The organism is Streptomyces sp. NPDC104371, from assembly GCF_055583785.1.
On record NZ_JBVJNF010000010.1, the window covers coordinates 245,303 to 286,229 of the forward strand.

Annotated in this window: 37 protein-coding genes, 1 tRNA gene and 1 pseudogene; 10 read left to right on the plus strand and 29 right to left on the minus strand. The window is 68.9% G+C overall.

The window, feature by feature from the left end; translation table 11 throughout:
* From ACZ60T_RS27745 to ACZ60T_RS27770, 6 genes are all read right to left on the minus strand, one after another.
* A partial coding sequence (locus tag ACZ60T_RS27745) for a hypothetical protein (RefSeq protein WP_469668321.1) occupies positions 1-424 on the minus strand: 424 nt, incomplete at its 3' end.
* Between the two features lie 53 nt (positions 425-477).
* Positions 478-615, minus strand: coding sequence for a hypothetical protein (locus ACZ60T_RS27750; RefSeq protein WP_469668322.1), 138 nt, complete (start codon positions 613-615; stop codon positions 478-480).
* Between the two features lie 192 nt (positions 616-807).
* A complete protein-coding gene (locus tag ACZ60T_RS27755; protein WP_469668323.1) occupies positions 808-1,314 on the minus strand; it encodes a DUF2165 domain-containing protein in 507 nt (168 codons plus the stop codon).
* A gap of 277 nt (positions 1,315-1,591) precedes the next feature.
* Entirely contained in the window at positions 1,592-1,801 is a 210-nt protein-coding gene (locus tag ACZ60T_RS27760) for a DUF397 domain-containing protein (protein ID WP_365624469.1), read from the minus strand.
* A gap of 225 nt (positions 1,802-2,026) precedes the next feature.
* A complete protein-coding gene (locus ACZ60T_RS27765; protein ID WP_365624466.1) occupies positions 2,027-2,884 on the minus strand; it encodes a helix-turn-helix domain-containing protein in 858 nt (285 codons plus the stop codon).
* A gap of 353 nt (positions 2,885-3,237) precedes the next feature.
* On the minus strand, positions 3,238-3,993 hold the full coding sequence (locus ACZ60T_RS27770; protein ID WP_365624463.1) for a GOLPH3/VPS74 family protein: 756 nt from the start codon (positions 3,991-3,993) through the stop codon (positions 3,238-3,240).
* Positions 3,994-4,152: 159 nt separating this feature from the next.
* Between ACZ60T_RS27770 and ACZ60T_RS27775 the strand changes: the two genes are divergently transcribed.
* Together ACZ60T_RS27775 and ACZ60T_RS27780 are read left to right on the plus strand one after the other, a co-directional pair.
* Complete coding sequence (locus ACZ60T_RS27775) at positions 4,153-6,723, plus strand: D-alanyl-D-alanine carboxypeptidase (protein ID WP_469668363.1); 2,571 nt, start codon at positions 4,153-4,155, stop codon at positions 6,721-6,723.
* Positions 6,724-7,020: 297 nt separating this feature from the next.
* Positions 7,021-8,754, plus strand: a complete 1,734-nt coding sequence (locus ACZ60T_RS27780) for an MFS transporter (RefSeq protein WP_469668365.1) — start codon at positions 7,021-7,023, stop codon at positions 8,752-8,754.
* Between the two features lie 12 nt (positions 8,755-8,766).
* Here ACZ60T_RS27780 and ACZ60T_RS27785 read toward each other — a convergent pair whose 3' ends face one another.
* Positions 8,767-9,732 carry an ArsR/SmtB family transcription factor gene (locus ACZ60T_RS27785; protein ID WP_469668325.1) on the minus strand — a complete coding sequence of 322 codons (966 nt, stop codon included), beginning with the start codon at positions 9,730-9,732 and terminating at the stop codon, positions 8,767-8,769.
* 83 nt (positions 9,733-9,815) lie between these two features.
* Here ACZ60T_RS27785 and ACZ60T_RS27790 point away from each other — a divergent pair, with 83 nt between their 5' ends.
* On the plus strand, positions 9,816-11,018 hold the full coding sequence (locus tag ACZ60T_RS27790; RefSeq protein WP_469668326.1) for an MFS transporter: 1,203 nt from the start codon (positions 9,816-9,818) through the stop codon (positions 11,016-11,018).
* A gap of 94 nt (positions 11,019-11,112) precedes the next feature.
* Positions 11,113-12,273, plus strand: coding sequence for a hypothetical protein (locus ACZ60T_RS27795; protein ID WP_469668366.1), 1,161 nt, complete (start codon positions 11,113-11,115; stop codon positions 12,271-12,273).
* Between the two features lie 3 nt (positions 12,274-12,276).
* Here ACZ60T_RS27795 and ACZ60T_RS27800 read toward each other — a convergent pair whose 3' ends face one another.
* The 8 genes from ACZ60T_RS27800 to ACZ60T_RS27835 all read right to left on the minus strand — a co-directional run bounded on the left by ACZ60T_RS27800 (position 12,277) and on the right by ACZ60T_RS27835 (position 17,957).
* A complete protein-coding gene (locus ACZ60T_RS27800) occupies positions 12,277-12,741 on the minus strand; it encodes a hypothetical protein (protein ID WP_469668327.1) in 465 nt (154 codons plus the stop codon).
* Positions 12,725-13,216: an RNA polymerase sigma factor gene (locus tag ACZ60T_RS27805; protein ID WP_469668328.1), complete on the minus strand. Its 492-nt coding sequence runs from the start codon at positions 13,214-13,216 to the stop codon at positions 12,725-12,727. The genes ACZ60T_RS27800 and ACZ60T_RS27805 overlap by 17 nt, the downstream gene beginning before the upstream one ends.
* An 85-nt stretch (positions 13,217-13,301) precedes the next feature.
* Positions 13,302-13,940: a class F sortase gene (locus ACZ60T_RS27810; RefSeq protein WP_469668329.1), complete on the minus strand. Its 639-nt coding sequence runs from the start codon at positions 13,938-13,940 to the stop codon at positions 13,302-13,304.
* Positions 13,937-14,326, minus strand: coding sequence for a sortase-dependent protein (locus tag ACZ60T_RS27815; protein WP_469668330.1), 390 nt, complete (start codon positions 14,324-14,326; stop codon positions 13,937-13,939). The genes ACZ60T_RS27810 and ACZ60T_RS27815 overlap by 4 nt, the downstream gene beginning before the upstream one ends.
* A 138-nt stretch (positions 14,327-14,464) precedes the next feature.
* Positions 14,465-15,244 carry an SDR family NAD(P)-dependent oxidoreductase gene (locus ACZ60T_RS27820; RefSeq protein WP_469668367.1) on the minus strand — a complete coding sequence of 260 codons (780 nt, stop codon included), beginning with the start codon at positions 15,242-15,244 and terminating at the stop codon, positions 14,465-14,467.
* A 180-nt stretch (positions 15,245-15,424) separates the two neighbouring features.
* The gene (locus ACZ60T_RS27825; RefSeq protein WP_469668331.1) at positions 15,425-16,606 is read right to left on the minus strand and encodes a DUF3103 family protein; all 1,182 of its coding nucleotides are present in this window, start codon (positions 16,604-16,606) and stop codon (positions 15,425-15,427) included.
* 210 nt (positions 16,607-16,816) lie between these two features.
* Entirely contained in the window at positions 16,817-17,317 is a 501-nt protein-coding gene (locus ACZ60T_RS27830) for a DUF3761 domain-containing protein (protein WP_469668332.1), read from the minus strand.
* 262 nt (positions 17,318-17,579) lie between these two features.
* Positions 17,580-17,957: a deoxyxylulose-5-phosphate synthase gene (locus tag ACZ60T_RS27835; RefSeq protein WP_469668333.1), complete on the minus strand. Its 378-nt coding sequence runs from the start codon at positions 17,955-17,957 to the stop codon at positions 17,580-17,582.
* 135 nt (positions 17,958-18,092) lie between these two features.
* Between ACZ60T_RS27835 and ACZ60T_RS27840 the strand changes: the two genes are divergently transcribed.
* From ACZ60T_RS27840 to ACZ60T_RS27850, 3 genes and pseudogenes are all read left to right on the plus strand, one after another.
* Positions 18,093-18,452 (plus strand): hypothetical protein, encoded by a 360-nt coding sequence (locus ACZ60T_RS27840; protein ID WP_469668334.1) that lies wholly within the window; start codon positions 18,093-18,095, stop codon positions 18,450-18,452.
* 21 nt (positions 18,453-18,473) lie between these two features.
* On the plus strand, positions 18,474-19,163 hold the full coding sequence (locus ACZ60T_RS27845) for a hypothetical protein (protein WP_469668335.1): 690 nt from the start codon (positions 18,474-18,476) through the stop codon (positions 19,161-19,163).
* Between the two features lie 514 nt (positions 19,164-19,677).
* Positions 19,678-20,080, plus strand: a pseudogene (locus tag ACZ60T_RS27850) (tyrosine-type recombinase/integrase); the annotation flags it as partial.
* Positions 20,081-20,148: 68 nt separating this feature from the next.
* On the opposite strand, the gene ACZ60T_RS27855 reads toward ACZ60T_RS27850, so the two are convergent.
* From ACZ60T_RS27855 to ACZ60T_RS27900, 10 genes are all read right to left on the minus strand, one after another.
* Positions 20,149-20,226: transfer RNA gene (locus tag ACZ60T_RS27855), tRNA-OTHER, on the minus strand.
* Between the two features lie 1,177 nt (positions 20,227-21,403).
* Positions 21,404-25,855, minus strand: coding sequence for a caspase family protein (locus tag ACZ60T_RS27860; protein ID WP_469668336.1), 4,452 nt, complete (start codon positions 25,853-25,855; stop codon positions 21,404-21,406).
* The gene (locus ACZ60T_RS27865; protein ID WP_469668337.1) at positions 25,852-26,730 is read right to left on the minus strand and encodes a hypothetical protein; all 879 of its coding nucleotides are present in this window, start codon (positions 26,728-26,730) and stop codon (positions 25,852-25,854) included. The genes ACZ60T_RS27860 and ACZ60T_RS27865 overlap by 4 nt, the downstream gene beginning before the upstream one ends.
* Before the next feature lie 267 nt (positions 26,731-26,997).
* A complete protein-coding gene (locus ACZ60T_RS27870; RefSeq protein ID WP_469668338.1) occupies positions 26,998-28,041 on the minus strand; it encodes a serine hydrolase domain-containing protein in 1,044 nt (347 codons plus the stop codon).
* Between the two features lie 111 nt (positions 28,042-28,152).
* Positions 28,153-29,274: a glycosyltransferase family 4 protein gene (locus ACZ60T_RS27875; protein ID WP_469668339.1), complete on the minus strand. Its 1,122-nt coding sequence runs from the start codon at positions 29,272-29,274 to the stop codon at positions 28,153-28,155.
* Entirely contained in the window at positions 29,271-29,807 is a 537-nt protein-coding gene (locus ACZ60T_RS27880) for a dCTP deaminase (RefSeq protein ID WP_469668340.1), read from the minus strand. The genes ACZ60T_RS27875 and ACZ60T_RS27880 overlap by 4 nt, the downstream gene beginning before the upstream one ends.
* Complete coding sequence (gene dcd / locus ACZ60T_RS27885; RefSeq protein WP_469668341.1) at positions 29,804-30,343, minus strand: dCTP deaminase; 540 nt, start codon at positions 30,341-30,343, stop codon at positions 29,804-29,806. Before dcd ends, ACZ60T_RS27880 begins: the two co-directional genes overlap by 4 nt.
* On the minus strand, positions 30,340-31,575 hold the full coding sequence (locus tag ACZ60T_RS27890; RefSeq protein WP_469668342.1) for a bifunctional UDP-sugar hydrolase/5'-nucleotidase: 1,236 nt from the start codon (positions 31,573-31,575) through the stop codon (positions 30,340-30,342). The genes dcd and ACZ60T_RS27890 overlap by 4 nt, the downstream gene beginning before the upstream one ends.
* Positions 31,572-32,855 (minus strand): UDP-N-acetylglucosamine 1-carboxyvinyltransferase, encoded by a 1,284-nt coding sequence (locus ACZ60T_RS27895; protein WP_469668369.1) that lies wholly within the window; start codon positions 32,853-32,855, stop codon positions 31,572-31,574. The genes ACZ60T_RS27890 and ACZ60T_RS27895 overlap by 4 nt, the downstream gene beginning before the upstream one ends.
* Before the next feature lie 39 nt (positions 32,856-32,894).
* Positions 32,895-33,326 carry an ATP-binding protein gene (locus ACZ60T_RS27900; protein ID WP_469668343.1) on the minus strand — a complete coding sequence of 144 codons (432 nt, stop codon included), beginning with the start codon at positions 33,324-33,326 and terminating at the stop codon, positions 32,895-32,897.
* A gap of 175 nt (positions 33,327-33,501) precedes the next feature.
* Here ACZ60T_RS27900 and ACZ60T_RS27905 point away from each other — a divergent pair, with 175 nt between their 5' ends.
* Together ACZ60T_RS27905 and ACZ60T_RS27910 are read left to right on the plus strand one after the other, a co-directional pair.
* Positions 33,502-34,773, plus strand: a complete 1,272-nt coding sequence (locus ACZ60T_RS27905; protein WP_469668370.1) for a helix-turn-helix domain-containing protein — start codon at positions 33,502-33,504, stop codon at positions 34,771-34,773.
* Positions 34,770-35,315 carry a flavoprotein gene (locus ACZ60T_RS27910; protein WP_469668344.1) on the plus strand — a complete coding sequence of 182 codons (546 nt, stop codon included), beginning with the start codon at positions 34,770-34,772 and terminating at the stop codon, positions 35,313-35,315. The genes ACZ60T_RS27905 and ACZ60T_RS27910 overlap by 4 nt, the downstream gene beginning before the upstream one ends.
* Here the strand turns inward: ACZ60T_RS27910 and ACZ60T_RS27915 are convergent, their stop codons facing one another.
* The 4 genes from ACZ60T_RS27915 to ACZ60T_RS27930 all read right to left on the minus strand — a co-directional run bounded on the left by ACZ60T_RS27915 (position 35,316) and on the right by ACZ60T_RS27930 (position 39,881).
* Positions 35,316-37,013 carry a relaxase/mobilization nuclease domain-containing protein gene (locus ACZ60T_RS27915; protein ID WP_469668345.1) on the minus strand — a complete coding sequence of 566 codons (1,698 nt, stop codon included), beginning with the start codon at positions 37,011-37,013 and terminating at the stop codon, positions 35,316-35,318.
* Entirely contained in the window at positions 37,010-37,510 is a 501-nt protein-coding gene (locus ACZ60T_RS27920) for a plasmid mobilization protein (RefSeq protein WP_469668346.1), read from the minus strand. The genes ACZ60T_RS27915 and ACZ60T_RS27920 overlap by 4 nt, the downstream gene beginning before the upstream one ends.
* Before the next feature lie 304 nt (positions 37,511-37,814).
* Entirely contained in the window at positions 37,815-38,981 is a 1,167-nt protein-coding gene (locus tag ACZ60T_RS27925) for a DUF3631 domain-containing protein (protein ID WP_469668347.1), read from the minus strand.
* 678 nt (positions 38,982-39,659) lie between these two features.
* Positions 39,660-39,881 carry a helix-turn-helix transcriptional regulator gene (locus tag ACZ60T_RS27930; RefSeq protein WP_469668348.1) on the minus strand — a complete coding sequence of 74 codons (222 nt, stop codon included), beginning with the start codon at positions 39,879-39,881 and terminating at the stop codon, positions 39,660-39,662.
* 530 nt (positions 39,882-40,411) lie between these two features.
* Here ACZ60T_RS27930 and ACZ60T_RS27935 point away from each other — a divergent pair.
* Positions 40,412-40,639 (plus strand): helix-turn-helix domain-containing protein, encoded by a 228-nt coding sequence (locus ACZ60T_RS27935; RefSeq protein ID WP_469668371.1) that lies wholly within the window; start codon positions 40,412-40,414, stop codon positions 40,637-40,639.
* Positions 40,640-40,927: the final 288 nt, after the last annotated feature.

Consider the following 40,927-nt stretch of genomic DNA (forward strand, 5'->3'; position numbering starts at 1 on the left):
GACGGGCGCGGGGACGCAGGGCGCGCAGGGGGTCCAGGGTTCTCAGGGGTTCCAGGGTGGTACGGGGCCGCAGGGTCCGCAGGGCCTGACGGGGGCAGGGACGCAGGGACCCCAGGGCGTTCAGGGCACACAGGGTGCTCAGGGTGTGCAGGGGGCGGGCGCGCAGGGTGCGCAGGGAGCTCAGGGCGCGCAGGGGTTCCAGGGCCCTCTGGGGCCGCAGGGTGTCGAAGGGCCGCAGGGTGTGACGGGGGAGCCCGGTCCGCAGGGGTTCCAGGGGGCCTTGGGCCCGCAGGGCGTCGAGGGCCCGCAGGGTGTGACGGGGGCGCAGGGTACCCAGGGATCGCAGGGTACCCAGGGCTTCCAGGGCGGTACCGGGGCTCAGGGTGCGCAGGGCGCGCAAGGCGTACAAGGAGCGGGGACCCAAGGGCCGCAGGGTCCGCAAGGGGCCCAGGGCGGCGGTGGCGCGGCTATCACCAACTACATCGCGACCGGTACGGGTGCTCCCACGGCGGCGGCGTTCTGCAACGGCGGTGACACCGCCATCAGCGGGTCCGGGGTCACGGCCGGGCCGTCCGGGCCTGCCGCGGCTGCCACCACCCCGGTTGTTTCGGGCAACGTTCCTCTGGGGTGGCAGGCCGACGGCACTGCCGTCAGCCCCACCGCCTCCACCACGGTCTACGTGGTCTGCCAGCACCTGGGCTAGCGACCCGATGCGAGCGGCGACGCCGAAGGGCCGTCCGCTCCCCGGCAACGCGCGACGGTGCCCCGAGGCCATGGTCTCGGGGCACCCGTCATCGGTCCGGCAGATCAGTCGTTCTCCGGGTCCGCCGCCCCTGGCAGATGCGTCGCCAGCAGGGCCACCCCGGCCAGCACGACGACCCGGGTGGCCGCGTCCAAACCGTTCCATGTCTTGGACTGCCACATCGCGAACCACTCGCCGCCTATCGCGATGAAGCCCGCGCCGAACAGCAGCAGGAGCATCAACAGCCCAAGAGTGGACAGTTGCCGGGCCCGCGGTCGCCGCCGGGCCCAGAGCCAGGTCGCGGTGATCAGGAGCAGTGCCGCGAGTGTCTCCCAGGCGATGATCGCCACATACGCGCCGTCCTGCCAAGCATGCGAAGTGATGGCCCGCCACATCAGGTCTTCGTCCTTGAACGTCGTGTCCATGGCCAGCACATGCCGCACGAACTGCTGATTGGTCCCGAAGTCGGTGATGTTCCCGAACGCGACGAGTGTGATGTAGAGGGCGACCGTGCCGGTGAGGATGGTGGCGGTGAGGTGCAGAGTGGCACGTGAGGTGGGATTGGTCTTCATGCCGGGGTTCCTTCCCGGCGAAGAGGCGTGCCTCCCGTACGCATTGAGCCAGACTGGCGTGGTTCGATGCGTTCGACCCTGCCCGTCGCCAGGGCCTGTTGCGAAAGTCCCTCCCCGCCCTTCGACCGGGAGGTACCCCCGGCCTCGCGACGTCGCCCTGCCACCGTGAAGTGATCCGGGCCCCGGACAGGCGAGAGCCCCCTCGGCCGGGACGGCGGGCCGGTCGAGAGGGCTCTTTCGGTGTGCCTGTGCGGTTGTGGACGCGGTCATCGACGCGTCAGGCCAGGGTGGACGTCCCCCGGCCCACCGCTGTCACGAACGCGTTCCAGGAATCCGCGGGGAAGGTCAGCTCCGGACCCTCGATGACCTTCGAGTCGCGGACCTGAAGCGCCGCCGGGAGGGGGGACTTGACCTCGACGCAGGCGCCGTTTCCGGCCGAGTACGACGACTTGGTCCACGTGGTCGTGGACCCCTGAAGAACTGCCATGTTCACTCCGGTGCGAGTTGCCGAGTTACTGTCATCGCCACACGGTCACAGCGCATGCCCGCGGTGCGATCCGCGCCAACCTGATTGCTGATGGCGTGATGGAAGCTACTCGACAACTTCGCGGCCCGGAGCGGCCGTTCACCCGACCGGATGGCAAATCCCAAGAGACACTTACGTGTTGAGGATTTGCTGGTGTATGGTCCGGCGCTTCTCGATACGGAATGCTCAGGGCGCGTACTCCTTCGCCATATCGGCGATGAGCTGACGGGACTGGTCCACATTCAGCGCCTGCGCGCGCAAGTGCTCGTACATCACGGCGTACTTCTGCACGTCGTGGGCCTTTTCCAGATACAGGTCGCTGGTGACGCCCTCGAGGTAGACCACGCTCGAGTCGGCGGTGTCCGTGAACTCCAGAATCGCGTACTGGCCGTTGAGCCCGGGATGCGCGCCCACGTCGAACGGCAGTACCTGCACGGTGACATGGGGCAGCCGGGACATGTCCGCGAGGTACTCCAACTGCTCGCGCATCACGGAGCGGTCGCCCACGATCCGGCGCAGGGCGGCCTCGTCCAGCACCACCCACAGCCTGAGCGGGTTCTTCTCGTCGGTGACGCGGTCCTGGCGCCGCATCCGCACCTTGACCCGCTTGTCGATGTCGGCCGGCGATGTCTCCGGCAGCGCGCCCTGGATGAGGGCCTCGGCGTAGGCGGGTGTCTGCAACAGACCGGTGACGATCTGGGGTTCGTAGACCCGTAGCGACTCCGCGTCGGTCTCCAGACCGATGTAGACGCTGTAGGGAATGTCCCCGAAGGCGTGCCACCAGCCCTGCTGGCGCGAGGCCCGCGCCATTTCCATCAGGGAGTCCACGACGCGCTGGTCCTCGACCTCGTAGACACCGCACAGGTCGCGCACATCGCGCGGGCTGATGCTGCGGCGGCCGTTCTCCAACCTGCTGATCTTCGACTGCGAGACCAGGAGTCGCTCGGCGACCTCTTCGGCGGTCATCCCCTTGAGTTCACGAAGCTTGCGTAGTTCCTGGCCCAACCGGCGTCGCCGGACGGTGGGATTGACATTCGACGCCACGGATGTGCACCTCCGGCTGCGTGCCCCTGCTTTGCTTATCTGCTGCTGAGCAGATTGCCACCAAGGTGTTTCCTACCGCTGGGAAACAGCGGATATGCGGCGCCTGCACGCCCGTTGGGGGTCACTTGGCCAGAAGTTGGCCCTCGGCGCCCGGAGATGTCGTACGGTTCTGCCGCTGTCGTACGAAGGAACCACCGGGGGCCGGGAGTTCACGTACGGCGGTCGGCATGCGGCCGCGCGGGGGGTGAGGCCGCAGCGTCGTCCGACGTACGGTCTCGACCCGTCCCGCGCGGGCCGGTGGCTCCCGGAACGGGCCTCGGTGAGGGACGCCGTTCCGGTTCGTGAGGTGTGGATCAGTGGGCCACGGCGCGCGCCATGGACCCGTGGTGATGCGATTGCATCGGAACGCCGTGGGCGGGTTCCGCTGCGGACTTGGCCGAGGCGGCCTGGCGACGAGACGGCGCCGGGCCACGTCGCGGCTGGGCGCCCACGCCGTTCTGGACGTCCATCACGGCGTGCGCCACGAGACCGCCCATGGGGTCGTGCCTGATCAGATCCCGCAGCCGGGAGCGGGACGAGCGCCCCTCGTTGCCCGGATACAGGTGCTTGCCCAGGCCGACCGCGTGGGCCAGCGCGGCGAGCGCCGCGGTCCGGGCGTCCGGCGGCACGCCGGTACGGATGGCGGTGTCCAGCCGGGCCCTGATCTCCCGGCTGATGGCCGTCTCCGTCGCCTGATAGCGCGTCGTCGGCAGCACCCCGCACATCTGGCCGGGCACGGCCTGGACCATGCCGCACCGTTCGAGGTGCGAGAGATACGTCTGGCGAAGACCGAGGCGCGGCCCGCCGATCCAATGGACCGCCCGTACGGGAGCGCCACGCCTGCGCAGCAACTCCAACGCGCTGTCCAGAGTCGGATCTCCAGTCGGCCGTGGCACCACCACGGCGATACGATCCCCGTCTGGGGCTATCCGTCCGGCCAGCGCCAGCTCCACGAGCTGTGCTCCGGCCAGACCGAGGTCGAGCGACTGCGGCTGTGCAGTGGTACCCGTGGCCGGGTCCAGCGCCAGCAACAGAAGCTCTTCCGGAAGTGTTCTGCGGCTCCTGCCCATCCATGCCTCCCCGCGTGGATGAATGACAGGGTGACCCCTCTCACATTGGTCTGTCGAGAGTGCCTGACCGGAATGTAGTGGAACCGACAGGTATGTCGTTCTCGTCTAGCGCAGGGGTCAATCTCTCAGACAGGACACTGGTACATGGTTCGGACAGTGATGTCCGGACGGCGGTTCGTGGTTCGGCAAGCGCGCGCGTGGGCGGGGCGCAACGAGGAGGCATCGGTGGCGGGCGAGTCCCCCGACAGGTCGAAGCAGCAGGGGTCGTCGGCGGAAGCGACGTCGGGGAGTGGGGCTCCGGTTCCGGGGGCGACCCGAACCGGCCACGATCCCCGGGTCGTGTTGACCGAGGAGAAGGCGGGGGAGAAGACGGGGGCCGATCAGACGACGGCGGCGTTCTCCGGACGGGAGCCGCGTGACGCGGCCGACGGCGAGACCGGTACGGACGCCTGGGGCGTCGCCGGACGGGGCAAGGGCACCGGGGACGACGGTGCGCGTCGTGCCTCGCTGGCCTCGTGGGTACGGAGCGCGGAGGACGTCGCCGAGGGCGCGTCCGCCGAGGCCAAGTCCGGTGCGGGGCGTGGGGGTTCCGACGCCGCGTCGGCCGTGACGGCCGAGGACGAGTCCGCGGAGGCCGAGCAGGTCGACGAGAGCGAGAGCGGCGCCGCGGAGACGGCGACCGAGGGTGCGGCCGAAGGCGACGCCGAGTCCGCGGACTCCGGTGCGGACGCCAAGGACGCGCCCAAGAGTGAGGAGGCCCCCAAGAGCGGGGGCAAGTCCGAGAAGGAGGACGAGTCGGGCTCCGAAGCCGAGGCGGACGCCAAGGCCGAGGAGGACTCCGAGGCCGACGGTGCTTCCGAGGCCAAGGGCAAGTCCGAACAGGCCCCCGAGGCCGAGGTCGGAGTCAAGGGCAAGTCCGAACAGGCCGCCAAGGCCGAGGTCGGCGCCAAGGGCGACGCGAAGCCCGAGTCTGACGCCAAGAAGGCACCCAAGTCCGAGGACGACTCCGAGAAGTCCTCTGACGCGGAAGCCGAAGACGACAAGGGCTCCAAGCCCTCCGTCGATCAGCCCACCGCGATCTTCAAGGTCCGGAAGCCGGTCGTGGATCAGCCCACGACCATGCTCAAGCGGCCCGACGCCAAGCCGTCCGAGGGTTCCGCTGCCGCGGGCGGGACCGACAGGCCCGCGCGCAAGCCCGGTCCGGCATGGGCCGCCAAGCCCGCCGAGGGCAAGGCTTCCGAGGCGGAGGGGCACGACGACAAGCCGAAGCCCGGCGAGCCCGCCTCCGACGCGACCTCCGGCGCCGAACGCACGAGCAAGTTCGTCGCGCTGAAGTCCCTGGACGAGCAGGCCCCGGCCAAGCCGAAGCCCGCCGCCGGTACCGCCGAGGCGACCACCGCGCTGCCCCAGGTCGGCCCCGAGCGCACCACCCAGCAGCCGCTTCCGCCGAAGCCGCCGATGGATCTGCTCGCCGAGCTGACCAACACCCCGCCGCCGCCGGAGACTCCGGTGCGGACCATAGCGCGCCGGTTCAAGATCTGGACGCCGCTCGTCATCCTGCTGGCGATCATCTTCGCGATCGCACAGGCCGTACGCCCGCTGCCGACCCCGACGCTCGCGCTCACCGCCAAGGACAGCTACACCTTCGAGGGCGACAAGCTGAAGCTGCCCTGGCCGAGCGAGGGTCAGGGCTGGATGGACGTCGACGGCATCGGCACGATGGACCACTTCGGTGAGCAGAAGCCGGTGCCCATCGCCTCGGTCACCAAGACCATGACGGCGTACATCATCCTCAGGGACCACCCGCTGAAGCCGGGCCAGGAAGGCCCCAAGATCAAGATCGACGCGACGGCGGCCAAGGAGGCCGGCTACGACGTCACCGGTGACGAGTCCACGCTCAACACCGTCAAGGAGGGCGACTTCCTCACCGAGAAGCAGGCCCTGTCCGCCGTCATGATCCCCTCCGCGAACAACATCGCGCGACTGCTGGCGCGCTGGGACGCGGGTTCCTCGGAGGCGTTCGTCAAGAAGATGAACGACACCGCCAAGGAACTGGGCATGACCAACACGACGTACACGGACCCGTCCGGCCTGACCAAGTCCACGGTCTCCACTGCCGAGGACCAGGTGAAGCTCGGTTCCGCGGCCATGCGGATCCCGGCCATGGTGGCCATCACCAGTGTGGCGAGTTGGACAGATCCGTCCGGGAAGTACTGGAACAACTACAACGAGTTGCCCTACACCGTCGGCGCGATCGGTCTGAAGACCGGCTCCACCACCGCGGCCGGCGGCAACCTGCTCTTCGCCGCTCACAAGCAGGTCGACGGCCGGACGGTGACCATCGTCGGTGCGATCCTCGGCCAGCACAAGCGAGAGATCCTCGCCACGGTCAACGCGGTCAGCAAGACGGCGCTGGTCGCAGCCAAGGAGGCGCCGACCTCCGCGAAGATCCTGAAGAAGGGTGACGTCGTCGGGTACGTCGACGATCAGCTCGGCGGGCACACCCCGGTCGTGGTCACGCAGGACGTCACCGCGGTCGGCTGGTCCGGGCTCCAGGTGAAGCTGTCCTTCAACGCCAAGGACGTACCGCACACCGCGAAGGCCGGTACCACGGTGGGCACGCTCACCGTCGGCGACGGCAGCTCCGACGGCGCGGTGAAGGTCCCGGTCGCCCTTCAGGCGGACCTGGCGGAGCCCGGCTTCGCGGACAAGCTGACCCGGATCGGCTGAACCGCCGCCGCAAGCACACGGTCAGTCCCTCGCCGCGGGATCCCCACCCGGGAACACCCGCGGCGAGGTGCGTGCTAGCGTCACGAATCGGACAGGTCGACAGTCGCTGAAACGCGGCCGTGAAGCGGGGGCGGACGGGAAGCGGCCGTCACGCGGGACAGGACACGGGGAGTGCCTCAAGTGGCGACAGCGGAGCCGACACACGCCGACGACGCCGAACCGGGCCGCCGTACGGACGAGGCCTCGGCCTTGCGAATACCGCATGGCGCGCCGACCGGCGAGTCCGTCCCGCGCACCCTGCTCGCCAGGCTGCGGTCCTCCCGTGGCGCGGACCTCGCCCGCAGGCACCCCGTCCTGACGATCACGGCCCTCGCCGGGGTGCTGCACCTCGTCTGGTTCTTCACGTTCGCGAACAGCGGCGGCGACCTCGCGGCGCAGGACGCGTGGGCGGAGTTCGTCGGCCGCCACCCGGACTCGGCGTACAACCTCGCCTGGTACGGGGGCATGCACCCCGTGTCGTACAGCGTGGTCTCGCCGTATCTGATGTCCGTGCTCGGCGTCCGTACGACGATGATGATCGCCGGGACCGTCTCGGCCGGACTCCTCACACTCGTCCTCATCCGCAGTCGCGCGGTCCGCGAGCCGTGGTGGCCGGCGCTCGCCGGGGTGTTCGGGCTGGTCTGCAACGCCATATCGGGGCGGGTGACCTTCGGGCTCGGCATGGCGTTCGCGCTGGGCGCGACCGCGTGCGTCTTCTGCTGGCCCCACCGCTGGCGCTACAAGCGCTGGGCGAAGGCGCTGTGCGCCGCGCCGCTGGCCGCGCTCGCCACGATGGCGTCCCCGGTCGCGGGCCTGTTCGTCGGCCTGGTCGCGGTGGCGCTGTTCCTCCAGAAGCGCCGGCCGGGCGCATGGGCCCTCGGCCTCGCGCCGTCCGTGGTGGTCGCGCTGTCGGCCTGGCTGTTCCCGTTCTCCGGAACGCAGCCGATGGGGCCGGGCTCCGCGAGCCTGCCCGTCATCTACGCCGTCTTCGTCTACTTCCTGGTCCCCAAGGAATGGAAGACGGTACGCATCACCTCGGCGGTCTACGCGATCTCCGTGCTCCTGGTCTGGCTGATCAGCTCACAGATCGGCTCGAACATCACCCGGCTCGCGATGCTGTTCGCGGGTGTGGCGCTGGTCGCGGCCCTGCCGTTCACGGTGCCGCGCAGCCGTAAGTGGTACGCCCTCGTCATCGCCTGCGTCGGCTTCGGCGCATGGATCGGCGTCAAGACGGTCGACGACATCGTCCACACGGCCCCGGCGGCGTCCTGGGCCCGCGAGATCGCCCCGCTGGTGAACCAGCTCCAGTCGGCAGGCGCGGAGAAGGGCCGCGTGGAGGTCGTCCCGGCACGCTCGCACCGCGAGGCGTCGGCGCTGGCCCCGTACGTCAACCTGGCCCGCGGCTGGAACCGGCAGGCCGACATGAAGCGCAACCCGCTCTTCTACGACGACACGCTCAACTCCGCGAACTACCACGACTGGCTGCAACGCTGGTCGGTGCACTTCGTGGTGCTGCCGAAGGGAGAGCCGGACCCGACCGGCGGCCAGCGCGAGCGCGCGCTCGTCCAGCGGGGCATGCCGTATCTCCAGCAGATCTGGGGCGACGCGACCTTCCAGCTCTTCGCCGTGACCGACCCGACCCCCATGGCGGATCCCCCCGCGGTGGTCGACCGGGCCGAGCAGGGCGAGCTGACGATGCGGGTGACGAAGGCGGGCCGGGTCCTCATCCGCGTCCCGTACTCGCCCTGGCTGGGCCTGGTCGACGAGGAGGGCAACGGCGTCAAGCCGCCGCGCGAGACCGAGAAGTCCAAGCACCGCGCGGAGGGCGCGCCGAAGACGTACGACAACCTCAACGGCTGTGTCCGGGAGGCGCCCGAGGACGCCGCGGGCGACAAGTGGACGGAACTGCTCGCTCCGCGACCGGGCACCTACCGGCTGGGCGCGCCGTACCAGTTCCCGCGGGGCACGCCCTGCCCGCCCGAGCTGCACTGACGAGGACAGCCGTCAGCCCCGCTGCGCCGTGACGAGGACCTCCCCGGCGGCCGTGCGGGAGTACAGCACCGAGCGCCCCGCCCGCCGCCGCTCCACCAGCCGCGCGTCCAGCAGCACCCGCAGATGTCGGCCGACCGAGCCGAGCCCCTGCCCGGTCACCGCGACCAACTGGCTCGTGCTCATGGGGGAGTCGAGCAGTACGAGGACTCCGGCGCGCGCCGGTCCGAGCAGCGCGCCGAGGCTCGCGGGCACCGCGTCGCGCGGCCCCTGGGCCAGGACGCCCGCGCACGGGTAGATGACGGCGTACCGGTCGGGCTCCTCCCAGGACACCCAGCCGGTCTGCGGGGTGACCGGCACGAAGACCAGTTCGGCGCCGGAGATCTCGCGCGGCGGATACTCGTGGAGGTTGACCTGGAGCCGGTTGTCGCCGAGCCAGCGGGTGCGGCCCGGCCGCAGGGCGTCCACCGCGGCGGCCCAGCCGCCGTGGCTCCACTGGGCGGACCGTGCGACCACATCGGCCTCCAGGACGAGCCGCCGCCGGTCCCAGGAGGGCTGTACGGTCCGCGTCCACACCCAGGTGAACAGCTCGGCGGCGCGTTCGGGCAGGTCGTCGCGGTCCAGGCGGGCGGGGAGCGGTCCGCGCAGGGCGACGGTGACCTGGCCGCGGGCCTCGGCGGGAGGCGTCGTCCGCACGCGGGCCACGGCCTCCTCGAAGCCCTCCCCGCGCCTCGGGGTGGGCGTGAGGAAGTCCGCGATCCACTCCGGTCCGAGACCGCAGCGCACCAGCAGCGCGGTCACCGGATCGGCGGCCAACTTCCGTTGGTAGGCGGGCAGATGCATGGTCAGCCAGGCACGCTCCCCCGGGTGGGAGGCGGTGCCCCGGTGCAGCAGTTGCAGGCTCGCGAAGACCTCGGCGAGCGGTGAGATCCGGAACCGGCTCCCGGCGAGGGTGTCGGCGTTGACGTACCAGAGACCCATGGCGCCGTACGCTCCTCCCCTCGATGTTTCGCGTGTGCGCGAAACAGTAACGACCGCCGTCACGACCTGCTCAGACTCCGCCCATGCGCAGCTACTCCGATCTCTTCCGCACCCGGGAGTTCACCCCGCTCTTCCTGTCCACCTCGCTCCAGACCGCCGCGATGACCCTCGGTGGCTTGGCCCTCGGCACGCTGGTGTACCGGGCCACCGACTCGCCCCTGCTCTCCGCGATCAGCATGTTCGGGCCGCAACTGGCCCAGGTCGTGGGCGCGACCACGCTGCTGTCGGCCGCGGACCGGCTGCCGCCGCGCGCGACCATGACGGGCATCGCGTGCGCGTTCGCGGCCGGTACGGCGCTGATGGCGATGCCGGGCCTGCCGATCGGGTGGGTCTTCGCGCTGCTGCTGCTCCTCGGCCTGGTCCAGTCGCTCGGCGGCGGGGTCCGTTGGGGGCTGCTGACCGAGATCCTGTCCAAGGACGGCTATCTGCTGGGCCGTTCGGTGTTCAACATGGTCAGCGGGATCGCGCAGATCATCGGGTACGCGACGGGTGGCGTCCTGGTGGCGGCGCTGTCGCCGCGCACCACGCTCGGCGTGGCCGCGGTGCTCTACCTCGGGGCGGCGCTCGTCAGTCGGCTCGGCCTGACCCGGCGCGCTCCCCGTGCCGCGGGCCGCCCGTCGATCGCGCGGACCTGGCGCACCAACGCGCTGCTGTGGTCGTCCCCGTCGCGCCGTACGACGTATCTGCTGCTGTGGGTGCCCAACGGCCTGGTGGTCGGCTGTGAGTCGCTGTTCGTCTCCTACGCGCCCGACCGGGCCGGGGCGCTGTTCGCGTGCGCGGCGTTGGGGATGTTCGTCGGGGACGTCACGACGGGCCGTCTGCTGCCGCCCGCTCTGCGCCGCCGCCTCGGCATCCCGTTCCTGGTGCTGCTGGCTGCCCCGTACCTGGTGTTCGCCCTGCGCCCCTCGGTGTCCGTGGCGGCGGCCTGTGCGGCGCTGGCCTCGGTGGGCTTCGCCGCGAGCCTGATCCAGCAGGAGAACCTGATGCGGCTGACCCCGGAGGAACTGAGCGGTCACGCCCTCGGGTTGCACTCGTCCGGCATGCTCACGATGCAGGGCGTGAGCGCGGCGCTTGCGGGTGGTGTGGCCCAACTGACCACGCCCGGCGCGGCGATCACGGTGATGGCGGCGGCCTCGCTCGCGGCGACCCTGGCGCTGGCCCTGCCGGGACGGCGCCGAGAGCTGGACACGGCACCCGGCAAGCACCTGGTGGCCGAGGAGAGTTGAGCCGTCCGGGGTGCGGAGAATGACCGGTAGGACTGTCGTACGGGTGTCGTACGCTCTGCTGTCATCGATCGAGTCGACAGGAGACGTACGCGCCGTGGCCGACAAGCCGTCCGAGGAGCCTGTACCCGGTTCCGGGAAGGGATCCGAGCCCTCCTCCCTGCCCGATGACATCTGGGAGAAGTTCGCCAGGGACAGCGAGCGGGACATCCGCTCCTCGGCGCCCAAGGAGCCGTCCGCGCGGGCCCGTACGGTCACCGGGCGACTGCGGGAGCAGGAGGCGCGGGGCGAACTGCCCGCGGGCTGGCGTACGGGGCCTGCCTGGCAGCAGATGAACGGGCGGTCGGCCCGGCGTCGGCGGCGGTGGGCGCTCCTCGGCGTGCCCGTCGCGCTCGCGGTGGCCGTCGTGGCGCTGAAGCCGTCGCTGCTGCCCGGTGATCTCTTCGGCTCGGGGGACCGGGAGGCCGTCGCGGCACCGCTGCCGGAGGAGACCGCGGCCCCGACCGCTCCGCCCACGTCCGATCCCGGAGTCCCCACCCTGGCACGGCCGTTCGCCGGTTCCCCGGCCGCGCGCTGGGCCGACGGGGAGGCCGGGATCGTCCTGCCGAAGGCGACCCCGGTCGGCTCGGTGTCGGCGAAGCAGGTGGAACAGGCGCTGCGGCAGACCAGGACACTCCTGATCGAGGCGAACCTGAACCCGGCCACCCTGCGCGGCAAGCGCCCCACCGACGCGCTCGACCTGATCGAGCCCCGGCAGAAGGACCTGCTCACGCACCTGGACACCGCCCTGCGCAAGCCGGACAAGGGCCACGATCCACTGGGGATGTTCAGCCGCTTCGACCCGGCCGAGGTGCGCCTGGCCGGTGACGTGGTCAAGACCCGGGGCCGCGTCACGTTCGAGAAGGGCCGGGACGCCGCCGTCACCGTGCACGCCGACTACACCTTCGTCTACCCGGTCGTCGGCGCGGACCGGGACGCGAAGGAGGTGACCCGCACCGTCGTGCGGCGCGTGCTCGACGTGGAACTCACCGACCCGTCGCGGTACCGGGTCACCCCGGGGAAGATCTCCGTCCTGCGCTACGACCTGGACATCGGCAACTCGGCCTGCGACGTCTACGACGGTTACCTGCACCCGCAGTTCGCGTCGTCCCACCCCGCGGGCGCGGATCCGACCGGCCCGACGACGGATCCGTACGACCGCAGCCAGGACATCGGCGCCGACCGCTCGAAGGGCTGCGGAACCGTGTCCCGCGTCTGAGCCCTACGGTTCGCTCGGGCTCGATGCCGTGGGGGTCGGCACCCCGCTCCGCGACGGCGTCGACATCTGCGGCGACCCGACGGTGGGCTCCGACGGGGTGCTGGGGGTGGCGGACCCGCGGGGCGCGGGCTTGCTCGCGGGGTACGAGGCGACCGGTACGGGCGTCGCCGACGGGTCGGCGGGCTTGGCCGGACTGCTCGCGGGCGGCGGGGCGAGGGGGACCGCCGGGGACGGGGGCGCCGAGGGCGCCGTCAGGTAGAAGGGCAACGCGACGAGGACGGCGACCGCGCCGGTCAGGCCCGCCCCGGTCGCGGCACGTCGCAGCCGACGCCTGCTCGCGGCGCGGCGGATCTCCTCGTAGCGGCCGGGGGGCGGCCCGAGGTACTCGGATTCGGGTGAGGACCGCAGGAGCAGCACGAGGGGGTCGTCCGACGCGAACTCCGGGTCGTCGTCAAAGCGTGTGCTCAAGGCTTCTCCTCAGGTGGACGCGGAGCAGTTCACGGGCCGCGTGGAGGTCGGCCTTGACGGTTCCTTCCTTGCGCCCGGTCAGCGCGGACACCTCCCGGATCGGCATGTCAGCGTAGTAGTGCAACAGGATCGGCACACGCAGTCGTTCCGGCAGCGACTGCACGAGCAGCCGGACCGACGGGTCGGCCTGCTCGGTGTGCGGGCGGACGGCCGCTTCCGTGGTGACGCGGCGCAGGGCCCTGCGCTCGCGCTCCAGCTTGCGCCAGTGGTCCCGGACGAGGTTGGCCGCGGTGACGTAGAGGAAGCCGCGGGGCTCCTCCACGGAGGTCCAGCGGGCCCACAGCCGGGTGAAGGCCTCCGAGGCCACCTCGTGGGCTGTCTCGTCGTCGTCGACGAGACGGCGGCACCAGCCGGCCAGGCTCGGGTAGAGGGCGGCGAACAACTCGGACGCTGCCTTGTCACGGGACCGTTTCAACGCACTCCATGGTCGTGAGGGCACTCGTGGGGAAGGACCCCGGGCCGGCGGAAGAGGGTTCCACCGGCCCGGGATCCGGGACGGGTCAGGGGCTGGTGGAACTCAGCGTGGCGAAGACGATCACGTTGTCCCGGTAGCCGTCGCCGGTCCGGGGCCCGCCACACGTGATGAGCCGCAGCTCCGGCCGGTCCACGTCCCCGTAGACGGCGTCCGTCGGGAAGGTCGCCTTGGCGACCGTCCGTACGGAGCTGACGGTGAACTCGGCCTCCGAGCCGTTCTCCAGACGCGTCACGATCCGCTCTCCCTGGTGCAGCCGCGCGAGGTCACGGAAGACCCCGTCGCCGTAGGCGCCGACCGTGGCATGGCCGAGGATGACCGACGGACCGACCTGACCGGGGGTCGGCGAGTGGCCGTACCAGCCCGCCTGGTCGTCCGCCGCGATCGGGGGCACCTGCACACTGCCGTCCGCCTCGAGACCCAGCCGCATGACCGGGGTGTCGACTCCGATGGCCGGGATCCGCAGCCTGACCGGGGCCGAATGCCGCAGGGCGTGCGCCGTGTGCGCGGGGCCGGACGAATCCCCCGACGTACGGGGGGAGTTCGCGACCGTGGTCCGGTGGTCCTTCGCGGCCCCGGACCCGTGGTCGCCGGGGCCGCCGCAGCCCACCAGCAGCAGTGAGGCCAGCACCGAGGCGGCGAGGGCGCGCCGGGAGAACAGGGTCATGCCCCGGTCGCCCGCCGGCGACGCACGATGAACACCGCGCCGCCCGCGGCGAGCACCGCGGCGGCGCCTCCGCCGATCAGCGCGCCCTGGGAGCCGGAGCCGGAGGACTCCTCCGCCACTCCGGTGTCGGGCGCGCCCTTCGGTACGACGGAGACCTGGCCCTTGTCCGCGGGCACGGCCGGCTTGGCCGAGGGGACCGCGCTGACGGAGGGCATGGGCTTGGGCTGCGTGGAGCCGGGGCTGCTCGGCACGGGGCTGGGGGTGGCGGTGTGCGACGGGGCGGAGGCCACGGGGGACGGGGTCGCCGTGTCGGCGAACGCGGGCACGGTGGCCGCCAGCACGGCGGTGCAGGCAAGTGCCGCGGCACTGAGGACGGTTCGGCGCATCGGTCGCTCTCTTTCGTCGGCCCGCCGGGGCGGCGGGCTGAGGTACGAATCGAGCGGAGAGACGAGGCAGCGGCGGGGCGGGTTGTAAAGAGAAGGCAAAGGCGTACGAGAACCGTACGAGAGGTGGGGCGCCCCCCGTCAGTGCACCGAGAACCCGCCGTCGACGAAGATCGACTGGCCGGTGACATACGCGGACGCGCGGCTCGCCAGGAACACCGCCGCGCCCGCGAAGTCCTCCGCGAGGCCGTTGCGCCCGACCAGCGTGCGCGCGGCGAGCGCGGCGACCCTGTCCGGATCGGCGGACAGCCGCTGGTTCAGCGGGGTCATCACGAAGCCCGGGACCAGGGTGTTGCAGGTGACGCCGTACGGGGACCACGCCTCCGCCTGCGAGCGGGCCAGCGACTCGAGGGCGCCCTTGGACACGCCGTACGCACCGCTCTGCACGAAGGCGCGGTGCGCCTGCTGCGAGGAGATGTGGATGATCCGCCCGAAGCCCCGCTCGGCCATGCCCGGCCCGAAGCGCTGCCCGAGCAGATAGGGGGCCTCCAGGTTCAGGGCCAGGGTGGTGTCCCACTCCTCGTCCGTCAGCTCGCCCAAGGGCGGACGCAGGTTGATCCCGGCGGAGTTGACGAGGATGTCCGGCTCGCCGAACACGGCGGCGGCTTCGTCGGCAGCGGCCCGTACGCCACTGCGGGTACTCAAGTCACCGCTGACCCAGGCGGCTTGGCAGCCGTCGACGGTCAACTCCGCGACGGTCGCGGCAAGTTCTTCCTCCCGGCGCGCCACGACCACCACCCGCGCCCCGGCGCGAGCGAGGGCTCCGGTGATGCCCCGGCCGATCCCCGAACTCCCTCCGGTCACCAGCGCGACGCGGCCCTCCAGCGAGAAGAGTTCGGTGAGGTAGGACTGCGCGGCCATCTTCACGCCCCAGGTGTTCGGTTCCGATCGGCGGTCCGGGCACGTACCGAGACCCGGTCGGGCGACCTTACGTGACAGGGGCGTGAGCCGGAGAGGGACCTCACCGTCGTACACGGTCGTACGCATACGAACGGGCCTGCGGGACCATCCGTCCCGCAGGCCCGGTTCGGTCCTCGTGCGTCAGAACTGCTGGACGAAGTACGGCTCGACGGTCATCCACCCGTTGCCGCGGGCACCGTAGTACGTGCCGTTGTTGTTCTGGGCCAGGGTGTACCAGGAATCCACGTAGTCGGGGTCGTCGGTCCACCAGTCGTTCGGTATGGCGTCCAGGATCGCGTTCACCAGCGGGATGTAGGTGCCCTGGTCGGTGACGGTGAGCAGGACCGCGGCGATCGCCTTGGCGAGGTCACGGTAGTTGGTGCTGCCGTCCTCCTCCATCATCACGGCGTCGGCCAGGTTGTACTTGTAGTTCGACCAGTTGACCAGGATCTGGTTGGGCCGGTAGACCGTGCCCTCGTAGTCGAGATACGGCATGTCCACGGGGTCGACGCGGACCTTGCCGTCCTGGCCGAAGCCGCTGACCAGGGTGTAGATCTCGGCGGCGCCCTTGATCCAGGGCTCCTCGTCGTCGGACAGCTCGACCGCGGTGATCTTCGTGGTCCAGTAGCCGTCGGTGGCCGCGGCGGCCTTCGGGGCCGCGCTCGCCGTGGTGTTCACGGTGCCGGGCGCCGCGGACTGCACGCCCTCCTTCACCAGTTCCTCGCGCAGGACGTCCAGACCGGCCGCCAGCGCCTTGGAGCTGTCGACGTCGACGACGTACACCGGCCGCGTCGGAGCCTTGCGGGCGTCCAGGCGGTGGGCGCGGCCCTGGCTGTCGTAGGCGGTGACGCTGGTGACGTCGTCGTCCGAGACGGCCGCGGCGACCCAGGGGGCCGTACCGGCCGACAGCGCGGACCGCATCGAGCGGTCCCCGAGGCGCAGCCGCAGCAACGGGCCGGTCTTCGTGCCGAGGCCCTTGGCCTTGGCGATGTCCTGGTCCGCGGCGGTGAGCTGGGACTTGAGCTGACCGCTCGCGCGCTCGGTGACGGACACCTCGGACGACTTCAGCGCGTCCGTGCGCAGCCGCGTGCTCCAGGCCCCGTCGCCGAGCGAGCGCGCGATGTCCCGCGCCGCCCGGTCCTGGGCCGCGGTGACGGCGGACGCGGTGGCGGAGTGCGCGTGCGCCGAGACCGTCGCCCGGTCGGTGACCGGCGCCGCGGAGGCCGAGGCCGCGGCGGTCAGGGTCTGGGCCGCACAGAGGGTGACCAGGGTGGCCGCGGTGACGGTGAGGGTGCCGCGCCGACGGCCGTGTCTGGGTCTCACGAGGATCGATCCTCCAGGTCGGAGTGGGGGGAATAGGGGAAAACGGACGGATGGCCGGTCCCGCAGAGGATCTATGCGGGTAGATGGATTCCGTGGACGCCATGATGATGCGGACATGTCACCAACACAAGGTGTTCACGGCAACGGCAGATGAACTGCCGCCCCAAAGGCGGACGTTGGCGTGATCCGTACGACGGTGTGTCCGGTCGGCTACCGGTAGAAGACGGCAACGCCTCCGTGGTGCGAGCAGGCGCCTTGGTGGTGGGCGGCGTAGGAGTAGGTGCCGTCGTTGCACCGAGCGGTGGCACCGTTCCCGGAGGTGTCGGACCCTCCTGAGGAGCTGGAGCCGCCGCCCCCGGACGTCCCGCCGGACGAACTGCCGCCGTGTCCCGACCCCGAGTCGGCCGCCTTCGCGGTGACGGTCACCTTCACCGTGACCGTCTTCGTCGCCGTCACGGTCGGTACGGGGTCGGCGGCGGTCTCCGTCGCCGTGGCTGTCGCCGTCGCTGTCGCGGTGACCGTGGCGGTCGGCTGAACCTTCTCGGCCACGGCCTTGGCGTCGTTCCCGCTGTCCTTCCCGCCGGCGCCGACACCGGCACCGAGGAAGAAGGCGAGCCCGATGGCCGGAAGCACGTACCGCTTGCGCGCCCACTTCGGGGCGGTGGCGCCGGCGGCGGGCGGCTGCGGCGGCACGGTGTACGGATTGGTCATATTGTCCCCCCAGACGTGTTGACTGCGCTGACCGTAGTGCGCGTTGTGACGTCTGGGGTGCGTTTCGGGGAGGCGGTCACCTGTTCGTGGCGTCACCGGGAGAGGAACCGAGCCCTGCCGTCGCACAGGGCTGGGCTGCGCCGCCGACCCGACTCAGTTCGATGGACGAATCAACTCGACGCCGCTGTGGAGTCTCCTCTGCGGTGCCTCTGGCCAGGCAGAGTGAGGACGTATTGGAGGACGACAGGCAGCAGGCAGTACGTCAGCCGGATCGGTCATACGAAGCCGCTGGTCCACTGGGCCGCTGGGGCAGTTCGTGGAGCACCAGCGCCTGGGCGATCGGTTCCCCGGTGGTCCGGGCGTAGTTCATCCGCTCGCGCACCTCTCTGAGGGTGCGAGGGCGGTAACCGGGGCCGCCGCAACAGCTCTTGTGGAAGCGAACTCCGGCATGCAGCAGCACGGAGAGCGTGCGCCAGGCGGAGGTGTCCCGCCTCTTGGGCGCCGCGAAGGCGGAGCCGACGTGGATCAGCGGTTCCGCGCAGCGTGGACAGACCCGCTCGTGGTCATAGCGGCCGGGGTGGGGCTGCTTGTACGAGGCCCGGCAGGGCAGGCAGACGAACGAGGTCTTCCCGGACGGCATGGGGCAAGAGTAGATCGGCCCGAAGGGCCGAGCCGACTGAAATGCGCGGTTGTGCGGCCCAGTTGGCGCGGCGACGGCGACCGACCTCAAGAACGCAACTGGTCGGAATCGGCTCTCCCCGGGCACGATGACCTCGTGGCCGACCTGGAGCGCATCAGAGCAGAGACCGTGGCGTACTACCGAGCACTCGACGAGAACGCCACCGTGCGGCACCACTTCCGCGGCGCTGACGAGGACGGCGGCCTGTGGTACTTCGAGGCCGTATCCGACCGCGGCGAGTTGATCGCCGTCAAGCAAGCCGAGCTGACTTCAGTCGGCCAACTCCTCCGGTACGACTGGGAGTACATGGAGGACGAGCACGGCTTCCTGACCGACCAAGCGCTCGACCTCGAAGAGGCACCGCTGGAGACCATCTCGGCCGAGGGGTTCCAGCGGGTGTGGACACTTTGCCGCCGAAGCGGCACTCCCGTGACTGGTGCCGAGCATAAGGAGTAGTGGTCGCGTACCCCTCACGAGATGATCTCTTCTGTGGCAGAAGTGACAGGCTTGGGCATCGACGACAACCACGAGTGGGTCGAGGATTTGGCGTGGGCTTACGGCCTGGTATCACCGGACCCCGCTGAGCGCGCCGCCGCCCTCGACCACCACGCCAGAGCGCGCACGGAGGCCGAGGCCGCGTTTGCCCGGTGTCACGAAGGCCCGTTCCCCAGGCTGTTGTTCAGGACCAGGATGCGGACTTACCGCAGGGCCGGCGGCCGCTGTTTTCCGGGAGCGCTGTGGAGCGGGAGCGAGTACGCCTACGGGCAAATCAGTACGTGGCCGCGGTTGCCCCTCGCGCTGCTCTTCCTGGAGTGGGAGGCGCGCTATCCACGGGAGTGGACGGAGCACGCCAAGGCATGGGGCGCGAAACAAGCGCTGATCCGTGATCTGGCCGCCACCGACCACGACCAACAACTGAGAGCGAAACTTGTAGACTTGGTCGACCTGGCAGTCCAGCGGACCTACCGATGCAAGGACCGTGAATACGTGCGTGTGGCCCGAGCAGTGGACGGCGACGAGCTGCGCGGCAGGCTCCACAAGGCACAGCACTCGGAAAACCCTGCGGCACAGCTTCACGCAAGCTACGTGCTGTGGCTCCTCGACCACCCCGAGATACCGAACACCCGACATGTCTGGCGCACATGGCGTTCCGGCGCTCTCACCTGACGGCTTATGACGCAGGGTTTCCAGGTCTGTTGGTGGAGGCCTGGGCCTCGTATCGCTGCACCGCCATCGGCCTCAGCCACGCTGCTGGTGCCGCCGACCAGAGCAAGCTGCGACGGCCGTTCCTCGCTCGAACTGGTGCGGTTGTGATGCGGCCCGACTGGCTGCGGATGATGGTCGGCAGGTCCGTGTCAGTGCCTGCGCCTATGGTTTCACGCGCGCGGTCGGCTTCCGGGGGTTCCAGCTCTGAAGGGATTGGCTTCATCCCCGGCCTGTCTGGGGGCGGCCTGGAGACTCGTCCGGGACCTAACCGACGGTCGGGCTTCGTCGATGGCCACGAGGTGACCTGCCAGCGCCGGCGACGGCGGCTCTTGGGATCGTCGTCGTACAGGACGCCACGACGGCGCTGGACCTGGTGGCGGAGCGGCGTCACTGGCCCGCCATGAGGAACTACGCGGTCGGTCTGCAGGCGCTCGACGCCGCCGACTCCCGTTTTCGCGTTGAACGGGAAGTGGTGCGCGGCCGTGCCGTCCCGCTGCCTGCCCTCTGCATCGCGCCGCTGCGCTGGCAGAGGATGCGGCAGGCGGCGACTCGCGCCAAAGCGGGGGAGAGGTGGCAGGACTCCGGCTACGTCTTCACGACCAGAACCGGTCGCCCGGTCGAGCCGCGGAACGTCTACCGTTCCTTCACCCGTGTCGCCCAGTCCGCAGGCCTCCGTGTCATTCGTCTGTACGACGCCCGGCACGGCACGGCCACCCTCTTCACCGCGGCCGGGGTCGCACCTCGCGTCGTGATGGAGATCCTCGGGCACTCCCAGATCAGCATCACCATGGACGTGTACACCCACGTTGTCCAGGACACCCAGCGCGATGAGCCACATGGACCGACTGCTCAGGAAGCGGCGTCCTGATCGTGGGTGATCGCCCGCGTTGATGTCAGAAGTAGATGTCAAAGGCCCCGGACCATGATCGGTCCGGGGCCTTTGCCCTGGTGCCCCCGGCAGGATTCGAACCTGCGACACCCGCTTTAGGAGTTTTCCCTGGGCGGGGCTGTGACCTGCGGAGACATCGAGTGTGGTGCGTCTGGTCTGGGAAAATACCCCTCCGTAGTTCTCATGTTTTCACGGGGCTTCTCGTCCCCATGTGTGCTGGATCCGTTCCGCGTGGGTACCGATCTGACGGTACGGGGTCAGCCTGCAATCGGGTCGGGCATGGCGGGGCCGCTCTAGAGGAGGATGCGGTAGACCTCGGCGCGCGCTCGACGTCTACGCCGAGTAGCCGGCGGAGCGGGGGGTCGGCTCGCTGACCTTGTGCCGGCGGTGACGTTTCCCGGCACTCCGCGAGGTTCTGCCAGTACTTGGTCACGAAGCAATAACGCAACGAGTTTTGACCTGCAGAGGTCGAGCACTACAACGAACATGGGAGGGGCGGTAGCTCCGGTCGGTCCGACACACCACCGGGGAGCCGTGAAGGGCGGTACCCGGGCCACGCGGTGCGCGACCTTCAAGACGTCAGAGACTCGAATACAGCACCGAGAAGCGGCGTGCGGGCCTGGGCTCTCGACCAGACCACCATTCAGGTGGTCGGTCTGAGCCTGCCACGCCTCCGAACCGACCACCTTCTTAATAGAAGGCGAGACGGGTCGGATGGAGACGGTCGGTTGGGCAACCGCTACGGTTGCTGCGCTCGGTGGGTGTGTCCTCGTGCTGGGGTATGTCCTCGATCAAGTTCCGGCGCTTGTCGATAAGGCCGTACGCGCCATTGCTGCGATGCGCCGACTGCGTGATGAGTGGCACGGGAAGTGAACGCTGTCCCTGGTCAGCGCCACACAGCCTCGTGCGCCATTCCCCTCGGTGACACCTCGTGTCGGGCCGTCTGCCCATGCATCGCCACCCACATGGGGGTGGAGAGGATGCTTGCTGCCGGGTTGCTCTGGACCGTTCCCTGCCACTCGTGCAGCGATTGGGGGCGGGAGGGTGCTGACCTGGGGATTCGCAAGGAAATGTGCGTTGAGCTGGGAAATCTCCTCTCGGTAGTTCTCACAGGTCAACGCCGTTTCCCAGGCTCATGTGCCCTGGATGTGCCCGCGCAGACTGCTGCTCTTGCAGAGAGCCTGCGGCCAGGGCTCGTGTCTCAAGTCAGTATGTTGGCGGCCAGGGCCCTGCTCGGCGCAAGTTCCTCGCCTTCGCGGAAGTCCTTGCCAGAAAGTGCCGCCGGTTGGAGAGTACCTCTCCTGTCGCTGATCTACGGGCTTGCTCCCGCGGCCTGTTGCTGGTCAGTAGTTGATGAGTTTGACGTGAGACGAAGGCAAAACAAGCCACCGTCCGTGATGAACCCCACCACGCCTTCGCTAATGACTGTGATCCTTCGGATCGCCATGCCGAGATGTACTTGGCACAGCAGATGTTCTGAGCCTGCCTCCACCAACAAGATAGTGCCATCGGTCGTGCATACGATCGCGGCACCGCGCTTTTCGACTGTTGTGAGCGTGAGGTGGGTGACCTGTTGAGTCTGCGGCAGCTTCCAACTCCACTCAAGCGAATCATCCAGGATGGAGTGGACGTTGATCCAGCCGGCCTGGTCCACCCATCCGGCGACTGGTGATCCGTTCCACAGCGCCAGGTCGTGGGCGTACGACCAGTCGTAAGGATTTGCCGCGAGAGGAACGCCGGGGTGATCGGTGGAGCTGAATTGGAATCTTGTGAGCTGATCGAAGTCTGGCAGTCTGAAGATTCTGATGGCCCGCTCTTTGATATCCACCACCGAGAGCAGTGTGTTCCCTTCCAAGGCCAGTGCCCTGAGTGTTAGACACCGGGAAACATCTACCTGCCCCTCAGGCACCCCGTGGAGGTTCCAAGCAGTGAGCTTGTCGGAGGATAGGCCGATTAGCAGAGGAAGTCCGTCGAAGGACGTGATTTGCATCTCTATTACCGGTCTGAGGAAGCCGCCACCCAAGCGGACGCTGCGGGATGAATTCCCTTCGTAGACCCGAACCCAGTGCAGAGCCCGCCATTGCCGTAGCCATCGGTATGCGACGACCGGCGTTCCCGGCGCACCACAGTAGGCCATGTCCTGCAGACGTATCTCTTCCAGGAGCCCGCACTCGAAGACTGAGATCACCTGCCCAGAGGCTGGATCGACCAGGCAGGGTGGCTTGGTCGAGTCGCATCGCACCAGGGCGGGTTTACCGGAGATTTCTCCCGTGACCAGATGTGCATGGCTGGCGTCGACAGCGTCGGATCGGCGTTCCCTCGGCCCTTCCTCCATTTCCAGAGGCAGGGCCCTGATGTGGACCGAACTACCCTCCGTGCGCCACGTCAGAAGATCTGCGTGTATCGAGTCGGAGGGAATCACCGTAACCTGAGCCGATGCGGACAACTCCGTGCCGAGCCAGTTGGTCTCTTTGCCAGCGGTATTCGTCACGCTCACAAATGAGGATTTGGCCCACACGCGGTATGAATCATCATCCGTCATCACTAGCGCTGAGGGTCCCATACCGCGACGGTAAAACCATTCCGTCAAGTTCCCTCGTCGGATGACTACTTGCGCGCGCCCGGTGATCCGAGGCCGGCCCTCCGACGACACGAGGATGCGACCTCGGCGTACGGCCATCGCCGCCACGTTCCTACCCTTCAAGCGGAAATGCCGCTCGTCGAGGACCCTCCATCCCTGCCCCGGATCCACGGTCCAGGTTGCAAGCTCCGCACGGCCTGACAACCGGGGCGTCGTCCTTCCCACCCCTACAGCCGCGGCCACGACCAGTCGGCCGTCATGCACCCCCATCGCCAGGTGCTGCGGATGGCGTAGGCCGGAGACCAGGGCCGTAGCGGAGTCACGCGGACGGCGTGCCAGGTTGGAGGTTCGCGTCCGAGAGGTGAGCCGGGCCAGGACGGAACCTGTGCTTGCGTCGATCAGTTGTACGTTCCCGTCGGTTGCCATGAGTCCGATCACGCAAGTGCCGCCGACTTCGGCTAGCGCGCACTGTGCTGCTTTGGTCTTTACGGGCAAACCCAGTCGGTGACGTGTCCGAACATCGAACACCTCGACACTGCTCTCCCACTCGTTGCTGTGGCCGGAGTGGACGAGTAGCCACGGTGCGCGTGTCTCTGCGCAGGACGCGAGTGCCAGGACACGGGATGAGGCCGGAGGAGGTAACTGCCCGAGGTGCACTCCCGTGTCGAAATCCCATAGCTCGAGCCGACCCGAAGCTTGAGCTGTGGCCAGCACCTTCGTACCGGAAACGTCCAGGACCTCGGCGCCCCTCAAGGGGGTAGTGAATGAGCCGATGGCCCGGAAGGGGAAGGGACGCCTCGGTACCTCGGCCCACAGCGTGTCCCAGGGGAGATCGGAGAAGCCTAGTCGTACTGCCTCGGCAAGGGCATCTGCGCCGGACTGTAATGCGGCAAGACGTAGTTGGGCTGCTGGCGATGTGGCCGCGTCGTCTGCCAGCACGGGCGAACAGCGCTCGTACGCGGCGCGGGCGGTCTGCGCCTCGGCACTTCGTACATGCCGCAGTGCCCTGTGTAGAGCCGAAGGCTCGGCTACTAGCAAATAGGCCGGATCGAGGACAAGGTCGTCGAGCAGCGCGTGACCGGCAGCGTGGCTGGCAAGATGCGCACGCACGTACGGATCTGCGTGGGACCACGCGTATGACTGGGTCCCAGGGACGCTCGATACTGTCGCCAATAGTGCGGCAGCGATACGTTCGCCTGCGTCAGGCCCGATTGCGGCCCGAAGTTCTTCTGCGTATGACTCATGATAAAGGCGGTAGACGGAGCGTGCCTGGCCATCCGGGCCGACGTCCTGGTCTTCGACGATGTGTGCACTTGCCGAGTCCAGGATCCATCGGATGTCTTGGCCCGTGACCTCGTCCCCAGTGAAGGCGGAAGCGGTTGCGCGCCAGATATCGCCTGCGGGGAGTCCGGAGCCCTCTGCGTGGGCCAGGGCTGTCAGAAGGGCACGGCCCCGGACCTCGCGGGCTTGCAACTGTTCGTGTAGCGCCCAGCGGAATGCGGGGCCCGCTGAACCGTTCGGGAGCGCGCTAAGCCTAGGGAGTTCCTCCTCCCAGCCGGGAACGCTTGCGTCGACCGGCCGTGCGCGGTGGGCGAGTGGTCGGGCGATAAGGCGGGCGACAAGGTAGTTTCGGTTGGCGCGTGATGAGATGGCGCAGGCCACCGGTTTCGCCGTGGCCGCAGTGTAGACGCCGACGCTGCCTGGGCCGTCGGGAGCGAGGAGTAGCCGATGTGCGTATTCTTCGATGTCCTGCTCTCCGGTCCAGCGTGGCTCATCAAGGTCCAGGCAGGTAAACGCACGGCCAAGGGCATCTCGCATATGTGGCCGGGCGCCCACGAGAAGGCGGACGCAGGGAAGTTGGGAGAGCGGACTAAGCAGGGCTGCAGCAATGCGATGGGGCTCCGTATCGCCAGTTGCCGTCCCAGCCTCATCAAGGGCATCGATGACAATGACCAGGGGTTCGGTTCGGCTGGCGAGCGCGGCAATGAGTCGTTCCGGATCGGTCTCGGCTAGGCCAGCCGCGTCGGCAATGCCTGCGGTGATGTCTTCGAGGAGCTTGTGGCGCGCGTGTAGTGCTGCGTGCACGCGCTGCCGGGGCGGCGTTGTACTGTCATCGATGTCTGGCAGCGTCGCCCGCAGCAAGGGATCAGCGAGAAGTATTAGGCGTCCGAGGAGCGAGGATTTGCCTACCCCGCCTCGTCCGGTAACCAGCGAGCAGCGGCCAAGCTGTCGCGTCCGGTTATCCAGCCAGTCGGTCAGTTCAGTCAGTGCTGCAAGACGCCCGGTGAAGTAGGAGCCCGTGATCCCTGCGTAGGCGTCCGTGCCGCGGCCGCGGGGTTCAAAGTGCGTGATTAGTTCCTCGCGGCGTCGGCGTCCTTCTGAGCTGACCCAAGTACGTTGTTCGGCGAGGTCCATCCCCTCGTCCGGAACATCTGGGGTGTAGCGAGGGTTAGGGATAAAGGAGAAGCCTTCACCAGTTGGCAGTGTTCCCAAAGCGGCATGCTGATACGGGCTGTGCTCGGCGAGGACTTCGTTGACCCGGTCTACGACTTGCTCCAGATAGAGCTTGGGCTGGCGGTGCCCACCGAGGTCTGGATCACTGATTGCCGTCCGCAGGGCGTACGTAAAGGCGCCATCTTCGGCTAGTTCATGTGAGCGGGTGGCCGCGATTACGGAGAATGCAGTGAGCCGGTGCTCGTCGGCAGCGCGGGTCGTGCTTAACCGGACGCCGAGATCCCTAGCCAGTGCACGTGCGGCGTCAACGCTGCCCTGCCCGGCGTAACAAGTGTCGATTATCAGTAAGAGACGCTGAATCCCGCTCTCGCTGATGATCCGAACTACATCCTCGCTGGCCAGGGCGGTACCGGCAAGGCGGTCGCTTCGACTGTCCCGGCACAGCAGGTAGTGGCGTTGGTGATCACGGTCCCCATGGCCGCTGTAGTAAAGAACCAGAGCATCGTCTGTCCGGTCCTCAGCCCCGGCCCAGCCGGAGAGTCCTGAGCGGAAGCCCTCACATGTCTTGTCAAACAGTTGGTGCCCGGTTTCGTAGCCGAGCAATGCGAAAACATTGCTGACGACATCCATATCCGTGCGCACTTGTGGGAGCTCTGGATGATGGTCGTAACGTGCTGTGCCGCCGACTAGTAGCGTACGCCGCACCGCGCCTGGTCCAAATTGGATCATGGGGCCATCCGCAGACCCTCGGAGATTGCTTCACCTGTCTCTGCAGCGGTGAGATGAGGCTCGATGGCGTGGGCCTGCCAACCGTTGTCGATGAGGACATCTCGAACGACGTTCTCGCCGTCGTTGAAGAGCGGGGCTAGACGTTTGTTGAGGGCGACGACGTCGTGTCGATCGCACAGATTGGTCCAGGCTCTTACGTTGCCTGGCCAACTTCCCCTGCCCAACTGTGGCTCAGGCAACAAGCGTTCGAAGACGAGGTTCGGAATACCCAAGGGCGAGCCGAGGGTGACGAAAGTGTGGATCGGCCACTCTGGATGGGCGCACAGTGCTTCGTAGGCGACAATTGAACCGAGGGAGTGGCCGACGATCACACGGGCGTCTGCTGTGACTGCGGCGGCTATCTCCGCTTGCACGCGCTCACGGACATTGGGCGTCGTGAGATAAAGACGGAGCTGCTTGAGTATGCCGATGAGGAAGCGATCAGCAGTGCGTGCAAGGAAGCGGGAGCGGCTGAGCGCGTACAGAGCACGCTGCACAGTCTGCGGTGTCGTCGCCTTACTGGTTTCTGTTGCAGCCAGAGGTGGTACCCGGTCCGGCTCGATGCGATGTGCCTCTGCCCACCAGCGGAGGAGGAGATCGATTTCGAACGGCTCGGTCACATCACGATGTGTGTAGGCCAAGTCTCCCTTGGTTGGTGCTGGACCCGGCGATCGGAACAGGTGCCCATAGAAGGCGACGCGGACGTTGTCCGGCTTCACCTCGGTGACCCCGGCGCGGTGCAGTCCGTCCAGGAGTGCAGCAGAGACCGAGCCGTGCAGGGAGTTAGAGCCTGTGTACTGCTTCCCTATGCCATGCACAACAACGATCGCGGACATCGATTCCCCCAGGTGTCGATTCCGCGATCGTACCCGCCAGCGGGACAGCAGATAGCGGAGCACCCCTGCGGGGTTCCTTCACGGGCGGTAGATGGCGTGGTCGTTGATGAGCTGCTCGTCGCGGGAGGCGATGGGATCAACCTCAGCGGGGTCCTCGCTGTCGAACGATGCCATGAGGCTGTCGTGCTCGGTGATTCGGTAAACCTGGGTGCACCGCACCTCGCGCGGGCGGCCACATCCCTCTCAACGGCCTCGCCGCAGGTTGCTTCAGGCAAAGACAAGAGCGCGGAAGGCGTTGCGGACGTCGGTCAAGGGCTGGCGTTTGCGGGTGTAGTAGAGCTTGTTGGTCAGCAGTACGGCCCACCGTCCTTGCTCGGGTGAGATCCACATGCCGGTGCCGGTGAAGCCGTAGTGGACCCAGATGTCCTCAGCGGGGTGCGTGCCAGGGGCGGGGTGCCAGAACAGGCCGCGCGCTGGTTCCAGGGTGCCGGTCTGGATGGTCAGCGACTGCCTGGTCCAGTCGGGGCCGAATCCGGCTTGTCCGTGGCTGGTTGAGGTGTCCAGCATGTAGCGCAGGAAGACGGCGAGGTCGTCGAGGACGGTGAAGGCGCCGGCGATCCCGCACACTCCGCCCAGGAGGCGGGCGGAGAAGTCGTGGGCGACGCCCTTGAGGTGGGTGTCGGTGTCCTGGTCGAGTTCGGTCGGTGCGCACTGTGCGGCGATCTCGGCGGGCAACGGACCGAATCGGGTGGAGTCCATGCCCAGCGGCTGCCAGCTCCGCTCCGTGGCCAGCTGGTCGAGGCGCTGACCCGAAAGGTGTTCCGCGAGGTAACCGAGGATGAGGGCAGCTCGGTCGGTGTACTCGACGGCCTCGCCGGGCGGGCGGTGCAGGGCCTCGTGAAGGACGCCGTCGCGGATGTCCTGAGGGTCGGTGCCGTAGAGGTTCTTGAGCTGGGCGCGGAGCGGTACGCCAGCGGTGTGGGTCAGTAGTTGACGGGCAGTCACGGCGCCGAGTGGGTGGCCCTCGACTTCGGGCCAGAAGGCACCGAGCGGGGTGTCGAGGTCGAGCTTGCCTTCCTCCCACAGGGCTCCGATGGAGGACCACACGGCGAGGATTTTGGTGAGGCTGGCGGCGTCGAAGACGGTGTCGGGCTGCATCGGCAGGTCCGGCTCGTTGGGGTCGAGGACCCCGGTGGCGCCGTGGGCGCGGGTGCCGGTGGCGTCACCGACTGCCCATACGGCGCCGGGGTAGACCTTGTCGCGGACGCCTTCGTTCAGGAGGGCTTCAATGCGGTCGGTGCTGTACGTCATGGTCTCCCTGTTCGCCGTGGCCAACCCGCCGGATCAGCGTAGTGACGCGGGCGGCACCAGTGGGGCAATGACGTGTCGGACGTCGGCTGCGGGGGCTGGTCGGTGTGTGTCTCAGGTGAGCTGGCGGCCGAGGTCGGCCAGGGCCTGGGCGGTAGTGGTGAGGGGGTAGCGGGCCGCATTCGCGTAGCCCGCTTGTCGCAGGGCGGGCAGCAGGCCAGGGGCGGTCCGTAGGCGGTCGAGGTCGCGGGCGAGTGCGGCGGAGTGGGTGAAGTCGGTGGCCACGCCGGACGCGGCGACGACTTCGTTGAGGCCGGGCACGGGTTGGTACAGGACAGGCAGACCGCATGCTTGGGCCTCCAGCGTGACCAGGCCCATGGCTTCCAGGGTGGTGGACGGCATGACCAGGACGTCGTGCTCGGCGAAGGCTTTCCACAACTGTGGACGGCGGAGCCAGCCGAGGTACCGGGCCCGCACTCCGGTCCGTTGGAGGAGCGGGGACAAGGCGTGGAACTGGGCTCTGGGGGCGGCGATGCTCAGCTCGACTCCTGGAATGGGCGCCAGGCCCGTGATCAGGCGCTCTGCGCCCTTCTCGGCGGTCAGCCTGCCTGCGTAGAGCAGTCGTAGGTGGCTGGTGGAGGTGCGGGCGGGCCGCGCCGGCGGATCGGTGAGCAGATGGTCGGGGATGCCCCACGGAACGCGGACGAGCTTGCGGCGGTCGATCTGCGGGGCGAGCTTGAGAAGGTGGTCGGCCATCGCGCCAGTGGGGACCACGATCACGTCGGCGGCCCTCGCCGTCTCGCGCAGGACTTGGAGCTGGTTGCGGTGGGCCTCGGCGAAGATCAGGTCGGTGCCGTGGACCAAGGCGATCCTGGGGTGGGTCGGCAGAGCGCGGAGCAGGGCGGGCGTGGCGCCGAAGGTGAGGTGCTGCAGGTGCAGTACCCCGATCTGGGCTGGATCGATCGCGGTCACCAGCGCCCGGCGCAGGGCTGCGACGTAGCGGCTGAAGGCGGCGCCCTCCAGGCACTTGCCGGCGACCGTCAGCAGGTCGAGCCCGGCGGGAAAGTGGGCTTTGGGGCGGGTGGGGGCCAGCATGAAGGCTCGTGCGGGGATGAGGGGCCTGTCGCCGGTGTACAAGTCGAGGAAGAGTTCGACGCTGCCGCCGGGGCTTCCGGCTGGGAGGTCGAGGAAGGTGGCGGCCAGCGGCCCCGCGGCCGGGCGGACGAGGGGGCTCACAGCGCTCCTTGGGGGATCTCTTCGTATAGGCGGGAGATGTCGATGCCTTGCGTGGCGGCGTACTTGGCGCGCTGTTGCTGGTAGCTGGCCGGGGTGCCGAGGGCGGTGAGGAAGACGAGCTTGCCGAAGGTCATTCCCGGATAGACACGGGCGGGCTTGGCGGCGCGGATTTCCAAGGTCCAGCGGATCGCGTGGCCCTGGTGGCCGAGTGGGGCGGAGACGTGGACCCAGATGCCGAGTGCGCCGATGGTGCGGTTGCCGTTGAGGAGCTGTGCGTACGTTTCCGAGCCGGTCCTCTCCAACGTGACGCCGAGGTAGAGCATCCCGGGCTGCAGGACCAATCCGGAGGCGGGGATGACCAGTTCGGTGAACGTGGTGGGGGCGGCGGCGTCCAGGTCGCCGTCGCAGACGCGGATCATGTCGCCTAGCCGCCAGTCGTAGGCATTGGGGGACAGGCGTGCCGGGTCGTAGGGCGCGATGGTGATCTCGCCTGCGTTGACGGCGGCGGCAATGGCGGAGCCGGTGAGGATCACGAGGCACCCGCCTGCACGTGTGCCGCATCCCGCCAGTAGCAGGAAGGCTGAGGGCCAGCGGCGCCCTGGTACTTGCCTCGGTACAGCTCGACGTCCCCGGTGGAGACGAAGAACATGATCTGCCCGATCTTCATGCCCGCGTACACCCGCAAAGGGCGGATGGGGGACAGCATCAAAGTCCACTGGCCGTGGAAGCCGATGTCACCGATAGGGGCGGTGATCTCGACGAATAACCCCAGTCGTCCGACCGAGGAGCGTCCGAAGAGCAGTGGGATGAAGAGGTCCGAGCCGACCTCCTCGACGGTGTGGCCGAGGTACAGCTCGCCGGGCTGGAGGACGTATCCGGCTGTGTCGATTCGGATCGTGTGCGTGGGGTTGGCGTGGTGGGCGTCGATGACCTTGGTGGCGTACGTCAGCAGGGTGGCGCCCAGGCGGACGTTGTAGCTGTTGGGGTTCGTCTGCTCCGGGTCGAACGGGGTGATGCGAAGGCGTCCATCGGCAACGGCCGTGTTGATCTCGGGCCCGGTGAGGATCATTGAGCGCCCCCTTGAAGAGCGTCGGCAGAGTCAGTGAACGGGGCCGCCAGGACGCTGCGCACCGCCTGGCCCAGACGCAGTCCGGCTTGATGAGTGCGGCCGCCGAGATAGGTGTCGGCGATGTAGTCGGTGGTCAGCACTATGCGCGCCGTGGGTGGAAGGGGCATGGGCGCGACTGCCAAGGGGCCGACGTGTTCGACGAGATGAGCGAGCAGCTTGGCGTGGTCCTCGGACTGATCGTCGGGGAAGAAGGCGTGGACGAGCTGGTTGCCGAAGGGCTCGATGGCGAGCAAGTCGCCGAGAGTGAGGACATCGCCCAGCGGTACGGGGCGCAGAGCGGTCTCGTTGAGGATGACCGCGTCCGCTCCGAGGCCGGTGTGCAGGCGGGTGGCGATCTCGTCCAAGAGGAGGCGTCGGTCCAACAGGGTATTGAGATATGGCTCGTTCACGATGCCGAGCCGGCTTGCCAGGGTGCTGTTGAGGAGCGCGATCTTCTCCTGCAGTACGGCGAGGTCCTCGGGGATTACGGAGGTGTCGGGGAAGGCGCCTACGCGGGCCGCCCAGCCGGCCCCGACCGGCTCGGCGGTGGCGTACCCGACGCCGAGTTCGTGGCCCTTGACGACGAGGGTGTCGCCGACGGGCACGGGGCCGTAGGTGTTGCTGTGGCAGTGCCCGGCGAAGATGACGTCCGCGAACGGGCAGGCGGCGGCCAGCTTCAGGTCCTCCTCGAAGCCCGAGTGGGACAGCACCATCCAGGCGTCGGCACGGTGATGGTGCTCCAGCATCACCTCGCGCAGGGCCTGGGCCGGGTCGGTGACGTGGTGGCCGGTGCGCTGGTTGGCAGGGATCGCGTTGAAGGCTTGCAGGCCGATTACCGCGGTGACGGCAACTCGCCGGCCACCGATGTGCTCGATGCGCACGCGGTCGAAGAGCGGCCTGCCGCTGCCGTCGGCTGCGTTCGCGCACACGGTCATCTCGTGTAGCTGCGGTTCGAAGTAGTGCGGCCAGCCGTGGTTTCCGGGGGCGAGCAGGTCGTACAGGCTTGTGAGGACCTCGCTCTCGATCTGACCCTGGCCGAAGCGGTAGAAGCCGGTGCCTTCGAAGAAGTCGCCGCAGTCCACGACCAGGCTCTCGGCCCTGGCCGCGTGGAGGTAGGCGAGCATTGGAGTGGCCTGGGCGAAGGAGGAGTGGACGTCGGTCGTGGCGGTGATTCGCCGGAGCTGCCGGGTCATGGAGTGACCTCGCAGATGTCGGCGCCCAGGGCGTGCAGCTTGGTGGGCAGGTCGGCGTGGCCGCGCCGGAGCTGTTCGAGGCCGCCGAGGGTGGTGACGCCGCTCGCTGTGAGGCCGGCGATGAGCAGGGCCGAGCCCGTGCGGATGTCGGTGGCCTCCACGCCGGCGCCGGTCAGCTGCTGCGGTCCGGTGAGGCGGCATTCGGTGGGCGAGAGCTCGTGGATCTCGGCGCCGAGGCGGGCGAGCTGGGGGAGCAGGTTGCCGTGACGGCCGGGGTTGATGGTGTCGGCGAACTGGTGAGTGCCGGGCAGACCGAGGGCGAGGGCCATCAGCGGTGGTTCGAAGTCGGCGTCCAAGCCGTCGGGGGAGAGGGAGGCGATGGCGCGCAGTGATCGCCCGGTCGGCTCGGCGTCGTGGGCCCGGATGGTGAGAGCATCGCCCTCGGCGTCGGCGGGGACTCCGAGCCAGTTCAAGGCGGAGACCAGGGGAGCGACGTCGTCGCCGCGTACGCCACAGATGCGTGCGTCCCCGCCGGTCGCCGCGACCGCACAGGCCAGGGTCCCGGCTTCGACCTTGTCGCCGGGCACCGACCAGACAGTGGTCCCCGTCGGGACGGAAGTGGGTGGTGACAGCGTCAGGACCGACTCACTGACCCGGCACTCCCATCCCGCCACCTGCAACGCCTCTACGACGCTGATCACTTCAGGCGAGAGATTGGGGTGGCCAAGGCGCAGGGGCCGGCCGGCTACGACCGCGCGCAGGAGGGCAGCGACGCTCGCCCCACGAGAGCGGAACGGCAGCACCACGGACACGGTTCCGGTCCCACCAGTGGCTGCTTCCACGAGGTAGCCGCGTCCATCGACCGTTGTGCGGTCACCGAAGCGCTCGTAGACGTTGAAGTGCTGCTCCATCCCGCGTTCCCCGATCCGGCAGCCTCCCGGCCAGGGCAGCCGGGCTCGCCCGGACGCGCCGAGCAGGGCCGGTACGAGGTAGTACGAGGCCCGGATGCGGGCGGCGACCTCGGGATCGGGGCCTGGCTGGGGCTTGTCGCTAGGCAGGATCACGGTGGTGTGCGGGTCACTGACGGGGCGGGCGGTGTGCCAGCCGGCCTGTTGGAGCAGGGTGAGCATGGTTTCGACGTCCGTGTTCGACGGGACGTTGCTCAGATGCACCGGGCGGTGCAGGGCCGCAGCGGCGGCCAGCAGGGGCAGGGCCGCGTTCTTGGAGCCGTCGACGGTGATGGAGCCGGCGAGTGGGCTGCCGGGTCGCACGGCGACCACTTCTGCGGCGACGGGGGGAATGCGTACGGCTGTCAACGGTCAACTCCTCTGCCGGGGCAGGTGTGATGCGGTGGGTAGTGGGGTGCTGACCTTGAACTCGGCCCAGCAGCGTTTGCCGGGCGGCAGCGGATCGAAGCCGTGGCGGTCCGCCAGCGCTGCGACGAGGAACAGCCCGCGTCCGCCTTCCTCGTCCACATCCGACAGGCTGACCCGTGGGACGGAGGGGTTGGCGTCGTTCACCTCGATCCGCAGTCCCTTGTCGCTCAGGCAGGCGCCGGCCGTGATCGGGCCGCCGTTTGCGTGCCGGACCGCGTTCGCGATGAGCTCTGCGGCCACCAGCTCTGCCACGTCCAGGAGTTCGGGGCCGAGGAATGCGCCGAAAGTCCGTATCCCGTCCGCGAGCTGCTGGCGCGCGGACGCTGCGGCAGCTGGCGTGCCGGAGACGGGAATCTGGATGTGATGCGCTTCCATGAGCGGCCTCCTGGTCGGTTCGGCCACTCCACGCAACCGCTCCGGAGGTAAGCGGAACCAGTCGGTGTGCCGGGGCTGCATCACTTATGCAGGAGCTGCATCACTGCCAAATGCCGCTCGGTTACTCTCGGTTGAGCAGGCAGGATCGGCGACGGCAGGAGGGGCCGTGGCACAGATGGCCGAGGCACAGAGTGAAGCGAGACGGATCGGCGAAGTGATCCGTCAGGCACGCGTGTTACAGCGGCGTTCGCAGAGGGACGTTGCCGCCGCGCTTGGGTATCACCAGTCGAAGGTGAGCCGCCTGGAGAGCGGCAGGGGTACCGAGGACGTGCGAGTGCTGCGCGAGATCGCGCAGGTGCTGGAGATTCCGCCGCAACGTCTCGGCCTCGCCGCTGTTTCTGATGCCAGCCCCGCCGAGCCCGGAACAGAGGACATGCACCGCCGTACCTTCCTTGCCGCGAGCGTCGCCGCGCTCGCGACTCCGCCGTCGTCGAGCGCGGCACATCACGACCTGATCCAAGTCCTGTTGCCAGGCACGAGCCCCGCGGCGACCGGGCAAGCCCTGGGCCTCGACGAGCTGCGGGATCGGGCACGGGCCGTACGCCGGATGTTCTGCACGTGCGACTACGCGGAACTGGAGCAGACCTTGCCGGGTCTGATCGCCGACCTGCGTCAGGCCGCCGGAGGCTCATCCGGCTCGGCGGAGGTGTCCGGGCTGCTCGCGACTGCCTACCAGACGTCGGTGAGCCTGTTGCTGAAGCGGGCCGATCAGGGCAATGCCTGGCTCGCGGCCGGTCGGGCCATGGCCGAGGCGGAACGGTCCGGGGATCCTGTCGTCCTCGCCGCCAGTGTCCGCGTCCACGCTCACGTCCTCGTGCGGGAGAAGCACACGGCCCAGGCCGTGAACATGGTCCGCCACACTGCCGACCAGCTCACCGGCTCCTACGACCAGCGCCCGCCCCGGTACCTGGCAGCGGTTGGTCTGCTGTTGCTCCGCGGAGCGACCGCCGCCAGCAGAAACGGCGACCGCGACACCACCCGGGACTTCCTCACCGAAGCCAAGGAAGTCGCTCGCTATGTCTCCTTCGACCGGCCCGACGCATGGGCGAACTTCAGCCCCACCAACGTCGCACTCCACGAGATCAGCGCAGCCGTCTCCTTCGGTGACGCCGGCATCGCCCTGGAAACCGCACGGCCGCTCATGCGGCGGCACATTCCTGTCCCCGAGCGCCGGGCCGCGCTGTGGGTGGAGACCGCCCGCGCCTACAGTCAGCAGGGCAGGCTCGCCGAGGGCTACCAGGCCCTGCGTATCGCCGAGAGCTGCGCGGCACAGGACATCCGCCGCCCGGCCGTACGCGAACTGGTCGCCGACATGGCAGCCCGCGACCGTCGCCGGGCACTGCCCGAGCTGCACCACTTCAGCCGCCAACTGGGAGTGCCCGCGTGAGTGATCAGCCCGACAAGCCTTTCCTACAGATCGTGGTCTGCGCGGCTGGGGTCGCCGCCGACGTCGGCAGGCTGATCACCGCAGCACAGGAACTGCACTGGGACGTCGGCGTCATCGCCACCCCCCAAGGACTCGGCTTCCTCGACGCGGAGGCGGTTGAGGCGCAGACCGGCCGCCCCATCCGCTCGGCATGGCGGTCACCAGGTGAACCGCGCCCGACTCGGCCCGCGGATGCGATCGCGGTCGCCCCGGCCAGCTTCAACACCGTCAACAAGTGGGCCGCCGGGATCTCCGACAATCTCGCCCTGGGGGTCCTGTGCGAAGCACCCTCCATGGACATCCCGGTCGCCGTGCTGCCGTACCTGAACTCAGCCCAGGCCGCCCACCCCGCGTACCGCCAGAGTCTGGAACGGCTACGCGAGATGGGCGTCCTGATCGGCTCGTACGAACCGCACCGGCCAAAGGCCGGCGGCGGGGCCGACCGCTACCGCTGGGAGGAAGCCCTGGAACTCCTCGCGCCCAAGCTGTCCGCACCGGCCTGATCAGCGCCGCCGTGTCGGTGACCCCTGCGGTGGCCGAGCAATGGCTGCCGCAGGGTGGACCGGCGCGCTGGGCCGTTGCATGGCGCTGTGGGCCCTGGCTGCCTGGGCCCAAGGACCGGGAACGTGGCGCTCGCCGAGGCGGCGGATACGCCAGGTCAGCGCGCGGGCGGGACTGCGGGCGTCGTCCAGGGCGCGTTGGTGCAGCGCTTGGCCGAGGACGGTGGCTGCGTTGTGTCCTGCTGCCTCTGCCTGGGCGAGCACGGTGGCGAGTGCGTCCCAAGCGGGGTCGTTGAGGATCCGCTCGGCGTGCTCCGGAACCACATCCTGAAGGTGGCGGGCGAAGCGGCGCTTGGTCTGCGGGCTGGGCGCCCGGCCGGCGAGGCCGACCAGGACGGGCTCGGCGGTCTGCGCGTACGCGGTCTGCAAATGGAGGAGCGCCTGTTCGGCTGCCGCCTCCTGCTGGGCGTGCTGGCGGGTGCGGTGCCAGTGCAGTGCGAAGGCGACCGCGGTGAGCGCGGCGTCCAGGAGCATGATGAGCCCAGTGCCGTCACTGTCCTGTGGCTTCTCGCGCCAGATGGTCTGGATGCTGCGGCGCAGGGCGCGGTTGCTGTCGAGGTCGGCGGCGATGCGGGAGCGGGTGGCGCGCTCGAAGGCAGCGGCGGCTTGTTCGAGTTCGGCCCGCGCCGCGGTCGGTGCCATGACGGGCAGCAGGTCCAGCGTCGCGCCGAGCGCGACGAGTTGGCCCTGGGCCGTCTGTTCGTTGCCTTTCGTGAGGTGGTGGGGGATGCGTTCGGTGGCGGCGGTGGCCTGGTGCCACGGGTTGCCAGGCTGGATGGTGGCTGGCTCGGGGCTGGAGGTGGCGAGGCGTTCGCGGATCTTGGGCAAGGAGAGGTCAGGGGCGAGGGTGGAGCCCGCGAACCACACCGGGTTGCCTTCCTCGTTCACGTTGCCGGGCAGGGCGAAGTTGCAGCCGAGCGCGTCGCCGGAGGGAGCGAGCTTGAGGCGCACGTCCACGCCGGTCGCCTCCAGCAGCGAGAAGAACTCGGCCTCGTCGGCCGCGGCGGCGACCGCGCGGCGCACCCGCATGCGCAGGACCTCGCGGGCGGTGGCGTCCTGGCCCAGGCGCGTGGCCTTGAAGTGTTCCTTGCTGGTGGGGCGCTTGGCGGCGGTGCCGTCGCCCGGCTTCAACCGCTTCAGCCCGTATTCGACTTCGATCTGGCGGGCCTCGCGCTGGACAGCCCGGATGTCATAGTCGCGCTTGGGGCGGCGGCCGTCCTGGCGGACGAGGGTGGCGGCGATGTGGATGTGGTCGTCGGCGTGGCGTACGGCCACCCAGCGGCAGGCTTCGGTGTCCCCGGCGGGGGCGATGCCGGCGGCGGCCACGATGCGGCGGGCGATCTCCGCCCACTGGGCGTCGGAGAGGATGGGGTCTTCGGGAGCGGCGCGGACAGGGCAGTGCCAGACCGTGGTCTGGGGAGCCCGGCGGCCGAGCATGGCCACCGGCTGGTCGAGCTGTGTGTAGAGCTGCTTCTGCACCTCCTTCGGGTCGCGGTGGGGGCTGCGGCCGGGGTCGGGGGCGAAGTCGTTCCAGGAGGCGACCAGGTGGGGGTCGACGTGTTCGTTGGCGTCGCCCTTGCCGAAGAGGTAGGCGATCAGGCGACGAGTGCTGCCCTTGCCTGTGATGATCTTCGGTATCACCGGCCCTGCCTTCCCTCGGTGACCTGGGCGACGGCGGTGTCCACGTCGGCGATCGACGCTTCGACGCGGGCCAGGAGCCGGTGGACGACATCGGGCTCGGGCCAGGCGCCGTCCTTGTGGAGGTGCCAGGTGAGCTGGTTGAGGTTGTTGCCGATCATGCCGAGCTGCCGGTTGGCGGCCAACAGCGCCTTCACCATGGCGCGGTAGTCGGCGATCGCAGCTGTGGGGTCCTCGGCGCGGGCCGCGGCGAGCGACGCTTCGGCGACGTAGCCGCCGATCTGCATACGGCTGAGCGCGGCGGCGTGGGCGAGGTCGGTGAACTCGCTGTCGTTGTAGCGGGGGTGGACGCGGCGCTCGCGCAGGCGCGGCTGACGCAGACGGCGCTGCGGCGTCGGCGTCTGCGCGGCGTGCGGCGACAGTTTGGTGCCTCCCGTCTCGATCGGCACCCCCGGGCCGACCGACCCCGGTGCCCCCTCGGCGCCGGGTGCCTCCGCCACCTCAGGGGCGGAGGTCGGGTAAGGACTCCTTACCCGACAACTTGCTGCGCTGTCTGGGGCTGAGGTCGTAGGCGTCGGCTGTTGAGCTGTCGGGAGTTCGTGGTGCTGTTCGTGCACGGGGGTGCTCCGGTGGTGAGGGGGCGGGAGATGTGTCACGTGCGTCGCATCCGTCCCATGCCTGGTCAGCACAGGTACGGACACTCGGGCAGGTACGGAGAAGTCCGTCCCGACGAGGACATCCGTCCCCGCGCTGACCTGCGCGGGGACGGATGCGACGCAGTGATACGGACCCAGGGGAGGCGGGTCAGCGGGCGCGTTTGGGGCCGGCGGGTCCGCCGGGCGGCCCGATGGGCAGCTGGCCCGCCGGGGCGGCGGGCGGCTTGCTCTGAGCCGGGGGCGCGGGTGTGGCGTCGTGCGTGGGGGCGGGCGCTGTCTCGGTGAGGTCGGGGCAGTGGCGGGCCCAGCTGTCGAGGAACCGGTTACGGGCGTACCCCTTGGCCTGCCTGCCCATGTCGAACCGGTAGTTGGCCGGGCGGATGTCGAAGTCCCGGAGCATTCTGCCCAGGTGGTAGGCGTTGAGCCCGTTGGTGCTGTGTTCCGCCCAGGGGGCGTCGGGATCCTGGAGCAGGGCGGTGACCAGATCCAGGGAGGACAGGGCCTCGGGGTTGCCGTGTGCCTCGAAGACGCGATGGATGTCGCGCAGCAACCTTGTCTTCAGGTTGGTCTGCTCGTCCTGGACGGCCTCGAACCGGGTCATCGCCACACAGGCCGCACGGGCACTCGCGGGCCAGTGGCCGCCGGCCAGGTCGGCAACGATGACCAGTGGCTCCCATGTGTCCGCCGCCCGGTCCTCCACCGGCATGGTCGGCGCCATGCGGCCGGCCGTGGCGCGCAGGGGTCCCAGCCAGGCGGCCAGCTTGTCCCGCAGCGCGTTCAGTTCCGGTGTGGCGTAGCGCGAGCGGAACGGGGTCACCTTCTCGCCCGGCTTGCGCTTTTGCATGCGGAGCACGACCGCCCGGTCTGTGATCGTGTCGGGCAGGTCGCCGATCGAGGCCAGCGCGGCCATGGCGAAGGTCGGATACGGGGTCGGCTTGTGCTCCGGACCGGAGATCCGCCAGGCGGGCCGGTTGCGCTGGTGTCCGGCGTTCAGCAGGCCGCGCAACTCCTCGTTGTCGCCCGCCTTGCTGAAGATGGTGTCGGCCTCGTCCACCAGGATCGTGCGCGGGTTCTTGCCGATGACGCGGAAGAGCACCGCCGTGGACATGTTCACCGTCATGATCGGCTGGTGGACGGTCTCGTGGAGCACGTCCAGAACCCGGGACTTGCCGCAGCCCTTCGTCGGGCCGACGACCGCCAGGCGCGGCGCGTGCTGCAAGGCGGTCTGGATGTGCGTGGCCGCCACCCACAGGGTGACCGCTGTCAGCGCCTCGTCACTGGGCAGCACGACGTACTTGCCGATCGCCGCCCGCAACTCATCCAGCAGTTCCGCACCCTCACCGGAACCCCGTTCCTCAGGGTCTGCCGGTCCCCGAGGAGGCCGGGAGCCGGTACCGTGATCCGGTCCCCGTGCGTCGACGGGACCGGTCCCCTCCTTATGGGCGGTTCCCGCCACGGGGTTGTCAGACCCTGGCGACTGGCGGGGACCGTGATCACGGTCCCCATTGCGGTCCCCTGGTGCAACTGCAACCCCTTGGGGACCGGTCCCCATTTTGACGCCGCTGACCTGCGTGTTTGCGCCGGATGTCGATACGGGGACCGGGACGTGCGGGGACCGTGCAGCGGGCACTTCGCGGGGACGGTCCCCAACAGCGGCATCTGCAGACGGCTCGGGACGGTCCCCGTGTGCTTCCACATCCGCCGAGTGCTCGACGGTCCCCGACGCCGGGGACCGTGTGTCCGCCTGATTCCTGCGGCGCCAGGGGACGCCCTCGCCGGGGATCGCCGGAGTGGGCCAGCCGGTCGGGGAGGTGTTCGTGGAGGTGGGGGACCTAGGGTCCTCCATAGGCGTTCCTCTCCAGTGAGAGGCAGGACGGGCAAGGTCCCGCCCCTCACCAGCTCATTCGTTCAGGGATGGTCGATCAGTTGGGAAGTCTTCGGCCCTCGGCGTTGGCGCGCCGGGGCCGCTTCGTTGTCCGCGCCAGACGCGGGGTCAGGCCGTGAGGTCGTACGACGTCTGGGCATCCAGCCACGCGTCCACGTCCCGCCAGCGGTAGCGCAGGTGACGGCCGACCTTGTGGACGCTGGGGCCGATGCTCCGGTACTTCCACTGGTAGAGGGTCTTCACCGGCACCCCGAGGTACGCGGCCACGTCGGCGGGAGTGGCGAGCTGGTCACGCTCGGCGCCGACGAGGCGCGGTGAGTGATTCGGCAATGAGGTCTCCATATCGGAATCAGGGTTTTGGATGGCAGGCGTGGGCAACACAGCCACACCATCAGGGAAGCGTTCAGAGTGAACTCTGAAACTCCCGGCAACTTCCCTCGGTGTCGCCGGGGAAGACCAAAACAGTAAGGGCGGATCACCGGTTGCCGAAATCGCTCCCGCGGAAGCCGAAATTTTCTGCGGCGAAGCAACCGGCTGAGGTGCCGGAATCCGGCACCTCAGCAGCTCAGAGGCAGTGTCCAGCAGTCAGGCGCGACGTGGCCAGCCCGCCGGACACCCCGTCCGATAGGTGCTCAAATCGCCCAATTCTTTGACGCGGAGGGAAGGTAGCACAACCTCCCCGCCGAAACGGCTCGTGATGTACCGGAATTCGACGAGACGAACACCACTTCGCCCCGGGCGACTTTTGGAGAGTTTAAGAACTAACTCTTGCCATGACGGTCGGCTGCAAGTTACAGCTATCTGTCATGCCCAACTGACCTGTCGAAATAGGCCCCGCCGGCCTGCACACCGCCCGCGCCATCGAGCACCTACGCCTCGTGCGCGGCCTGACCCAGCACCAACTCGCCGCCTGCCGTTCCGCACTGGGCCGCCCGATGGCCAACACCGCCCTCAGCCGAATCGAACGCGCCCGCCGCCGCTGCGACATCGACGACCTCGTCGCCATCGCCACCGCGCTCGGCGTTTCTCCCGCGACCCTGCTCCTGCCGCTTCCCTCGGTGTCCAGTGATGACCGGAGGGGGCACTAGTTGGCGAGGGTTTGGGTTGAGGACCGCATAGGGCACGCGGCGTACGTACGGGCTGTGGCGGAAGCCAAGCGAGCAGGGCGTACGCCACCCGGGCGCTACCGCGTGCGCTGGTACGACCCCGACGGCAAGCCGAAGATGAAGACCTTCACCCGCAAGGTCGACGCCGAGGCCGAGCGGACGAGGATGGAGTCCCGTCTAAGAGGTCCTAACAGAAGTTGCTGATCATGTGACTTTCGGCTGGGCTGGTCGTTGCTCTGGTCATGGGGGAACGTCAGTCGCGGCCGTGGA

What these genes read in the sequence shown, in the direction of transcription:
- ACZ60T_RS27905 (WP_469668370.1), top strand. Translation starts at nt 33,502, where the DNA reads ATGGCCGAGGCACAGAGTGAAGCGAGACGGATCGGCGAAGTGATCCGT.
- dcd (WP_469668341.1), bottom strand. Translation starts at nt 30,343, where the DNA reads ATGATCCTCACCGGGCCCGAGATCAACACGGCCGTTGCCGATGGACGC.
- ACZ60T_RS27755 (WP_469668323.1), bottom strand. Translation starts at nt 1,314, where the DNA reads ATGAAGACCAATCCCACCTCACGTGCCACTCTGCACCTCACCGCCACC.
- ACZ60T_RS27770 (WP_365624463.1), bottom strand. Translation starts at nt 3,993, where the DNA reads ATGGGCAGGAGCCGCAGAACACTTCCGGAAGAGCTTCTGTTGCTGGCG.
- ACZ60T_RS27865 (WP_469668337.1), bottom strand. Translation starts at nt 26,730, where the DNA reads ATGTCCGCGATCGTTGTTGTGCATGGCATAGGGAAGCAGTACACAGGC.
- ACZ60T_RS27785 (WP_469668325.1), bottom strand. Translation starts at nt 9,732, where the DNA reads ATGGGTCTCTGGTACGTCAACGCCGACACCCTCGCCGGGAGCCGGTTC.
- ACZ60T_RS27820 (WP_469668367.1), bottom strand. Translation starts at nt 15,244, where the DNA reads ATGGCCGCGCAGTCCTACCTCACCGAACTCTTCTCGCTGGAGGGCCGC.
- ACZ60T_RS27815 (WP_469668330.1), bottom strand. Translation starts at nt 14,326, where the DNA reads ATGCGCCGAACCGTCCTCAGTGCCGCGGCACTTGCCTGCACCGCCGTG.
- ACZ60T_RS27890 (WP_469668342.1), bottom strand. Translation starts at nt 31,575, where the DNA reads ATGACCCGGCAGCTCCGGCGAATCACCGCCACGACCGACGTCCACTCC.
- ACZ60T_RS27845 (WP_469668335.1), top strand. Translation starts at nt 18,474, where the DNA reads ATGATCTCTTCTGTGGCAGAAGTGACAGGCTTGGGCATCGACGACAAC.
- ACZ60T_RS27860 (WP_469668336.1), bottom strand. Translation starts at nt 25,855, where the DNA reads ATGATCCAATTTGGACCAGGCGCGGTGCGGCGTACGCTACTAGTCGGC.
- ACZ60T_RS27870 (WP_469668338.1), bottom strand. Translation starts at nt 28,041, where the DNA reads ATGACGTACAGCACCGACCGCATTGAAGCCCTCCTGAACGAAGGCGTC.
- ACZ60T_RS27760 (WP_365624469.1), bottom strand. Translation starts at nt 1,801, where the DNA reads ATGGCAGTTCTTCAGGGGTCCACGACCACGTGGACCAAGTCGTCGTAC.
- ACZ60T_RS27790 (WP_469668326.1), top strand. Translation starts at nt 9,816, where the DNA reads ATGCGCAGCTACTCCGATCTCTTCCGCACCCGGGAGTTCACCCCGCTC.
- ACZ60T_RS27830 (WP_469668332.1), bottom strand. Translation starts at nt 17,317, where the DNA reads ATGACCAATCCGTACACCGTGCCGCCGCAGCCGCCCGCCGCCGGCGCC.
- ACZ60T_RS27810 (WP_469668329.1), bottom strand. Translation starts at nt 13,940, where the DNA reads ATGACCCTGTTCTCCCGGCGCGCCCTCGCCGCCTCGGTGCTGGCCTCA.
- ACZ60T_RS27900 (WP_469668343.1), bottom strand. Translation starts at nt 33,326, where the DNA reads ATGGAAGCGCATCACATCCAGATTCCCGTCTCCGGCACGCCAGCTGCC.
- ACZ60T_RS27775 (WP_469668363.1), top strand. Translation starts at nt 4,153, where the DNA reads ATGTCCGGACGGCGGTTCGTGGTTCGGCAAGCGCGCGCGTGGGCGGGG.
- ACZ60T_RS27835 (WP_469668333.1), bottom strand. Translation starts at nt 17,957, where the DNA reads ATGCCGTCCGGGAAGACCTCGTTCGTCTGCCTGCCCTGCCGGGCCTCG.